Consider the following 56,311-nt stretch of genomic DNA (forward strand, 5'->3'; position numbering starts at 1 on the left):
CCCGGACGCGGTCCTGAACCGCGAGGTGAGCGTGCGCTACGAGGCGTCGCCCGAGGTCGAGGAGGTCTGGGCGCGGGTCTACTCCGGTGACGAGTCCACGGACGTCGCGCGGCTGGGCGAGGCGCTGACGGACGTCGCCGAGCTGGTGTGGCGCTGGCGAAACGATCACCTGGTGGCGACGCGGCGCGCGATGGGCGCCAAGGTCGGCACGGGCGGCTCCGCCGGGGTCGCCTGGCTGGAGAAGAGGGCAGTGAAGAACGTGTTCCCCGAGCTTTGGACGGCGCGCAGTCATGTCTGAGACCTTTTCCTCCGGCCTCGTCGAGAAGGCCGCGACCCTGGACGCCACCGACGAACTCGGCAAGCTGCGCGATCTGTTCGTCCTCGACGACGGTGTCTACCTGGACGGCAACTCGCTGGGCGCGCTGCCCCGGAACGTGCCGGACCGGATGGCCGACGTGATCACCCGTGAGTGGGGCGCGCTGCGCATCCGCTCCTGGGACGACAGCGGCTGGTGGACCGCGCCGGAACGTATCGGCGACCGGATCGCACCGCTGGTCGGCGCGGCGCCCGGGCAGATCGTGGTCGGCGACTCGACGAGCGTCAACGTCTTCAAGGCGCTGGTGGCGGCGGTGCGGATGGTGCGCTCCGGCGAAGAGGCGCGCGACGAGATCGTCGTCGACGCGACGACCTTCCCGACGGATGGCTACATCGCCCGGTCGGCAGCCCGGATGACGGGCTGCGAACTGCGCCCCGTGACACCGGCCGAGGTTCCCTCCGTGCTCGGCCCGCGCACCGCGGTGGTCCTGCTCAACCACGTCGACTACCGCACCGGCAGGCTGCACGACCTGCCCGGTCTGACGGCCGCGATCCACGAGGCGGGGGCCCTCGCCGTGTGGGACCTGTGCCACAGCGCGGGCGCGCTCCCGGTGGGCCTGGACGCACACGGGGTCGATCTGGCGGTCGGCTGCACCTACAAGTACCTGAACGGAGGCCCGGGCGCACCGGCGTACCTGTACGTCCGCAGCGGCCTCCAGTCCCGTTTCGACTCGCCGCTCCCCGGCTGGACCTCCCATGCGGACCCGTTCGGCATGAGCCCGTCCTACACGCCGGCCGACGGCGCCGTGCGGGGCCGCGTGGGCACCCCCGACATCCTGTCGATGCTCGCCCTGGAGGCGGCCCTGGAGGTCTGGGACGGCGTCTCGATCGACACGGCGCGGGCGAAGTCCCTGGCGCTGACGGACTTCTTCCTGGAGTGCGTACGGGAGTACGTCCCCGAGGGCCGGGTGGAGGCGATCACGCCGGCCGCCCACGCGGAACGCGGCAGCCAGGTCGCGTTGCGCTGCCCGGACGCGGGCGAGGTCATGAGCCGGCTGATGGCCCGCGGTGTGGTCGGCGACTTCCGCCATCCCGACGTACTGCGCTTCGGCTTCACCCCGCTGTACGTCGGCTACGCGGACGTGGAGCGGGCGGCGCGGGCCCTCGCGGAGGCGCTGGACTGACCGGCGCCCGACGACCGGCCGGGATGCGCGGGGGCGCCGGCCACGGCGCCCCCGCGCATCCCGCCGGTCCGGGTCAGGTCGTGAAGACGCCAGCCACCGCGCCGGCCAGGGCGGCGTCCGCGGCCCGGACCGCATCGTCGGGTCCGGGCGCGACGCCGGTGGTCAGCCACCGGTAGTACAGGGGCGCCGAGACGGCACGGATCACCTCCGGGGCATCCGTGCCGCTCGGCACCTCGCCCCGCGCGACGCCCTGCTCCACGCAGGGCGCCCACTCGGCCACCCGCACCTCGTAGAAGCGGGCCAGTGCCTCCTCCGTCCGTGCGTCGCACGCCGCCGCCGCGATCACCGCGCGGAAGAGCGCTCCTTGCCGCGCATCCCCCAACGTCCGCTGGACCAGCTCCGCATTGGCGCGCAGGTCCCCGCGCAGGGAGCCGGTGTCGCTGCGGGGCACGGACTGCTCGGCCATGTCGCCCAGCAGGTCCGCCACCAGACCGGTCACGGTCCCCCACCGCCGGTACACCGTCGTCTTCCCCACGTCGGCCCGCCGGGCCACGTCCGCGAGATCGAGACGGTCGAACCCCTGCTCGGCGAGCACGTCCCCGGCCGCCCGCAGCACGGCTGCCCGCACCCGTGCGGTGCGCCCACCGGGACGAACGGTGCCGGGTTCGGCGGACATGACGGCCTCCTCGTACGGCCTACGGCTGGCGCAAGGGCCCTGCCACGACTCCCGTGGTACGGCCGTCGACCAGCGTAACGGCACAAGAGAACCGTTTGCCGGGTCGCCCGTGGTCCGGGGCCCCTTCACCGGGCGTGACAACCCCGTGCCGGCCCACGTCGGGCCTGATACCGTCCCCGCACACAGCCGAGATCATCAAGCCCTTTTCGCTGCTGAGAGGTTGGAGCATGCCGGACGACGCCGCCGCCCGCGCCGCCGCAGAGGAGGAGTCGGCGTTCTCCCATCCCGCCGTACCGCCCGACGCGACCGCCGCCTACGGCGACCACCCCGACCAGGTGATCGACTTCTATGCGCCCCGCGAGGGCGCGGCGGCTCCCGGTGGCTCCGCCCCGCTGGTCGTCGTCCTGCACGGGGGCGCCTGGCGTGCCCGGTACGACCGGCAGCACCTCACTCCCTTCGCCGACCACCTGGCCCGCCGCGGATTCGCCGTGGCCAACGTCGAGTACCGGCGCGGCGGCGTGATCCCGGCACAGGGCGACGCCGGGCCCGTCGCGGGCCGCTGGCCCGAGACGTTCGACGACGTGGCCGCCGCGATGGACGCGCTGCCCGCCCTCGTGGCGGAGCACCTGCCGCAGGCCGACGCGCGGCGCACCGTCCTCACCGGGCACTCCGCGGGCGGCCACCTCGCCCTGTGGGCCGCCGCCCGCCACGTCCTGCCCGCCGACGCGCCCTGGCGCAGCGCGCACCCCGCCCCGCTGCGCGGTGTCGTCGCCCTCGCCCCGATCGCCGACTTCCGGGTCGCCGAGGAACTGGACGTCTGCTCGAACGCGGCACTCCAACTCCTCGGCGGCGCCGACCGGTTCGAGGAGCGCCTCCCGTACGCCGACCCCGCCGCCCTGCTGCCCACGGGGATCGCGACGACGCTGGTCCAGGGCCGCGAGGACCTCGAGGTCCCGCAGACGGTGGCCGAGGCGTACGCCGACGCGGCGGCGAACGCGGGCGAGGTCGTCGGCTTCACGCTCCTGGAGGGCGTGGGGCACTTCCCCCTGATCGACCCCGCGGCGGACGCATGCGCGGTGGTGGCGGAGGAGATCGCGCAACTGGCCTGGTGACCCCTGGGGAAAGCCCCTGTCATACCCCTCATACCTGAGAGCTACGTACGCAGTTGGCTCCCTGGTGTGATGTCGACGACACCACCGTCTCCATACCTTCCTTTCCTGCCGGGCGATACGCCCCGGCGCTCCGGGCATCCGGAGGGGAAGAGAGGAAACGGCATGAGGTTCGGGTCCGCGCGGCTGCGCCGCACTCTGCTCGCCGCGCTCGTCGTGGCGGCGGTCGCCGTGCCGGTCTCCGCGGCGGGGCGCCCGGGCGTTCCGGCCCCCGCGCCCGCACACCTGGCGGCCGACGCGTCGCCGGCCTCGCGCTACCTGGCGAACCGCGCCGATGCAGCTCGCGCGGCCGGCATGGCCCGGGCGCACGGTGACCGGAGCCGTGCCGCGCATCTGCGGGCCATGGCCGCCCCCGCCCGGCATCTGCTCGCCTTCGACGCCCGCGGTGCGGGTCAGGCGGTCGAGGTCTTCGGCGATCTGACGACGGCTCACCGGGTCGCGGTCCTGGTACCGGGTTCGGACACCTCGCTGGACACCTACGCCCGCTTCCGCGCCGGCGCCATCGCCCTGCGCCACCGCGTCGGCCCGGACACCGCGGTCGTCGCCTGGCTCGGCTACCGGACGCCGGGCACCGTCAGCCGCGAGGTGCTGACCACCGGCCGCGCGGACGAGGCCGTGCCCCGTCTGCTCGCGTTCCTACGGCAGTTGCGCGCCCTGAACCCCGGTGCCCGGATGTCGCTGCTGTGCCATTCGTACGGCTCGGTGGTGTGCGGCCGGGCCGCCCCGGGGCTCGACGCGGCCGGCGGCGTGGGCGACCTCGTTCTCTTCGGCAGCCCCGGCACCGGCGCCGACTCCGTGGCCGGGCTCCGGACGCACGCGCGGGTCTGGGCGGGCCGCGGCGGCGGAGACTGGATCGCCGAGGTACCGCACACGCAGGCCGATCTGTTCGGTGTGACCGTCGGCTTCGGCACCGACCCCGTCTCCCGCCACTTCGGTGCCCGCGTCTTCGCGGCGGGCCCCGGCAGCCACAGCGACTACCTGAAACCCGGAGCGGTGTCGCTCGCCAACATCGCCCGGATCGTGCTCGGCCAGGACCAGGAGGTGACGTCCCATGATTGACCACCGTGCGGACACCGACGAGCGCGACGGGCGGGCGCGGCCCCGCGCCCTCGTGGACCGTGCCGAGCACCCCCCGGGCGGCCGTGCTCCCGCCCGCCCCGCCGAACGCCCCCCGGGCGCCCCGCGGTTCGAGCAGCAGCCGGGCGGCCGGTCCGGCGCCCTCCGGTCCGGCGCCCGCACCCTCGTACGCCGGATCGAGGACAGTACGCCCTCCGGCCGGGACCGGGCCGTGGACGCCCTGCGCGCGTTCGCCATCCTCGGTGTGGTGCTCGGGCACTGGCTGGTCACCGCGCTCGTCTCGGACAGCGGCACCCTGCACGGTGCGAGCCCGCTCCAGTACATGCCCCGACTGGCGCCGGTGTCCTGGATGTTCCAGACGCTCGCCGTGTTCTTCCTGGTCGGCGGGCATGTGGCCACCCAGGGGTATGCGTCGGCGCGGGCGCGCGGCGAGACGTACCGGACCTGGCTGGGCGCACGGCTCGCGCGCCTGTTCCGGCCGGTTGCCGGACTGCTCGCCGTCTGGGCCGTGGCGGCCGCGGCCATGCTGGTCTCGGGAACGGATCTGGCCACACTGCACACCCTGGTGAAGCTGGCGGTGTCACCGCTGTGGTTCCTGCTGGTGTTCACCGCGCTCACCGCGGCCACTCCGCTGCTGGGCCGGCTCAACCCGCTGTGGCCGCTGGCCGTCGTCCTGCACGTGGACCTCGTGCGCTTCGGCCTCGGCGGCCCCGCCTGGCTCGGCTGGATCAACGTGGCGGCGGGCTGGATGGTGCCGTTCACGCTGGGCGCGGCCTGGACGCGCGGTGAACTGACCCGCCGTTCGGGCTGGGTGCTGCTGGCCGGCGGCGCGGCGGCTACGGCGGCGCTGGTGCTGTGGGCCGGTTACCCGGCCTCGATGGTGGGCGTCCCGGGCGCCGCGATCTCCAATCTGAACCCGCCGACCCTGGCCGTGGTCTGCTTCGGCGTCGCGCAGTGCGGCCTCGCGGTGCTGCTGCGGGAGCCGTTGCGCACATGGCTGCGCAGGCCCGCGGCCTGGGCTGCGGTGGCCCTGGTGAACCTGTCCGCCATGACGATCTTCCTGTGGCACCAGACGGCGATGATGGCGGTCACCGCCGCCACCCTGTTCGCCGGCCCGCTGCCCGGTCTGCACACGCTGCCGGACGGCCCGGGCTGGGTGCCGGTGCGGCTGCTGTGGCTGCCGCTGTTCGCCCTGGGGCTCGGCGTCTGCTGGGTGGCGTTCCGCGGCTTCGAACAGGGCGGCCGGCGGCGCAGCAGGGGAGGACCGGTGGTCGTGGTGCGACGGCGGCGGGGTGCCGGAGCGGTCGGGCCGGCGCGCAAGGACGCCCCCTAGGGTGGGCGGGTGGACGGTGGGGGAGGACACGGTGGGGAGCGGTGCCGCGAGGTGGGGGCGGACGGCGGGGGTCCGGCGGGACACGGGGGCGGTCCGGGCCGGGGTGACGGCCGGCCGGGGCCCCGAGCGGTGACCGGTGACGGCCGGGCCGGTTCCGCCGACGCCCTCGCGCACGGTGGCCGGAGGGGCACGGGCCCCGTCGGGCGGGGGCTGCGGGTGCTGCGGGCCGACCTGTGGACGACGGCGACCGCCCCGTTGCCGCCCCTGGCCAGGCCACGGTTGCTGCGATGGCTGCCGCACGTGGTGCTGTGCCTGGTGGCGGTGCCGACGACACTCACCGGACGCAACGAGTTCGTCTCCGCCTATGAACTGGGCGTTGGTCTCGGCACCCTGCTCGCCCTCGTCCAGGGCGGGGCCGTCGTGCTGGCGCTCCGAAAGCCGCTCGCGGCCTGGTGGACGTCGCTCGGCGTGCTGGGTTTCACGGGCCTGGTCTCCCCCATCGCGCAGGAGCCCTGGCCGGCCGGGACCATGGGCCTGCACGGCTGGTGGCCCTGGGCTCCGACGATGCTGTTCGCGCACACGACGGTGCTGTTCCTGCTCGCCCTCAGGGTGCGGCCCCGGGTGATCGCCGAGGCCATCGCGATATCGACGCTGCTGTCCGTGGCCCTGGTGGTGTGGGCGGGGACGGGCGTGGGCTGGTTCGCATTGTTCGTGGTCACGCCGCTGGTGCTGCTCGGCTCGGCGCTGCGCGGGCAGCGGATGGCGTTCGCACAGCTCGGCGAGCAGACGTCGCTGACCGCCGAGGAGCGGGCCCGGCGCACCCTGCTGGAGGAGCGCAGCCGGATCGCCCGGGAGCTGCACGACGTGGTGGCGCACCATATGTCGGTGATCTCCATTCAGGCGCAGGTCGCCCCGCACCTGGTGGACGATCCGCCGGACGAACTGAAGGAGAACCTGGAGGGCATCCGGCAGAACGCGGTGGAGGCGCTGGCCGAGCTGCGCCGGGTTCTGGGGGTGCTGCGCATGGAGGCTCCGGACGACGGCTCCGGGACCTCCGCCCCGCACGCGCCGCAGCCGACGCTGGACCGGCTCGGCGCGCTGGTCGACAACGCGCGCGGGGCCGGGCTGACGGTGACCGTCGAGGTCACGGGGGACCGGCGGGCGCTGGCGCCGGGCGTGGAGCTGTCGGCGTACCGGATCGTGCAGGAGGCGCTGAGCAACGCGTTGCGGCACGCGCCCCGTTCGGCGGTCCGCGTCGAGGTGGGGCACGGCCCGGCGGGGGTGTGGCTCCGGGTGGTGAACGGCCCGCCGGCCGAGCCGACGTCCCCGTCCCCCGGTGCGGGGCACGGGCTGCTCGGGATGCGGGAGCGGACGGCGATGCTCGGCGGTGACCTGACCACCGGCCCGACGGGGGACGGCGGTTACGAGGTGACGGCGTTCCTGCCCGGTGGGCATCCGCCCGGTGGGCATCCGCCCGGTGGGCATCCGCCCGGCGCGGCGCCCGCCACGGCCGACGTACGACAGGACCCGTCGCCGGACGTGTCGCAGGACGACTCGACGGACGACGCGACGGGATCTCCGACAGGATTTCCGACAGGGGGGCAGCGGTGACGATCCGCGTGCTGATAGCCGACGACCAGGTGATGGTCCGTCAGGGATTCACCGTGCTGCTGAACGCCCAGCCGGACATCGAGGTGGCCGGCCAGGCCGTCGACGGGCTGGACGCGACCGGGAAGGCGGCCGAACTGCGGCCGGACGTCGTGCTGATGGACATCCGGATGCCCGAGATGGACGGTATCGAGGCCACCCGCCGTATCACCGCGGACGACCCGGCGGTGCGGGTGCTGGTGCTGACCACCTTCGACCTGGACGAGTACGTGTACGAGGCGCTGCGCGCGGGAGCGTCCGGATTTCTGCTGAAGGACGCGTCCGCGGACCAGCTGGCGGAGGCGGTCCGGGTGGTCGCGGCGGGCGACGCCCTGCTCGCACCCGGGATCACACGGCGTCTGATCGCCGAGTTCTCCCGGCTCGAACCGGCTCCGCGGGGCGGGCTCGGGATCCGTGTCGGGGACCTGACGGAACGCGAGACGGAGGTGCTGACGCTGATCGCCCAGGGGCTGTCGAACGGGGAGATCGCGGCGCGGCTGGTCGTCGCCGAACAGACGGTGAAGACCCATGTGGGCCGCATCCTGCTCAAGCTGGGGCTCCGGGACCGCACCCAGGCGGCGGTGTTCGCGTACGAGACCGGGCTGGTGAGACCGGGGGGCGGCCTCCCGGGCCTGTCGGCAGGCAGCGCGTGACGCCCATGGCCTGAGAGCGGCATCCGTCCGGCGGTGGCCCGTGGGTGGTGTCGGTCCGGTGGTGGCCCGTGGGCGGCGGCCGCCCGGTCGCGGCCTGCGGCGTCCGTCCGGTGGCGGCCCCTGCCTGGCGTCCCCCGGTGACGGCCGGGGGTGAGCGTGCCGTGACGGCCGCCGGACGGCGAGTAGTACTTGAGACGGACCTGCCAGGACCCTCCTCGGTGGGGACGACGGGCGCGCGGGACGGACCGTACGGTGCATCCGTGACCGAGACCCAGACCCAGCCGCTGCCGGGCGCGAAGCCGCCCAAGACCCGCAGCCCCGAGTACCAGCTCGCGAGGGGCGCGCTGCGCGGGCTGCGCGAGGACCTGTTCCGGGCGGCGTTCGCGTACCGTCCGCTGCCGCGGATGCGGACCGACGGCCCGCTGACCCGGCGGCTGCCGGGCCGGATACGCGAGCGCGCCGGGTGGGCGCCGCACGCGGTCGTGGTGGGCTGTGCACTGGTGACGCTGGCCCTGGCCTCGGACGATCCGGGCTCCGGAGCGCTGGAGGCCGTCCTGCCCGGGCTGCTGCCCGCGGCCGCGGTGCTGATGAGCCTGGTCCGTCCGGTGGGCGCCTGGTGGTGCACCCTCGGTGCCACGCTGGTCCTGGGACTCGTCGGTGCCGGAGGCGGCGGCTGGCCGTGGCCGACGTCCTGCTTCTTCGCGCAGCTGGTGGTGATGATCGTCGCGGCGGCCCGCACCCGCCCGCGCGCTGCGGCCTGGATGTGGCTGTTCACGGTGGGCCTGGGCGGCCTGCTGGGCCGGCTGTACGCCGACCCGTGGGAGTCGTCGGACACAGGTCCCGTCGCCGTTGTCACGGGCATCGCGCTGCTCGTCGTCACCGTGCTGAATGTGCGCCGCGAGGCCCGTGCGGAGGTGGACGCCGAGCGCACCGTCAGCGCCGCCGAGCGGTCCCGCCGCACCCGGCTGGAGGAGCGCACCACGATCGCCCGGGAGCTGCACGACGTGGTCGCCCACCACATGTCGGTCGTCGCCATCCAGGCGGAGGCCGCGCCCTACCGGGTGGAGAACCCGCCGGCGGAGCTGGAGCAGGCGTTCGCCACGATCCGGGAGAACGCGGTGGCCGCGCTCACCGAACTGCGCCGCGTCCTCGGCGTCGTACGCGCGGAGGAGTACGAGGCGCCGGATGCGCCGCAGCCGACGCTCGCCGACCTCGACGCGCTGCTCGCGAACGTGCGGGAGACGGGCCTGGCCGTGGAGAAGACGGTCACCGGGGCGGTGCGGGAACTCCCGCAGGGAGTGGAGCTGTCGGCGTACCGCATCGTGCAGGAGGCGCTCAGCAACAGCCTGCGCCATGCGCCCGGCGCCGAGGCACGCGTCGAGGTCGCCTATGTGCTCGGCGGGCTCGGGCTGCGCATCGTGAACGGCCCCGCGACACAGCCGGCGCCCCCCTCACCGGGCGCCGGGCACGGACTCACCGGGATGCAGGAGCGGGTGGCGATGCTCGGCGGCGAGATGACGACCGGTCCGGCGCAGGACGGCGGTTACGAGGTGGCGGTGTTCCTTCCGGTGGCCGCGGCCGGCGCGCAGGGCGGGGCGGCGGACGGGGCGGGGGACCGCGAGTGACCGTCCGTGTTCTGATCGCGGACGACCAGATGATGGTCCGCGAGGGCTTCTCGGTGCTGCTGAACGCGATGCCGGGCATCGAGGTCGCCGGAGAGGCGGTCAACGGCCGGGACGCGGTCGCACGGGTCCGCGAACTGGAGCCCGACGTCGTCCTGATGGACATCCGCATGCCCGAGATGAACGGCATCGACGCGACCCGCGAGATCGTCGCGTCGGGCAGCACCACGAAGGTGCTCGTGCTCACCACCTACGACCTCGACGAGTACGTCTACCAGGCGCTGCGGGCCGGTGCGTCCGGCTTCCTGCTGAAGGACGCATCGGCGCGGCAGCTCGCCGACGGGGTGCGGATCGTGGCCGCCGGAGAGGCGCTGCTCGCGCCGAGCGTGACCCGGCGTCTGATCACCGAGTTCTCCAAGCTCGCCGACGTGCCGCTGCGCGGGCTCGCCGGGACACCGGGTGCGTACGGGGATCTCACCGAGCGGGAGACCGAGGTGCTCGTCCTCATCGCGAAGGGCCTGTCCAACGGGGAGATCGCCGGTCGGCTCGTCGTCGCCGAGTCGACCGTCAAGACCCATGTCAGCCGCATCCTGGTGAAGCTGGGGCTGCGCGACCGCACCCAGGCCGCGGTGTTCGCGTACGAGGCGAGGCTGGTGACACCCGGCTGATCCGCGGCAGGCCGGGGCCGATCCCGGGGCCGAGCCCTGACGCCGCTGCGGAGTCAGGGCCTAGCATCCCCCCATGGCAGCCTTCGACCCCTGGGACCCCGCCTTCGTGGCCGACCCCTACCCCGCGTACGCGGAGCTGCGCGCCCGGGGCCGGGTGCACTACTACGAGCCCAGCGACCAGTGGCTGGTCCCGCACCACGCCGATGTGTCGGCCCTGCTGCGCGACCGCCGCCTCGGGCGGACCTACCTCCACCGCCACACCCACGAGGACTTCGGCCGCACGGCGCCGCCGCCCGAGCACGAGCCGTTCCACGTGCTCAACGACCACGGCATGCTCGACCTGGAGCCGCCGGACCACACCCGTATCCGGCGGCTGGTGTCGAAGGCGTTCACCCCGCGCACTGTGGAGGGACTGCGGCCGTACGTGACCGCGCTGGCGTCCGACCTGGTCGGTGCCCTTGTCGCGGACGGCGGCGGCGATCTGCTGACGGCGGTCGCGGAGCCGCTGCCGGTGGCCGTGATCGCGGAGATGCTCGGCATACCGGAGCCGGACCGGGCGCAGTTGCGCCCGTGGTCGGCGGACATCTGCGGCATGTACGAGCTGAACCCGTCGGAGGAGACGGCGAAGAAGGCCGTCCGGGCCTCCGTGGAGTTCTCCGCCTATCTACGGGAGTTGATCGCGGCCCGCCGCAGGGAACCGGGGGAGGACCTGATCTCCGGGCTCATCGCGGCGTACGACGAGGGGGACACCCTCACCGAGCAGGAGATGATCTCCACCTGCGTCCTGCTGCTGAACGCGGGCCACGAGGCGACGGTGAACGCCACCGTGAACGGCTGGTGGGCGCTGTTCCGTCACCCCGGCCAACTGGCCGCGCTGCGCGCCGACCGTGCTCTGCTGTCCACAGCTGTGGAGGAACTGCTCCGCTACGACACCCCGCTCCAGCTGTTCGAGCGGTGGGTGCTCGACGACATCGAGATCGCCGGCACCACCATCCCGAGCGGCTCCGAGGTGGCCCTCCTCTTCGGTTCCGCGAACCACGACCCCGCCGTCTTCACGGACCCCGGCACCCTGGACCTCTCCCGCCCGGACAACCCCCACATCTCCTTCAGCGCGGGTATCCACTACTGCATCGGCGCACCCCTGGCCCGTATCGAACTCGCCGCCTCCATGGCGGCGTTGCTGGACCGGGCCCCCGCCCTGCGCCCGGTCGCGGAGCCGGAGCAGAAGCCGAACTTCGTGATGAGGGGCCTCCAGGGGTTGCAGGTGGAGGTCTGACGGCCCGGCCCGGGGCGCCCCGCCGGGCACCGGGCCGCAGCGCCGGGCGGGCCGTGCCGGGTGCCGGATCGCCGTGACGGGCCGGCTGTGCCGGGTGCCCGGTCACCGCGACGGACGCGCTCAGCCGGCCACGTCCCGGCGCCGCAGGGCGAGCAGCCCCCCGGCGACCAGCAGCGCCGCGATCGCCGTGAGCACGAGCACCGGCCCCCATTCCATCGCCCCGCCCGGCAGCTTCGGCAGATGCCCGAACGGCGACAGGTCCAGCACACCCTGCGGAAGGTCGAGCGCCGGCCCGATCCACCCGATGAGCAGCGCGCCTCCGGCCGCACCCCACGCCGCGGGGGCCACCCGGGGCGAGAGGCCGTGCAGCAGCACCGCCAGCCCGCCGATCACCCAGATCGCCGGCAGCTGGACCAGGCACGCCCCCATGACCGCCCCGGGCTCGCGGCCGTAGCCGACGGCGAACCCGAGCCCGCCGAGCACCATGATCAGCGCGGCCCCGCCGAAGGCGACGACGAGATGGCCGGAGGCCCACCGCAGCCGCCCGACCGCGCCGGCGAGGACCGGCTCCGCGCGCTGCGAGGTCTCCTCGCCGTGCAGCCGCAGCACCGCCGCGACGACGTACAGCGCGGCGACCATCCCGAGCATGCCGGTCATCGCGGCGAGGAAGGCATCCGTCAGCCCGGCCTGCCCGCCCATCCGCCGGAAGATCTCGCGGGCCCCTTCGTTGTCGGCGACCAGGCGCGCCGCCCCGTCGGTCATGGCGCCGTAGACGACACCGGCGACGAGGAAGCCCGTACTCCAGCCGATGACGCTGCCGCGCTGAAGCCGCCAGGCCAGTGCGCCCGCCGTCCCCAGTCGGCCCGCGGCGGGACCCGGCCGCGTCGGCAGGAAGCTCATGCCGAGGTCGCGCCGCCCGGCCAGCTCGTAGGCGAGGGCGCCCTGGACCAGGACGGCCGCGGCGAACAGCAGCAGCACCCACCACCGTTCGCCGGCGTAGGCGCGCATGTTCTCCAGCCAGCCGATCGGCGAGAGCCAGGTGAGCGCAGACGAGCCTTCCCCCTCGCCCGCCGAGTCGCCGGCCGCCCGGAGCACGAACGCCGCGCCGAGCACCGCCGCGGTCAGACCGCGTGCGAGCCGTGCGCTCTCCGTCAGCTGGGCGACGACCGCCGCCGCCGTGGCGAAGACCATGCCGACGCCGGCGGTGCACAGCCCGAACGCGAGCGCGCCCGCCGCGCCGTGGCCCGCGAGCCCCACCGTGATGAGCAGCGCCAGCAGGCCGTTGGCCACCCCGGCCGTGACCAGCGCCGCGGTCAGCGGGGCGCGCCGGCCCACGCTCGCCGACGAGATGAGCTCCTGACGCCCGCTCTCCTCCTCGTCCCGGGTGTGCCGGACGACGAGGAGCAGGCTCATCACGGCGGCGAGCGCCCCGGCGTAGACGCCGACGCGCCAGGCGGTGAGCGCGCCGAGCGAGTCGTCGAACACCGGCCCGATCATGGCGCGCAGCGAGGTGTTGGTGCGCATCGTCGCCAGCAGCTCGGCGCGCTGGGCCGCGGTGCCGTACAGGCTCTTCAGCGTGCCCGGCATGGAGAGCACCATCAGGGCGTTCACCAGGACCCAGACGGGGATCATGACCCGGTCGCGGCGCAGTGCGAACCGCACCAGCGTGCCCGTACCCGCCAGATGACGCTGCCCGCCACCGGTCCGCGGCGCGAGGGGCGCCTGTGCCACGGCGGTCATCGCGTCATCGCCCCTTCGGCGTCCGCGGACCGTACGTCGTCCTGGTAGTGCCGCAGGAACAGCTCCTCCAGCGTCGGCGGGGTCGAGGTCAGCGACCGGACGCCGGACCCGGTGAGCGACCTGAGGACGGCGTCCAGCTTGTCGGTGTCCACCTGGAGCCTGACCCGGCGCCCCTGGACGTCGAGGTCGTGCACGCCGGGCAGTGCGGCCAGGCCGTTCGGCGGGCCCGCGAGTTCGGCGGTGATGCTGGTGCGCGTGAGGTGCCGCAGGTCGGCCAGCGAGCCGGACTCGACGGTGGCGCCCTTCCTGATGATGCTGACCCGGTCGCACAGGGTCTCCACCTCGCTGAGGATGTGCGAGGACAGCAGCACGGTCCGACCGCGGTCGCGCGCCTCCTCCACACAGCTCTGGAAGACCTCCTCCATCAGCGGGTCGAGCCCCGACGTCGGCTCGTCGAGGATGAGCAGATCGACGTCCGACGCGAAGGCGGCGACGAGGGCGACCTTCTGCCGGTTCCCCTTGGAGTACGTACGTCCCTTTTTCGTCGGGTCGAGTTCGAAGCGCTCGATCAGCTCGGCCCGGCGCGCCGTGTCGAGGCCTCCGCGCAGCCGCCCGTACAGGTCGATGACCTCGCCGCCGGAGAGGTTGCGCCACAGGGTGACGTCGCCCGGCACGTAGGCGACCCGGCGGTGCAGGCCGACCGCGTCGGACCAGGGGTCCCGGCCGAGGACCTGCGCAGCGCCCGCGTCGGCGCGCAGCAGACCGAGCAGGACCCGGATGGTGGTGGACTTCCCGGCGCCGTTCGGCCCGAGGAACCCGTGCACCTCGCCGGTCTCGACGTCCAGGTCGAGGCCGTCCAGCGCACGGGTCCTGCCGAACGACTTGTGCAGTCCCGAGACCGTGATTGCCTTCGTCATGTTTTGGAACGTACGCTAGTTTCACAAATTTGTGAAGTTAAGGAAGCGTATAAACTCGTCTCGCGCGTCAGGCAGGGGAGATGATCAGCACATGCCCACGGAAGACATGCGACACGAGGCACCGCACGAGAGCGGGGACGGCGCGGCCGTCGAGGCTGTCGAGGCCGCCGCGCCGCGCTCCCGCTTCGTCGAACGCTTCGCCGCACAGCTCGTCGAGGCGGGCATGCCCCGGATGCCCTCGCGGATCTTCGCCGCGCTCCTCGCCTCCGACTCGGGCGCCCTCACCTCCGCCGAACTCGGCGAACAGCTCCGGGTCAGCCCGGCCGCCGTCTCTGGGGCGGTGCGCTACCTCACGCAGCAGCACATGGTCTCCCGCGAGCGCGAACCGGGCTCCCGGCGCGACCTGTTCCGGGTGCACAGCAACCAGTGGTACGAGGCCCTGGGCAACCGCGACTCGGTGATCAGGCGCTGGGAGGACGCTCTGCGCGAGGGCGTGACGAGCCTCGGCGAGGACTCCCCGGCGGGCCGCCGTCTCTCCGAGACCCTGGCCTTCTTCGAGTTCGTGCAGGACGAGCTCGCGGGCATGATGGAGCGCTGGCGCATCCGCCGCCAGGAACTCTTCGGCACCCGCTGACCCCGGCCCCGCCGGGGGCCTCCGGCCTGCGCCGACGGAAGCCCTGGGCGCACGCCGCGGGCGCCTCACGCCGCGGGCGCCGCCTCACAGACCCCTCACGTCACCGAGCCCCTCACCGTGGCAGCGTCAGCCCCCACGCCCCCGCCTGTGCCGTCCAGGTCCGGGTGCGGACCGGGCCCGTGAGGACCGAGTCGGCGCGGTAGCGGAAATCCGCGCCGGAGACCGTCACGGTGCGGGCCCGGGCGAGTACCGGCGCGATCTCCGCCCCGATGCTGGCGCGGCGCACCTCGACACGGGCGAGCCCGGTCCCCGTGGCGGGGCCGAGCGAGATGCGCTCCACCGGCTGGTCGAGGTCGACCAGGGTGACGCCGTCCGCCTCGACCCGCAGCCGGGCGGGCGCCGGAGTCTCGGCCGCCGGCACGCGTGCGGGGCGTGCGGCGAGCGTGCGGACGAGGGACTGGCAGGTCCGCAGCCAGGGGCGGCCGCTCTCGGCGGCCGGCGCCGGGGCGGAGGCCGCCCAGGGGATGCGCAGGTCCCCGAGCACCACCCCGTCGCTGTCGTCGACGAGCAGATCGAGCCGCCGCTCCAGCCCCTCCAGGGCGGCCCGTGCCGCGGCCACCGCCCCCGTGGGCACGCCCAGTGACCGCGCGAGCGAGAGTGCCGCGCCGACCGGCACCATCGACAGCACCGATCCGGCGAGGTCGCGCTGCCGGTGCAGAAGCGATACGGCCCGCAGCAGCGCCTGGTCGTCGCCGACCACGACCGGCCGCCGTGAACCCCGCCTGGCCAGCGCTTTTGCGAACTCCTCGGGCCCGTCGGGCAGACACACCTTGCTCACCGCGCCTGCGCAGAGCACGTCCTTGGCGATCCTGACGGACTCGCCGTCCAGGTGTCTGGCGACCGGATCGACGATCACCAGGAGATGGTCAGAAGGCGCCACCTCGGCCATGCCTCGCTTCCTCGGGTAGCATCTTTGTGCAAGAGCCCCTTGCGCTATTGCGCCAGGGGCTTCGTCTATTCCGGGGCACCGGTCCGACGGGTTGCGGCCAACGGAGGTCGCGGGTGTACGCACACATGTGTGCGGCGTACGCCTCTGACCTTGGACATGCCCCGCCCGGAAGGGGTGTACGCCTGTGCCCGCACTTGTGCTGCTCGGTGCTCAGTGGGGTGACGAAGGCAAGGGAAAGGCCACCGACCTCCTCGGTGGATCCGTGGACTACGTGGTGCGATACCAGGGTGGCAACAACGCCGGCCACACGGTCGTCGTGGGCGACCAGAAGTATGCGCTCCACCTCCTCCCTTCCGGAATCCTGTCACCCGGCTGCGTCCCGGTCATCGGCAACGGTGTCGTCGTCGACCCGTCGGTCCTGCTCTCCGAGCTGAGCGGTCTGAACGAGCGCGGCGTGGACACGTCGAAGCTGCTGATCAGCGGCAACGCCCACATCATCACGCCGTACAACGTCACGGTCGACAAGGTGACGGAACGCTTCCTCGGCAAGCGCAAGATCGGCACGACCGGTCGCGGCATCGGCCCGACCTACGCCGACAAGATCAACCGTGTGGGCATCCGGGTTCAGGACCTCTACGACGAGTCGATCCTGCTGCAGAAGGTCGAGGCGGCCCTCGACGTCAAGAACCAGCTGCTCACCAAGCTCTACAACCGCCGCGCGATCGCCGCGGACCAGGTCGTCGAGGAGCTGCTGGGCTACGCGGACCAGATCAAGAGCTACGTCGCCGACACGACGCTGATCCTCAACAACGCGCTCGACGACGACAAGGTGGTCCTCTTCGAGGGCGGCCAGGGCACGCTGCTCGACATCGACCACGGCACGTATCCGTTCGTCACCTCGTCGAACCCCACCGCGGGCGGCGCGTGCACGGGCGCGGGCGTGGGCCCGACGAAGATCAGCCGGGTCATCGGCATCCTCAAGGCCTACACGACCCGCGTCGGCGCCGGTCCGTTCCCGACCGAGCTCTTCGACGAGGACGGCGAGGCGCTGCGCCGCATCGGCGGTGAGCGTGGTGTGACCACCGGCCGTGACCGCCGCTGCGGCTGGTTCGACGCGGTGATCGCGCGCTACGCGACCCGGGTCAACGGTCTGACCGACTTCTTCCTCACCAAGCTGGACGTCCTGACCGGCTGGGAGCAGATCCCCGTCTGCGTCGCCTACGAGATCGACGGCCGGCGCGTCGAGGAGCTTCCCTACTCGCAGACCGACTTCCACCACGCGAAGCCGGTGTACGAGATGCTGCCCGGCTGGACCGAGGACATCTCCAAGGCGAAGAAGTTCTCCGACCTCCCGAAGAACGCCCAGGCCTACGTCAAGGCCCTCGAGGAGATGTCGGGCGCCCCGATCTCCGCGATCGGTGTCGGCCCCGGCCGCGACGAGACGATCGAGATCAACTCGTTCCTGTAGGCCCTACCGGCCGGCCGTCCTCGACGGTCTCCCCGACGCCCCGGTGGCTTCCGCCCCGGGGCGTCGGGCGTTTTCCGCGTGCGCCGTGTGCCGGGTGCCGCGCGCCGTCCGGGGCGCCGATGCGTGTGCCGGGCGGCCCGGGCGGCCCGGGCGGATCAGCCCGTCTTCGTGTACGTCAGCCCGTCCCCGTTGCTGTTGTTGACCCGGCGCAGCCGGCCGTCCGGGAGCAGCGAGAGCGTGGTGGCCGAGCCCGGGGTGCAGGACGACGCCGGTTCGCCGGAGGTCACCGTGGAGGGGCCGATGGCGAGCGGGCCGTCGCCGGACGGGGCCGACTCGAGCGTGGCCCGGAAGACGCAGTGGTAGGTGCCGCCGCCCTCCAGGGGGCCGTCGGCGGTGAGCGAGAGCACCGTGTCGCCGGCCTTGCCCTGCTGGATGACGAGCCGGCGGGTGTTGTGCCCCGCGCCGTTGTCGATCGAGCCGTCCCAGATGCCGAGGTACGGGCCCGGGACGGCGCCGTCGGCCGGTGCGGAGGACGTCGGCGGCCGGGACGACGGGTCCGTGGTGCCGGGGGCCGGCGTGGTGGCGCCGTGGGTGGCGGGCGCGCCGGACGTGGGCTGCTTGGGGTCGTCGCCCGCCTTCGGCGAACCGCTGCCGTTCATCAGCGCGTACACGGATCCGCCCGCGCCGAGCGCCACGATCAGCGCGACCGCGACCAGTGCCGCCGTGGACCGACCGCTGCGGCGCGGCGGCTCCTGGTGCGGGGCGCCGGAGTAGGTGTGGGGGCCGCCGGGATACGGGCCCGCCGGCCCGGCGAACGACGCCGGCCCGTACGGAGGCGTGGCACTCGGCCCGTAGGGGGGTGTCGCGCCCGGCCCCTGGGGAGGCGTCGCGCCCTGACCGTACGCCGGGGCGGCGCCGAAGCCGTTCTGCTGCGGGTAGCCGTAGGAACCCGGGTGCGGCTGCGCGTGCGGGTAGCCGTAGCCGGGAGCCACGCCGGGAGCCGGGGGCGGGGGCGAACCGGCGATCATCGTCGGCATCCGGTCGAAGGGGCCGCCGGGGCCGGGAGCGCCGGGAGCGCCGGGCGGGGGAGGGGTCGGGGTGTCGTCGGGGCCCGTGCCGTCCGGCGCGGGCACCGCCTGCGCCGCCCCCGGGCCTCCCTTGACGAGGGAGAGCCCGGGCTCGCCCCCGCCGGCCGCACCCTGCGCCGCCGCCGCGGAGCCCGCCGCACCCTGCGCGCCCTGTGCGGCCCGCTCGTCCGGGTCCTCCGCATCCAGCAACTGCACGGCATGCCGCCCCAGTTGGGCGACCAGCGCACTCGGCAGCCACGGGTCGCGGGAGCGGCCGTCGCTGACGGTGTCCTCCGCGCCGCTGCGCTCCAGCACCTGGTCGAGGGTCGGCCGGGCGGCCGGGTCCTTGCGCAGACAGTCGCGGACCAGGTCGGACAGGCCCTCGGGCAGCCGCTCCAGGTCGGGTTCCTCCTGCGCGATACGGAACATCAGGGCGTGCACGCCGCTGTTGGCGGAGCCGAACGGCAGCGCGCCCGTCGCCGCGTACGCCAGCACCGAGCCCAGGCAGAAGACGTCGCACGCCGGTGTGATCCGGTCGCCCCGCACCTGCTCGGGCGCCATGAATCCGGGCGAGCCGACGAGCGCCCCGGTGCGGGTGAGCCCGCCGTCGGTCACCGTCTCCAGGGCGCGGGCGATGCCGAAGTCGATGACCCGGGGGCCGTCGATCGTGATGAGCACGTTGGACGGCTTGAGGTCGCGGTGGATGAGCCCGGCCGCGTGGATGTCCTTGAGGGCGTGGGCGAGTCCGGCCGCGAGGATGCGCACGGAACGCTCGGGCAGCGCTCCGTGGTCGTGCCCCACGACCTGCTGGAGCGAGGGGCCGGCGACATACCCGGTGGCCACCCACGGGACGGCCGCCTCGGTGTCCGCGTCCAGGACGGGCGCCGTCCACTGTCCGCCGACCCGACGGGCGGCCTGCACCTCCTGCCGGAACCGCGCCCGGAACTCGTCCTGCGCGGCCAGCTCCTCCCGCACCAGCTTGACCGCGACCGTACGGCCCCGGTCCGACCGGGCCAGATACACCTGACCCATGCCGCCCGCGCCCAGCCGCGCCAGCAGCCGGTACGCCCCGATCCTGCCCTGCGGATCCCCCGGCCCCAGCTTCTCCATGGACCGCGCCACCTCCCCCGTATGCGCCGCCGCCCCCGGCCGGCCCCCTGCACGATGTGCGACAGACCGAGAATAGTGCGGGGTCACGACACGGCGCGGCGGACCGGCCTCTACGGTTCCGTAACAGCGGTTCTCCGGCCCCGCGGCCCGGGACCTCCGGCGTTCGCCCGGCCCGGACCTCCGCCGTTCCCCCGCCCCGGGGCGGAAGGGCGGAAGGGCCCCGCCCGTCGACAAACTGTCGCGTTCCTGCCCGTACCGCAGACAGGACGCCGATGTCCTGTCCGCACTCCGGACATCTACGCTTCGCGGCATGACCCCTCAGTCTCAGCCGAATCCTCAGGTCGGTGCCGCGGTCAAGGCCGCGGACCGCGCGCATGTCTTCCACTCCTGGTCCGCGCAGGAGCTCATCGACCCGCTGGCCGTCGCCGGTGCCGAGGGCTCGTACTTCTGGGACCACGACGGCAACCGCTATCTGGACCTCACCAGCGGTCTCGTCTTCACCAACATCGGGTACCAGCACCCCAGGGTCGTCGCCGCGATCCAGGAGCAGGCGGCGAAGCTCGCCACCTTCGCGCCGGCGTTCGCCGTCGAGGCCCGCTCGGAGGCCGCCCGTCTGATCGCCGAGCGCACCCCCGGCGACCTGGACAAGATCTTCTTCACCAACGGCGGCGCCGAGGCCGTCGAGAACGCCATCCGCATGGCCCGGCTGCACACGGGCCGCCCCAAGGTGCTGAGCGCCTACCGCTCGTACCACGGCGCCACCTCGACCGCGATCAACGTCACCGGTGACCCCCGCCGCTGGCCGTCCGACAACGGCTCGGCGGGCGTCGTCCACTTCTGGGCGCCCTACCTCTACCGTTCGCCGTTCTACTCCGAGAACGAGCAGCAGGAGTGCGAGCGGGCCCTCCAGCACCTCGAGGACACCATCGCCTTCGAGGGCCCCGGCACCGTCGCCGCGGTGATCCTGGAGACCGTGCCGGGCACCGCCGGCATCATGACCCCGCCGCCCGGCTACCTGGCCGGCGTCCGCGAGCTCTGCGACCGGCACGGCATCGTCCTCGTCCTCGACGAGGTCATGGCGGGCTTCGGCCGCACCGGCGCCTGGTTCGCCGCCGACCACTACGGCGTCGTCCCCGACCTGATGACCTTCGCCAAGGGCGTGAACTCGGGATACGTCCCGCTGGGCGGTGTGGCGATCTCGTCGGCCATCGCCGAGACCTTCGCCCGCCGGCCCTACCCGGGCGGTCTCACCTACTCCGGGCACCCGCTGGCCTGCGCCGCCGCCGTCGCCACGATCGGGGTCATGGAGGAGGAGCGGGTCGTCGAGAACGCCGCGCACATCGGCGCCACCGTCGTCGGGCCGGGCCTCCGGGAGCTGGCCGAGCGGCACCCGAGCGTGGGCGAGGTCCGCGGTCTGGGCATGTTCTGGGCCGTCGAGCTGGTCCGGAACAGGGAGACCCGCGAGCCGCTGGTCCCCTACAACGCGTCCGGCGAGGCCAACGCCCCCATGGCGGCGTTCGGCGCCGCTGCCAAGAAGAACGGCATCTGGCCCTTCATCAACATGAACCGCACCCACTTCGTGCCGCCGTGCACCGTCACCGAGGCGGAGGCGAAGGAAGGCCTCGCGGCCCTCGACGCGGCGCTGAGCGTGGCCGACGAGCACACCGTGGAGGCCTGACCGGGGCCCACCGAGGCGCGGCGGCCACGAGCGTGGCGCCGCGCACACGGAACTACGACCCGGACCCCGAATTGCGTAGGCTCACCCGGACCGACGCATGCAAAAACGGGGAATTACACGGGGAAGGGACATCACCGTGCCGGGTACCGACGGCCCAGCCGTCCACCGCAGCACTCTGCGCCAGCAGATCGCGGACGCACTCCGCGACGAGGTGCTGGCCTGCCGGCTGCAGCCGGGCCAGGAGTTCACGGTCAAGGAGATCGCCGACCAGTACGGCGTCTCCGCGACCCCGGTCCGCGAGGCCCTGGTCGATCTCTCCGCCCAGGGCCTCCTGGACTCCGTCCAGCACCGTGGCTTCCGTGTCCACACCTTCTCGCTCGCCGATCACCGGGACATGATCCAGGCCCGCAGCCTGGTCGTGGACGGTATCTTCCGCGACCTGGCCGAGCACGGCTTCCCGACCGAGTACCGGGCCGGTGCGCACCGCGGCAGTGTGGACGACGCCCTGGCCTCCGTCCGCCGCCGCGGCGAGGAGGCCCAGCGCGCCGCCGCGGCCGGCGACCTGAACGTCCTCATCGGCTACGACCTGCGCTTCTGGCGCGAGCTCGGCACCCTCCTCGGCAACTCCTACCTCGCCGACTTCCTGCACCGCCTGCGCGTCCAGTCCTGGGTGTGCGCGGTTCCGCTGCTGCGCCGCGAGAAGGACCTGCGCGGGCAGCTGTGGTCCGGCCACACCGACCTGGTGGACGCCCTGGCCGGCCGCGACGCGGCCGCTGCGCACGCCGTCGTCGCCGCGTACAACGCGCACTCCCTCGCCCTCGTCGAGCGGCTCGCCTCCCCCGCCGGAGCGGGGGAGCCCACCCGGTGAGCGGCATAGACGCGGCCGGGACGAGCGGCACCACTCTCGACGCGACCACGGGGACGGACCTCACGGTCGTCGTCCCCGCCTACAACGAGGAGCACCGGCTCGGCCCCACCCTGGAGGCGATCTGCGCCTACCTCGGCCGGCACGAGGACCGGTGGGGTTCCTGGGAGCTGATCGTCGTCGACGACGGCTCCACCGACCGCACCCGCGAGATCGCCGAACAGGCCGCCGCCCGGGAGCCGCGCGTCCACGTCGTGGCCGGAGACCGCAACCGCGGCAAGGGGCACGCCCTGCGTCTCGGCGTGCTCGCCTCGTACGGCCGCCGGGTGCTGGTCACCGACGCAGACCTGGCCGCGCCGATCGAGGAGCTGGACCGCCTCGACCGGGCGCTCACCGACGGCCACACCGCGGCGATAGGGTCGCGGGCCACGCCCGGCGCGACGATCGAGGCCCGCCAGCACCGGCTCCGTGAGCTGCTGGGACGGACCGGCAACTTCCTGATACGCACCGTCGCCGTGCCCGGCATCCGCGACACCCAGTGCGGATTCAAGCTCTTCGACGGGGACAAGGCCCGCGCCGCGTTCGCCGAGGCCCGGCTGGCCGGCTGGGGCATCGACGTCGAGATCCTCCAGCACTTCCGCCGCTCCGGCTGGCCCGTCGCCGAGGTGCCGGTGCGCTGGGCGCACCAGACCGGCTCGAAGGTGCGGCCCCTCGACTACGCGAAGGTGCTGGCGGAGCTCACCCTGCTGAAGGCACGGGCGGGCCTCACGAGGGCGCGGGCGACCCGTCCCGCCGACCTGCTCGCCGCCGTCCTCTTCCTGACCCTGTCGGTGGCCCTCTACTGGGGCCGCTGGTCGGGCGGCGGCCCCGCGCACCGCTATCTGCCCGACTCGATGCAGGACCAGAACCAGTGGGAGTGGTTCTTCGCGGTCACCGCCGACAACGTCCGGCAGTTGCACGACCCGCTCTTCTCCACCCTCCAGGGCTTCCCCGACGGCGTGAACCTCATGGCGAACACCGTCATGCTCGGCCTGTCCGTCCCCTTCGCGCCCGTGACCTGGCTGCTCGGTCCCGCGGTCAGCCTCGCCCTGGCCATGACACTGGGCCTCGCCGCCACGGCGGCCGCCTGGTACTGGCTGATCGTCCGGCGGCTCGTGCCCGACCGCCGTGCCGCCGCCATCGGCGGGGCCCTCGCCGCCTTCGCGCCGCCGATGGTCAGCCACGCCAACGCGCATCCGAACTTCGTGGTCCTGTTCATGGTCCCGCTGATCGTGGACCGGGTCCTGCGGCTCTGCCTAGGCGAAGGGCCGGTCGTACGCAACGGCGTCGTCCTCGGCCTGTTCGCCACGTACCAGATCTTCCTCGGCGAGGAGCCGCTGCTGCTGGCCGCGCTCGGGCTGCTGCTGTTCCTCCTCGCGTACGGGGCGGCGCGCCGCGACGCCGTACGGGCTGCGTGGCGGCCGCTGACCCGGGGCGTGCTGATCGCGGCGGCGGTCGCGCTCCCCCTGGTCGCGTACCCCCTCCACTGGCAGTTCTCCGGACCGCAGAGCTACCGGAGCGTGCTGCACGGCGACACCGCGGGCAACAGCCCGCTGGCCCTGCTGTCCTTCGCTGAGCGCTCCCTCGCCGGCAGTGCGCAGAACGCCGCCCGGCTGTCCCTGAACCCCACCGAGCAGAACGCCTTCTACGGCTGGCCGCTCGTCGCCCTCGCCTTCGCGATCGTCGTACGGCTGTGGGAGCGGGCGGTCGTGAAGGCGCTGGCGTTCACGGCGGTGGCCGCGGCCCTGCTGTCGCTGGGCCCGAAGGTCCGTATTCCGCTGACCGACGTCGTGCTGCCCGGCCCCTGGGCGCTCCTCGCCCACCGCCCGCTCTTCGAGTCCGTCATCGAGGGCCGGGTGGCGATGGTGTGCGCGCCGGCGCTGGGTCTGCTGGTCGCGCTCGCCGTGGCGCGGCTGCTGGCCGCACGGCACCGCGGCAACCGTGTCATCGGGCTGCTCGCGGTCGCCGCGGCGCTGCTCCCGGTCGTCCCCGCACCGCTGAAGGCGGTGGACCGTGCACCGGTCCCCGCGTTCATCGCCGACGGGACCTGGCGGAGTTACGTCGACACGGGGGCGGGGGAGTCGCTGGTGCCGGTTCCGCTGCCCGACCCGGGCGCCGCCGAGGCACTGCACTGGCAGACCGCGGCGGGCCTCGGCTTCCGTATCCCCGGCGGCTACTTCAACGGGCCGTTCGGACCGCAGCGCACCGGCATCTACGGCGCCGCGCCCCGCTGGACGTCCAATCTGCTGCGCGACATCCGCTACTCGGGCAAGGTCCCGGTGCTCGGCGACGCCTGGCGGCGGCAGGCCCGGGTCGATCTCGCGTACTGGAGGGCCGGTGCCGTGGTGCTCGCCCCGCAGCCCAACGACACGGCGTTGCGCACGGCGCTGGAGAAGCTGCTCGGGCGCAGGGGCAGGTGGGTGGACGGCGTATGGATATGGGACCTGCACCGGGGCAATACTCTGCCGTGACCACGGTGCGTACCCTGCTGGTGCGAACCGTCCGACCAGGACGCGTCCCCGCGTCCGTACCGCGCCCCCGCCCCGCCTTGCGAGGAGTCCCTCTTGGCCTGTGACCTGTGGCTGGTCCCGCTCGTCGATGTGCTGTGCCACAGCCCCGACAACCCCTTCGCGGAGGAACTCGCGCTCTACGACAGGACGTTGGGCGAGGCCGGGCTGCCGCCGGTGCCGGTCTACTCGTACATGCCCGGACTTTCGGGCGACGTCGCCCCCGTCGCGGGCTTCGACTACGACGCACTGCACTTCCTGCGCCGGGCCTATCTGCTCCAGATCTGCGGCCTTGCGGTCACGCCCGTCGACGAGCTGGGCGGCGACTACGAACAGCTCCTGGAGATGTTCGAGTCGACGGCCCAGCAGTCCCACCTGGTGTGGCACTACGACCACGCGGGCGCCTACGTCCCGGTGGACTTCGCGGCCCCGCTCTCCAACGACGACCTGCTCTCGGGCGGCGGCCCGCTGGGCTCCTCCCACGCGCTTCTGAGGGAGCTGGAGTACGTGGCCCCGTCGATCGGCATAGACCCGGCCAACCCGCCGGCGGCCCCGCTGCCCCCCACCGCCCCCACGGCCCTGGAGGAGCCGGCGGCGCCCGCACCGCTGGACACCAGCCCCTTCGCCCGTGAACGCCATGTGTGGCTGGGCCTGCACGCCGCGGCGACGCGCAGCCTCGCCCAGGGCTCCATGATCGTCTTCAGCTGACCCCTGCGGCGCACGCCGCCCGGCCCACCGGGCAGCCCCGGCGGCCCCCGCTCACCGCGGCTCGGGCGGCCGCTGCCGGGGCATGTTGGGCCGGGCCCCCGGCGGCAGGGGGAACCGCCCGCCCGGCGAGGGGACCTCGCGCCCGCCGCCCGCCGCGGCAGCGTGCATGAGCAGCGGCGCGTGCCCCGACCGGAACTCGACCATCCAGTCCGCGGTCTCGGCCCGCACCAGCTCGGTCACGTCCTCGGAGAACCTCCGCAGTACGGTGAGGCACCGCTCGGCCGCCTCGCCGGCGGTACCCTCCGTCGGCCCCAGCACCTCCCGCACGCTCTCCGACGCCCAGTCGAACTGCAGCACCTGCAATCGCCGTTGCACTGCCTGCGCGGTCGCCACGTCCCGCATCCACCCGGACGTCAGCCCGAAGTGGCGGTCCGCCACCACGCACGCGACCGCCAGCAGCAGCGCCAGGTACCCCCAGGGCGCCGGTGCCACCCCGTGCAGCACGCCCGTCAGGTCCACCAGCGGCAGGGCCGCCCCCACCACCGCCCCCACAGCCGTCCCGGCCCGCAGGGCCCGCGCCCCCCTGCGCTTCCACACCCGGTCCGCGAGGTACCACTCGGCCGTCCGCAGCGCCCCCTGCTCCACCCATCGGTACAGCTCGTCGAGCCGCTCCGCGGGCTCGCCCCAGTCCCCGGTCGGAAAACGCCGCCCGACCAGGTCGTCCGGCCGCAGGCCCCCGCTCTCGTCCCGCCCGTCCTGGGCCGGTCCTTCGGGTTGCATCTCCGGCTGGCTCACCCGGCACTCCCTACGGCTTCGGTACGTGGCTGGACACCTGGATACGCGCTCACGCGGATACGCAGCTGCTCGGCTGCGCGGACGTCAATGGCTTGCTGCGGTACGCAGGTCATGTTCCGGCATGTTCCTACCGCCCAATGGGTGGCCGCGGGCGGTGTTTCAGGGGTTTTCCGCCCGGAAGAGCGGCTTGATCAGATATAGGAAGACCGGTCATCTCACTCGAAAGAGTGGCGGGGCGAGCACCTCTCCGAGCACGTAGGCTCGTGACAAGCGGGTGACAGGCGTAGAGCATGAGGAGCTGATCGTGATTCCCGGTGGTGGCCAGCCGAATATGCAGCAGCTGTTGCAGCAGGCGCAGAAGATGCAGCAGGACCTCGCGCAGGCCCAGGAGGAGCTTGCGGCGACCGAGGTCGAGGGGCAGGCGGGCGGCGGTCTCGTGCGGGCCACCGTGACCGGCTCCGGCGAGCTGCGCTCCCTGAACATCGACCCCAAGGCGGTGGACCCGGAGGACACCGAGACCCTCGCCGACCTGATCGTCGCGGCCGTCCAGGCGGCGAACGAGAACGCCCAGGCGCTCCAGCAGCAGAAGCTCGGCCCGCTGGCGCAGGGCCTCGGCGGCGGAGGCATCCCGGGCCTGCCGTTCTGAGACCCCGGACCGCCCTGCCGAAGGCTTCCGCCGCGGGGCTTCCCCGGTCTTCGAGGCTTCTAAGGCACACGACGCGGGACTACCGTACGCACCAGGTGAACAAGAGGAAGGCAGCCCGTTGTACGAAGGCGTGGTCCAGGACCTGATCGACGAGCTGGGCAGGCTGCCCGGCGTCGGTCCCAAGAGCGCGCAGCGGATCGCCTTCCACATCCTCCAGGCCGAACCGACGGACGTACGCCGTCTCGCGCACGCCCTGCTCGAAGTGAAGGCGAAGGTCCGCTTCTGCGCGATCTGCGGGAACGTGGCGCAGGAGGAGAACTGCGGCATCTGCCGCGACCCGCGCCGCGACCCGTCCGTCATCTGCGTCGTGGAGGAGCCCAAGGACGTCGTCGCGATCGAGCGCACCCGCGAGTTCCGGGGCCGCTACCACGTCCTCGGCGGCGCGATCAGCCCGATCGAGGGCGTCGGCCCGGACGACCTGCGCATACGGGAGCTCCTGGCGCGCCTCGCGGACGGGACGGTCACGGAGCTCATCCTCGCCACGGACCCCAACCTCGAGGGCGAGGCGACGGCCACCTACCTGGCGCGCATGATCAAGCCGATGGGCCTCAAGGTCACCCGCCTGGCGAGCGGCCTCCCGGTGGGAGGCGATCTGGAATACGCGGACGAGGTCACTCTGGGCCGCGCCTTCGAGGGGAGACGACTCCTAGATGTCTGACACGACGAAGAACGCCACGCAGAAGACGACTCCGGCACAGGCACCCTTCGAGCCGGACGACTTCGCCGTGCAGATCGCCGACCAGGTCGAGAGCTTCCTGGTCGCGGTCGCCGAGGTCGCCCGTGGCACCGACCCGGACTCGGCCGTGCCGTTCCTGCTCCTGGAGGTCTCGCAGCTGCTTCTCGCGGGCGGCCGCCTCGGCGCGCACGAGGACATCGTCCCCGACGAGCGGTATGAGCCGGACCTCGGCCCCGAGGCCGACGTCGACGAACTCCGTGAGCGCCTCGCGCGCATCCTCGACCCGGTCGACGTCTACTCCGAGGTCTTCGACCCGTACGAGCCGCGCAAGGCGCCCGTCCCGTGCCGCATCTCCGACGACCTCGCCGACGTCGTCGCGGACCTCCGCCACGGCATGGCCCACTACGGCGCGGGCCGCACGGTCGAGGCCCTGTGGTGGTGGCAGTTCTCCTACTTCTCCAACTGGGGCTCCACGGCCTCCGCGGCCCTGCGCGCCCTGCAGTCCCTGGTGGCCCACGTCCGCCTCAACCAGCCCCTGGAGGAGCTGGACGGCCTGGACACCGACCAGGACCTCGGCGAGGAGATCCTGGCCGAGGAGGCGGGCCGCGTCATGGCGGAGGAGATCGCCGGCCCGTTGGGACTACGCCGGGTGCAGTAGCCCGGCACCTACCGCACCCCTTCGACGAATTCGACCCGTTCCGTCCCCTGGAGACCGCCCTGGAGGACGAGGGCGACGGCTCCGCCGCCCGGCGGGACACCGAGCCCTGAGCCCTGTGACTCGGCCCACTTCCGCGCGTACCCGGCACCATCGCGGGCATGAGCCCCGCCGAGCGGCCGGAGCTCACGCGTGGCCATGGGGTGCTCCTGTCCGGGTGGAACCGGGTCGGGGAAGCTGGGACGCGCGTACGACGCCCCGGACCTCGTCGTGTCGTGAGCGGGACATCTCACGATGCGATATCGGCGGGGTGGAATCCGGCCGCTCGTTAGACTGAGCCGACCGCAGTAGTGCGGACCGAAACGGATTGAGCGAGGAGCGCACGTGGGCCTTGTCGTGCAGAAGTACGGAGGCTCCTCCGTTGCCGATGCCGAAGGCATCAAGCGCGTCGCCAAGCGGATTGTGGAAGCCAAGAAGAACGGCCACAAGGTGGTCGTGGTGGTCTCCGCAATGGGCGACACGACGGACGAGTTGATCGAACTCGCCGAGCAGGTATCTCCGATGCCTACCGGCCGGGAATTCGACATGCTGCTGACGGCCGGAGAGCGCATCTCCATGGCCCTGCTGGCCATGGCGATCAAAAACCTGGGCCACAAGGCCCAGTCGTTCACGGGCAGCCAGGCCGGCGTCATCACCGACTCCGTCCACAACAAAGCGCGGATCATCGACGTCACGCCGGGTCGCATCCGCACCGCGCTCGACGAGGGCAACATCGCCATCGTGGCCGGCTTCCAGGGCGTCAGCCAGGACAGCAAGGACATCACCACGCTGGGCCGTGGCGGGTCCGACACCACCGCCGTCGCGCTCGCGGCCGCCCTCGACGCGGAGGTCTGCGAGATCTACACCGACGTCGACGGTGTGTTCACCGCCGACCCGCGCGTGGTGAAGAAGGCGAAGAAGATCGACTGGATCTCCTTCGAGGACATGCTGGAGCTCGCCGCCTCGGGCTCCAAGGTGCTGCTCCACCGCTGTGTGGAGTACGCCCGCCGCTACAACATCCCGATCCACGTCCGCTCGTCCTTCTCCGGACTGCAGGGCACCTGGGTCAGCAACGAACCGCGAGGGGACCAGAAGGTGGAGCACGCCATCATCTCCGGAGTCGCCCACGACGTCTCCGAGGCGAAGGTCACGGTCGTCGGCGTCCCGGACAAGCCGGGCGAGGCCGCGGTGATCTTCCGCACGATCGCGGACGCCGAGATCAACATCGACATGGTCGTCCAGAACGTGTCGGCCGCCACGACCGCGCTGACGGACATCTCCTTCACGCTTCCCAAGACCGACGGCCGCAAGGCCATCGACGCCCTGGAGAAGGCGAAGGCGACGATCGGCTTCGACTCGCTGCGCTACGACGACCAGATCGCCAAGATCTCGCTCGTCGGTGCCGGCATGAAGACCAACCCCGGCGTGACCGCCTCCTTCTTCGAGGCGCTCAGCGACGCGGGCGTCAACATCGAGCTGATCTCCACCTCCGAGATCCGCATCTCCGTCGTCACCCGCGCCGACGACGTCAACGAAGCCGTGCGCGCCGTCCACACCGCCTTCGGGCTCGACTCCGACTCGGACGAGGCAGTCGTCTACGGAGGCACCGGGCGATGACCGGACGACCGACGCTCGCGGTCGTGGGAGCGACCGGAGCCGTCGGCACGGTCATGCTCCAGATCCTGTCCCAGCACGCGGACATCTGGGGCGAGATCCGACTGGTCGCCTCACCGCGCTCGGCCGGCCGCAAGCTGGCCGTGCGCGGTGAGCAGGTCGAGGTCGTGGCCCTGAGCGAGGAGGCCTTCGACGGCGTCGACGTCGCCATGTTCGACGTCCCGGACGAGGTGTCCGCCCAGTGGGCGCCCGTCGCCGCGGCCAAGGGCGCCGTGGTGGTCGACAACTCGGCCGCCTTCCGTATGGACCCGGACGTTCCGCTGGTCGTCCCCGAGGTCAATCCGCATGCCGCCCGGGTGCGCCCGCGCGGCATCGTCGCCAATCCGAACTGCACGACCCTGTCGATGATCGTCGCGGTCGGTGCGCTGCACGCGGAGTTCGGACTCGACGAGCTGATCGTCTCCTCGTACCAGGCCGTGAGCGGCGCGGGGCGGGCCGGCATCGACACCCTGCGCGAGCAGATCTCCCTCGTGGCAGGTACGGAACTGGGGACCTCGCCGGGCGACGTGCGGCGGGCCGTCGGTGAACGGACCGGGCCGTTCCCGGAGCCGGTCGCGCTGAACGTCGTGCCCTGGGCCGGGTCGCTGCGCGAGGACGGCTGGTCCTCGGAGGAGATGAAGGTCCGCGGCGAGACGCGCAAGATCCTCGGTCTGCCGGACCTGCGGATCACCGCGACCTGCGTACGCGTCCCGGTGGTCACCGCGCACTCGCTGACCGTCCATGCGCGCTTCGAGAACGAGGTCACCGTCGAGCACGCCCGCGAGATCCTCGACACCGCGCCCGGCGTCGTCCTCTTCGACAACCCGGCCGCCGGCGAGTTCCCCACCCCGGCGGACGTGGTGGGCACCGATCCCACCTGGGTCGGCCGGGTCCGCCGCTCCCTGGACGACCCCACGGCGCTCGAACTCTTCGTCTGCGGGGACAACCTGCGCAAGGGCGCGGCCCTGAACACGGCCCAGATCGCCGAGCTGGTCGCCACCGAGTTCGGCTGACCCGTCCGACGGGAGGCCCCGTCTGCCGCCCGATGGCCGTCGGATGTCCGCCCGGCGGGAGACCGCTGGCCATCCCCTGTGCGTCCGATGTCCGGACCGCCTCTCCTCTTCAGCGGAGACATTTGTAGGATCTGTGTAAGTTCTGTACGTCGACGGCTTGGTCCAGGCCACTTGTCCTGACCGGCCCCGGCGTTCGAAGATTTCCGCTCCCCGCCCCGTGCAACCGAGCACGGGGCGGGGGGCGTCTTTGCGGTCGCCTGTGGGGGGCGGCTGCACGCTATGACGAATTGGGCATAGGGGATGAGCTGGTACACATGAGGGCATGTGATACACCGTCAAAAGCGGTGACCCGCGCAAAAGCGATGCCAGCCCCGTACAACCCTGGCCGGGGGCAGCGTGTCCAACAGGCGTGGCAGAGGTACTCGACTTCACAGTGGTACAGGCGCGGGGCACGGCTCTGCGTCCGACCCGCCGTCCCCGCACGCCGGGTGCGCCCGGCGGCATGCCGGTGATCGCCCCCATGCCCGTGACGCGGCCCGCCCGCATCCCGACGCAGCGCGAGGGCGCTGAGGACTCCACGGCTGCGGGCACCACGGTCGACCACCTGACCGAGACCTACCGAGCCCACTACCGTTCGCTCCTCGGCCTCGCGGCGCTGCTCCTCGACGACACCGCGTCCTGCGAGGATGTGGTGCAGGAGGCGTTCATCCGCGTGCACTCCGCGCGCAAGCGCGTGCGGGACCCGGAGAAGACCCTCGCCTATCTGCGGCAGACGGTCGTCAACCTCTCGCGGTCAGCGCTGCGCCGCCGCATCCTCGGGCTGAAGCTGCTGTCCAAGCCGATGCCCGACATGGCCAGTGCGGAGGAGGGGGCGTACGACCAGCTGGAGCGCGATGCCCTCATCAAGGCGATGCGCGGCCTCCAGCGGCGCCAGCGCGAGGTTCTCGTGCTGCGCTACTTCGCGGACATGACCGAGGCCCAGGTCGCCGAGACCCTGGGCATATCGCTCGGCTCCGTCAAGGCGTACGGATCGCGGGGCATCGCCGCGCTGCGTGTCGCCATGGAGGCGCCGGCATGAGCGAGCACGAGCGCAATGAGCAGCACGACGAAGAACAGCACGTTGGGAACGCACCTGTGAACCACGGCCCCGACGGACTCGACGGACTCCACGGCCCCGACGGACAGGGCGGCCCCGGCGACCCGGCCGGACCGCACGGCCTCGACGGCTTGGACGGCCTGGGCGGCGACGAGTCGGCGCTGCGGCGCATGCTGCACCAGGCGGTGCAGGACCTCGAGCCCGGCAACGGCACCCTCGAACACCTGAGGCGCGCGGTGCCCGCCCGCCGCGCCCGCAAGCGGCAGGCCGTCGTCGGGATGGCCGCCGCCGCGCTCTTCTTCGGCACGGCCGTCCCGGCGCTCGTGCACGTCTCTCACTCGGGCGGCTCCTCCGACGACCGCACCTCGATGGCCGGGCAGGCCCAGGACGCCCAGGGCGGCACCACCCAGGGCAAGGGCCCGGACGGCGGCGAGAAGGGCGAACAGCAGCCCTCCAGCCGGTCCACGGCCAAGGGCAAGGACGACACGAAGGACAGGAAGGGCGGCAAGGAGAGGGGCACGGGCGGCGGCGCCACCGGCGGCCCCGACACCTCCAGCACCGGTGCTCCCAGCTCGCCGCCGTGCACGGCGGCCGACCTCGGCAACGCGACCGGGAGTGTCAACGCCCCGGACGGCGAGGGCAAGGTCTACGGCAGCTTCCGGATCACCAACGTCTCCGGGGGCAGCTGCACCATCGACGGCCCCGGAGTGGTCAACGCCAGCGCGCAGGGCGCGGCCGACCAGACGAAGGTCTCCGTCGTCGACCACACCGCGGGCGACGCCGCGACCCAGCTGCCCGACCCGTCCCAGGAGGTCAGCCAGCTCGTCCTGGCCCCGGGCAAGGCCTACGAGGTGCGGTTCGCCTGGGTGCCGTCCGAGACCTGCCCCACCGACGGGGGTGCCGGCGGCACCGACCCGACGCCCGCCCCGTCACCGTCCGAGGGCACCACGGACAGCGGCGGCAGCACCGACCAGGGCGGCACCACGACCCAGCTCGCGGAGGACGGCGCGCCCGCGGACGGCAGCGTCCTGGTCTCGCACGTCGCCGAGGGCGGCACCCCGGCGGCCAGCACGACCGTCGGCAACGCCTGTGCCGGCACGGTCTACCGGACCGGAGTGCTCCCGGCGTCCTGACCCGCACCGGCGGGATCCGCCCCGGTGACCGGGCCCGCGGACTCCGGGTCCTTCGCCGGCGCAGGGGCCGGCACCGACGCCTCCTGCGCCGTGGGCACCAGACCCAGGCGGGCGTCGCGGGCGTACTCCGCCTCACGGCGCAGCAGCCGGAACCACATGAAGACCACGAAGCCCGCGAAGACGAACCACTCGCCCGTGTAGCCGAGGTTCTGGAACGCCTTCAGATCGAGTCCGCTGTTCTGCGGCGCCACCGCGGGCACCGCCGTCATCCCGGCGTCGGCGCGGTCGAGCGTGATCCATGCGTCGTACACGTCGTACGGCACCAGGTTCACCAGCGACGCCGCGCTGATCATCCCGACCTGGCCGCGCGGCAGACCGCCGCTCGCGGTCACGCCGTTCGAACCGGGTGTCTCGGAGGCCTGGAGCGCTCCCGTGACGGTGACCTCGCCGGCCGGCGGCGCCGGGATCCGGGCCGTGGCGGGCGTGCCGGGGACCCAGCCGCGTACCACGGGAAGGGCCCTGCCGCCGTCGGTGCGCAGCAGCGCCAGGACGTAGGAGCCCGTCCTGCCGTTCAGCTTGCGGCTCGGGACCAGCAGCTGCCTGCCGTAGCGGCCGGTCACCGACGCGCGCTCGCCGGAGGTGTCCTGGGTGACCGGGAGCAGTGACGTCAGCGGCCTGGGCGCCGCCTTCCTCGCCTCGGCCGACTGCGTGGCTGCGGTCCGGTGCTCGTGCACCCGGTCCTCGAACCGGCCCAGTTGCCATGACCCCATGAACAGGCAGAACGGGATCGCCAGCAGCACGAAGACGTTGATCCCCCACCAGCGGGGGGTCAGCAGGAACCGGTACACACCCCCCACGGTACGGGCCCCCGCGGGGAGTCCGGCCGCAGGGGGGCCACCCGGGCCGTCGGGCGCCCCTCTGTCGTGCCCCGCCGGGAGCGTGACGCGTCCGCCGGCCGCGGGCTCCCGTGGCGCGGCCGCTCCCTCTCGCCGGGGGCGGTGCTCAGTTCCCCAGGTGGCGCCGGGCGAAGGCGATCTCCATACGGACCTGCTTGATGCGCTCCTCGACGACCAGGGAGCCGTGGCCCGCGTCGTACTTGTAGACCTGGTGCGGGGCCGAACGCTCCCGCAGGCGGGCGATGTAGTTGTCGACCTGGCGGATCGGGCAGCGGGGGTCGTTGACGCCCGCGGAGATGTAGACGGGTGCCGTGACCGCGTCGACATAGGTCAGCGGGGACGAGGCCGCATAGCGCTCGGGGACCTCCTCCGGGGTGCCGCCCAGCAGGGTGCGGTCCATGGCCTTCAGGGCCTCCATCTCGTCGTGGTAGGCCGTCACGTAGTCCGCGACCGGGACCACGGCGATGCCCGCGGCCCAGGCGTCCGGCTGGGTGCCGAGGCCGAGCAGGGTCAGATAGCCGCCCCAGGAGCCGCCGGTGAGGATCAGCCGCCCGGGGTCGGCGAGCCCGGAGGCGACCGCCCACTCCCGTACCGCCGCGATGTCCTCCAGCTCGATCAGACCGACCCGGTGCTTGAGCGCGTCCGTCCATTCACGGCCGTACCCCGTCGAGCCGCGGTAGTTGACCCGGACCACCGCGTACCCGTGGTCCACCCAGGCCGCCGGGCCCGCCGCGAAGGCGTCGCTGTCGTGGCAGGTCGGGCCGCCGTGGATGTCGAACACGGTCGGCAGCGGGCCCGTGGCTCCCGCGGGCCTCTGCACGAGGGCGTGGACGCGCCCGCCCGGGCCCTCCACCCACACGTCCTCCACCGGAACGGACGACGGGGCCCGCATGCCCGGGGGGTCGAGGACGACGACGCCGGCCGTCGAACGGACCACCGGCGGCTGCGCCGCCGACGACCACAGGTACTCGACACTGCCGTCGGGGCGGGCCGTCGCACCCGACACCGACCCGGGCGGGGTGTCGATCCGGGTCAGCGCACGGGTCGCGAGGTCCAACCGGAAGAGCTCGCTGCGCGCCTCGAAGCTGTGCGCGACGAGCAGGGCCGAGCCGTCGGGGTACCACTCCGCGGACACGTCGCCGGGGAGGTCGAGCGCCAGGTCGGTCTCCGCGCCGGTCGCGACGTCCCAGACCATTGGCTCCCAGCGCCCGCGCCGCTGATGCCCCACCAGCAGCCGTGCGTCCCCGTCGACCGGTGCGAAGCCGAGCACCTCCAGGCCCAGCTCGACCGTGCCGCCCTTGCTGTCGTCGAGTTCCGCGACCGCCGATCCGTCGGGACGGACGACCCGGAGCGCCGAGTGCATCGCGTCCCCGTGCTCGGTGTGCTCGACCGCGATCAGCGATCCGTCGTGCGAGAGGTCGCCGACCCCGGCCGACTCCCGGTGCCGGTAGATCTCCACCGGTGCCTCACCGGTCCGTACGACGTGGATCGTCGAACCCTCGTCGTCGGTGGAGCGGCCGATCACCGCCGTGCGCCCGTCCCGGCCGATGGCCAGGCCCGCGGGGTAGGAGGGGGCCAGGCCGGGCGCCGCCTCCTCGTCGGGGCCGCCGGAGCCGCCGGCGAACGGCTGGCGCCGCCACACCCCGAACTCGTCGCCGTCCTTGTCGTCGAACCACCAGATCCAGGCGCCGTCCGGGGAGAGCAGGCCGTCGGTCGTGCCGTTCGCCCGGTCCGTCGCCTGGCGCTGCTCGCCCGTCGCACGGTCCCAGGTGTACAGCTCGTACGTGCCCGTCGCGTTGGACACGAACAGCGAGCGGTCCGGCGCGTCCTCCGCCCAGTCCGGCAGCGACACACGCGGTGCCCGAAAGCGCTTCTCCCAGTCCGGCATGGCCTCAGCGTCACTCATGCCTCTATGTAACCCGATCGGAAGGGGCTCGCTTCCGCCCCGGTTCCACAGGTGAGGTGCGGCTCCGCGGGAGCCGGGCCGCGCCGTCCTGTCCCGCCAGGTCCCCGGGGTGGGGGGAAGCGTGCTATCCGGCGAATTCCGCGTGCTTTCCGTTTGAACAATAGTGTCGTGTCGGTATGGAGTCGGCAGAAGGGAAATTCCTCTGCTCTCCATACGCCGCAGCGCGCCGCCACGGCGCTTTTCGAGGCGTTGATTAGCAGATTATTCACGGGCCGCTCAGGCGATATATGTGCCGCTTTCAGCCCCTTTTATTCGTGTTATCCAGGTTGCAGCTGTCATATGCGGTTTCCTGGCTGCACCTCATTCCTCGGCATTTTCGTCATGGAAGGCATGGTGGGTTTTGGTGCGTGGGGCTGTTAAGACCGGTGGCACGTCGTCGCTGGTTCTCGGGGCAGTGAGCCTCGGTCTTACCTGGGGCCTGTGCGGTCCTGTTTCGGCGGTGCACGCTCAGTCTGTGCAGGGCCAGGTGGCCGGCACGAAGGCAGGGCAGGCCGCTCTGAAGGAGCTGCGCGCGGCGGTCTCGGGGACCGTCAACGCGGCGGGCGGTGTGAACATCCGTCAGTCGCCGACGACGGCCTCGTCGTCGCTCGGCTCGTTCCCGAACGGCGCGACCGTCAGCATCCTGTGCTACGAGCTGGGCGAGAACGTTGACGGCAACCAGCACTGGTACAAGCTGGCGAGCGGGCCCGGCTACGTCAGCGCCCGCTACGTCGACGCGATCGGCGTTCCGGCCTGCTCGGTCACCGGGCCGATCGGTGCGACGGGTCCGACCGGTCCGTTCGGCCCCACGGGGCCGAAGGGCGACACGGGCGCCACGGGTCCCGCCGGTCTGAATGGCCTGAACGGTGCCACGGGCCCGACCGGTCCGAAGGGCAACACGGGTCCTGCGGGTCTGAACGGTCTCAACGGTCTGAACGGTGCCACGGGTGCGACCGGTCCCGCCGGTCTGAACGGTCTCAACGGCGCCACGGGTGCGACGGGTCCTGTCGGTGGGAACGGTGCGACCGGCCCGACGGGTCCTGCGGGTCTGAACGGTTTGAACGGTCTGAACGGTGCGACCGGTGCCACGGGTCCTGCGGGTCTGAACGGTCTGAACGGTGCGACCGGTTCGACGGGTCCCATCGGCGCGACCGGCGCGACCGGCCCCGCGGGTCTGAACGGTCTGAACGGTGCGACCGGCGCGACCGGCCCTGCGGGTCTGAACGGCCTCAACGGCGCGACCGGTGCCACGGGTCCGGCCGGCCTGAACGGTGTGACCGGTCCGACGGGTCCCGCCGGTCTGAACGGTACCAACGGCACCAACGGCACCAACGGCACCAACGGCACCAACGGTGCGACCGGTCCGACGGGTCCCGCCGGTCTGAACGGCCTCAACGGCACCAACGGCACCAACGGTGCTACGGGTCCGACGGGTCCTGCGGGCACCAACGGCCTCAACGGTGCGACCGGTGCGACGGGTCCTGCCGGCGTCAACGGCACGAACGGCACCAACGGTGTGACGGGTCCGACGGGTCCGGCCGGTGTCAACGGCACCAACGGCACGAACGGCACGAACGGCCTCAACGGAGCTGACGGTGCGACGGGCCCGACGGGTCCTGCGGGCACCAACGGCCTCAACGGTGTGACGGGTCCGACGGGTCCGGCCGGTGTCAACGGCACGAACGGCACGAACGGCCTCAACGGTGCTGACGGTGCCACGGGTCCGACGGGCCCTGCCGGCGTCAACGGCACGAACGGAACCAACGGAACCAACGGCACCAACGGTGCGACCGGTCCGACGGGTCCGGCCGGCAGCACGAGCACGACCTTCCAGGCCAACACGCAGGTCCTCGCCCCCGGCGCCGTGGGTGTGGCGGTCGGCGGCGGTACCTGCCCCGCCGGCCAGGTGGCTGTGGCCGGCGGCTGGCAGCAGACGACGGGTACGGGCATGGTCTCGGCCTCGTCCGACTTCCCGAGCGGTGCCACCTGGGTCGTCGTCCTCAGCAACCCCGGCCTCGACCCGGCCACCGTCACCGTCACGACGGTGTGCCAGCCGTCCGCCTGACGCCGGACACTCTGCAACTCAACAACCGTGCCGCCCGCCTTCCCGCGGGCGGCACGGCCGCTTTCCACCGCCCTTCCCGGGCGGCGCGTACGGTTCGACACCGCCCTCGCGCTCCCCGGGGTCCGGCGCCCCCACCCGTCCACACGAGAGCGACCGCCCGGTGAAGCCGACCATCTGCCTGTGCATGATCGTGAAGAACGAGTCACGCGTCATCGAGCGGTGCCTCGCATCCGTACGTGACCTCGTCGACCACTGGGTCATCTCCGACACGGGGTCGACCGACGGCACCCAGGACCTGGTCCGCACCGCTCTCGACGGGATCCCGGGGAAGCTCCACGAGGAGCCCTGGACGGACTTCGGCCACAACCGGACGCTCACCCTCGCGCACGCTCGCGGGACGTCCGACTACCTTCTGCTCATCGACGCCGACATGGTGGTCCGCAGAGAAGGCCCGCTCCCTGCGCTGACCGCCGACTCCTATCTGCTGCGGCACGTCGGCGACGCCGAGTGCTGGGTGGGACGGCTGGTCAGGTCGGGGATCGCCTGGCGCTACGAGGGAGCCACCCACGCGTATCTGACGACGGACGTCCCCACCACCCGGGCCCGCCTGGGGGCCCTGGCCATCGAACAGATCGACGACGGCCGCTCGCGAACGGACAAACTCACCCGGGACGCACGTCTGCTCACCGCGGAGCTCGAGCGCGATCCGCACCGCAGCCGTGCGGTCTACCACCTCGCCCGGACCATGCACGCCCTCGGCGACTCCCGGAGGGCGGTCGAACTGTACGAGCGCCGGGCCGCGATGGGCGGATGGCCCGAGGAGATCTACTGCTCACTGCTCCAGGCAGGAGTACTGAGGGCGGCCGACGACGACTGGCCCGGCGCCATGGACGCCTTCCTGCGCGCCTGGGAGGCCAGACCCCAGCGCCTCGAAGCCTGCTACGAACTGACCGCCCGGCTGCGCCGGATGGGCCGGCACCATGCGGCGCACGCGATCCTCAGCGCGGTCGTGGACCGCGCCGCGCCCGACGACCTCCTGTACGTACAGCCGTGGGTCTACCGCTGGGGACTGCTCCACGAGTACTCCGTCACCTCGTACTGGACCGGCTCCCCGGACGCGTCCCTGGCGGCGTGCGAACGCCTGCTGACCCTCCAGGACCTTCCCGACGCGTACCGTTCGCGGACCCTCGCCCATCGCGCGTTCGTCCTCCAGCGCACGGGCAGGGCCTCGCGCACCGTGTGCGAGCCGCGCGTCGGATGACCCCGGACAGGCCGAAGGGGCCGGCCCGTGATGCGGTGGCCGGCCCCTTCGAGGCTGGTTCAGCCGTTGTTGGTGCCGTTGCCGGAGAGCACCGGGATGTTGTCGAGGACGTGCGACAGCGGCTCGTCGCCCTTGGCCTGGGTGGAGTTCTCGGTGCACTGCTGGGTCTGCGGCGAGGACAGGACGTTGAGGTCCTGGGCGGTGATCGGCACGACGCCGACGAGCGAGCCGGCGTTGACCTTGCCGGGCAGGCCGACGCAGGGCTTGTTCAGCGAGCCCTGGACCAGCGCGAACTGCGGGCTCATGTCACCGGTCGTCGCGGAGTTCCCGTACGACTGCATGGCGCCGTTGCCGCTCTGCGCCGAGGTGCCCGTGTCGTCGCCGATCGCCAGGGCCTGGGGGGCGGCCATCGCCGAGACTCCGGCGACGGAGGCGGCCACGGCGGCGGCGGCCCACAGCTTCTTCATGTTCTTTCCCTTTCGAAAGCGGGCTCCGGGGACGGAGCTGCATGATGATCAACTGTGCTTTCCGCCCGGCGGTTGCGCGAGTTGACCCGATCGATGGATTCGCCTTGCCCGCATTGCCGTGACGCGCCCCCGTACGCCCTGCGGGTGAGAAGGGAGAACGGCGACGCCGAACGGCGGTGCCTGCCGTTTCACCGGCGGTCGGCCGAGGAACGAATGCGCCGGCACGGAACCATCGACGGCGAGGCGACATGGCGGAATTCAGAGGCGGCTGGAAAAGGCAGAGCTACATTCCCGGGAGCAGAAGAGCGCCGGATGCCATGGCGCCCGATCCTCTCTATACGGCGCTCCTGCAGGCCTGGCGCCGACAGGGCCGGACGCTGCCCGGCAGACCCGATCCCGAATGGGAGGCGATCGTCACGCGCAACTGCTGGCCGAGGTGAGCGCCGGCGGCGACGGCCGCAGTGCGGGCCGGGGGCGACGGACCCGTCCGTGCACGACGGGCCACGGCCGACGGGCACGACCACACAGGGGCCGCCGTGCACGCGCGCCGGACGGACCACGGGCCGCCGTGCGTGCACGGCGGCCCGTCGACCGGGGAGATCCCGCCCCGTCGGGGGTGGTTCAGCTGTTGTTGGTGCCGTTGCCGGAGAGCACCGGGATGTCGTCCAGGATGTGCGACAGGGCCTCGTCGCCCTTGGCCTGGGTGGAGTTCTCGGTGCACTGCTGGGTCTGCGGCGAGGACAGGACGTTGAGGTCCTGGGCGGTGATCGGCACGACGCCGACGAGCGAGCCGGCGTTGACCTTGCCGGGCAGGCCGACGCAGGGCTTGTTCAGGGAGCCCTGGACCAGCGCGAACTGCGGGCTCATGGCGCCCTGGGTCGCCGAGTTGCCGTACGACTGCGTGGAGTTGTTGCCGCTGGTGGCGGACGTACCGGTGTCGTCACCGAGGGCCAGCGCCTGCGGCGCGGAAGCGGCGGCCGCTCCGACGAAGGACGCGGTGAGGGCGGCCGCGGCCATAACCTTCTTGATCACGAGTCTTTCCCTTTCTGGAGAAGCCCGGTCCTGTTGGCACACAGGCCAGGCCGGAGCGTCATGCCCAACTCGGCCCGATCCGGATGGTTGCACCTCTTCACCCTGATGGCTGACCGGGAGCGAGCCTGTTGTGGAGGGCTTTTCCGCGGGTGGACGGTCACCCCGCGGCACGGATTCCGGGAACGCGGTCCGAGAGCCGTGCAAAAAGGATGATCGGACAGCGTGGGTGTTCCGGGTGCGCCGCGCGGAGCGACCGGGTGAATCAGCGAAACCGATGTGCGCGCGGCGAGTTGAGTATCAAGCCGGTACCTGAGTGTCGGTCTCAGTACTCGCGTGTCCGTCCCATCGGAATAAGGAACACGGAAAATGCTCAAGAAGGTTGTGGCCGCGGCCGCCCTCACCGCGTCCGTCGCCGGAGTCTCGGCGATGACCGCCCCCCAGGCCCTGGCGATCGGCGACGACACGGGTACGTCCGCCTCCAGTGGCCTGAACGCCCAGCAGTCGTACGGCAACTCCGCGACGACCGGCGCCATGAGCCCGCAGTTCGCGCTGGTCCAGGGCTCGCTGAACAAGCCCTGCGTCGGCCTGCCCGGCAAGGTCAACGCCGGCTCGCTCGTCGGTGTCGTGCCCGTCAGCGTGCAGGACGTCAACGTCCTGTCCTCGCCGCAGAGTCAGCAGTGCGTCGAGAACTCCACCCAGGCCAAGGGCGACGAGCCGCTGTCGCATGTCCTGGACGACATCCCGGTGCTCTCCGGCAACGGAACCGGCAACAGCTGATCAACGATCTTTGTCCGCCGGGCCTTTGGTCACTCGCTATTCGGGTGAATATGCGGGAAAGAGGCCCGGGTCGCGGTTCCTATGTGCGTTTTTGGTCGTTTACATGCTGCAGGTCATGGTGCGAGCCCTGAATGCGTGCTCGCTCGGTTGCTTCCGACACATCGCCATGACCGCAGAGAAGGGAAACCCCGTGAAGCACAAGAAGACCGCGATTGTCGCCGCAGGCCTGTTCCTGGCCCTCGGTGCCGCAGCCCCGGCCATTGCCGACTCCGGTGCCAGCGGCAGCGCCACCAACTCCCCCGGTGTGCTGTCCGGCAATGTCATCCAGGTGCCGATCCACGTTCCGGTCAACGCCTGCGGCAACGGCCTGAACGTGATCGCGCTGCTGAACCCGGTGTCCGGCAACGCCTGCACCAACGGCTGACATAGCAGGCCGGCTCGGCTCCTATGTCACGCCGCGGCCATCCGGGTCGCGGCACCCGCTGGCCTTGGACCCATCGTGAACGGATCCAAGGCCGGCGCTTCTCTCTGCGAGCAGGAAGACCACTACATTGCGTAAGGCTCTCAGCAAGGGAGTGCTCACGGCCGCGGCTGTGACGAGCATTCTGTCCCTTCCCGGTTCGTATGCGTTCGCCGCTTCGGACGCGGACGGGAGTGCGTCCGACTCGCCCGGTGTTCTCTCGGGCAACACCGTGCAGGCGCCGGTCGATGTTCCGGTGAACGTGTGCGGCAACTCCGTCGACGTGGTCGGGGCGCTCAACCCCGCGTTCGGCAACTCGTGCTCCAACGGGTCGCAGACCGCCACCGGCACCTCGGCCACCGGCTCGACGGCCGTCGGTTCGACCCAGAACTCGCCCGGCGTCGGATCGGGCAACACCGTGCAGGCGCCGGTCGATGTTCCGGTGAACGCGTGCGGCAACTCCGTCGACGTGGTCGGGGCGCTCAACCCCGTCTTCGGCAACGGATGCGCCAACGACGCGCCCGTGGCAACGACGCAGCAGGCGCCGTCGCAGCCGTCGCAGCCGTCGGGGCCGACCCAGCCGTCGCAGCCGTCGCAGCCCACGCAGCCGTCGCAGCCGTCGGGGCCGACCCAGCCCACGCAGCCGTCGCAGCCGTCGCAGCCGTCGCAGCCGACCCAGCCGTCGCAGCCGTCGCAGCCGACGGTGCCCGCGACGGGGACGACCCTGCCCGCTCCGGTCACTCCCCCCGCGCAGAACGCTGTGACTCCTGCGGTCGACGTCGGCGGGTCCGCCGTGTCCTCCTCGGTGTCCCGGGAGCAGACGCCCGCCGATGCCACGCTCGCGGCGACCGGAACCGACCAGGACCTGGCCGCTGCTGCGGCCGCCAGTGCCGGTCTGCTCGTCGCCGGCGGTCTTCTGTACCGCCGCGGCAGGGTCGCGTCCCGCCGCTAGCCCGACCCGGCCACCGATGGCCGCCCCCGGGGCCCGGTGCGGCCGTCGAGCCGCCCGGGAACCCGGTGAACGACGCGGAAACGTATCCCCGTCGTTCCGCCCGACCGTGTCGCGTCACGGGAAAAGGGTGAGGAAATCACCCTTTTGGACCCGGAACCTGCACGCATGGCGGCCGTTGAGCCATGAGTCGGGCATTCAGCCCCGCTGTTGCATCACTTCCTCAAGGAGTATCTCTCCATGTCGCGTTCCGCGAAGGCCCTTGTTCTGTCCACCCTCGCCGCCGCAGCCGTGGCGGGCACCACCGGCATCGCCGCCGCCGACAGCGGTGCCTCGGGTTCGGCGACCGACTCCCCGGGTGTGGTCTCGGGCAACGTCGTCCAGGTGCCGGTCCACGTCCCGGTCAACGTCTGCGGCAACACCGTCGACGTCGTCGGTCTGCTGAACCCGGCGTTCGGCAACACCTGCGCCAACGGCTGACACACCAGCAGTTCTCTCGCGCCCGGCCGCGGCCTCCCCACAGGAGGACGCGGCCGGGCCCTTTTGCGCATGCCCTCTTCGTTCGGGTGGGAGGCCGGGAAAATGCCCGGGCGGGGGTTTCTGCGGCACAGAGGGCTCGTTACCCAGAAGGAAGCAAGATCGCGGGCGTACGGGTCTGCACGGTGAGGATTCCCTCCGGCGACGCCCGGCGCCGAAGAAAGGATCACGATGAAGTCCCTGAAGGCCGCAGCCGCCGTTGTCGGGTCGATGGTCGTCGTCGGGGGTGCCGCACCCGCCTTCGCGTCAGGCATGCCCACGAGCCTCAACGGGGCCCTGGAGACGCTCGGCAGCCAGCGGACGCTCGACGTGCAGCCGCTGCACACGGACGCCATCGACACCGAGAAGCAGGGCTCCGTCGTGCACTCCCTGAGGGAGGCGACTGACGGCCTCGGCGCGGGCGGCAGCACCCCCGCACGCCTCCTGGGCGGTCTCCCGCTCGCGCACGGGTCCTAGGCCGTGTCCGCAAAGTCCCGCCTGGCTCGCGACGCCTGGCACGGCTCCCCCACTGCCTGAAGGGCGTGGGAGGTACCCCCAGCCGCGTTGTCGGGATCACCCGTGTACACCCAGCACGCGGGCGACCCTCCGCCTTGCGATGCTCCCCCACAGCCTGAACGGCGTGGGAGGTGCCCCCAGCACCGGACGCCGCGAGCCCTGCCCTCCGGGCAGACGGCGCTACTGTGCGGACACGACCTAGTGCGTCCGCCGGTGTGTTCGCACCTCTCCCACTCCTTCGTGTGATCGGGCTCCGCGGCTCGTCCGGACGGGTGACGAGGACGGCCGGGGCGGGGTGTGTTGTCGCTACCGTGCCGGGGTGACTTCTTCCCCCACTGCAACACCCCCCGTCCAGCCGGACGACCTGGGCACCCTCGCCGTGCTGGCGTGGAGCGGCGCACACCCGGACGAGCAGGGCGACATGCCCTTCCTGCTGGCCTACTCCCTCGGCGACGGGAAGGGCGGCCCCGCCGCGTCGGCGGAGGCAGTCGCGGCCCTGCTCCGCAGCTCCGGTCTGCCGATCGGGGGACCCGTGGTGGACGGCACCGAGCAGCCGGGGCTGCCCTTCGGGCTGCTCGTGGAGGCGGGGCAGGCCGTGGTCACCATGGCGCGGTTCAAGGCCCAGTGCGCCGTACCGCCCGAGTGGCTGGTCGCGGTGCGGCAGCGCGGTCACGCCTGTCTCGTCTTCACCACGCGTCCCTGGCCCGAGGCGCAACCGGGCTCCCCGGTCCCGGAGGAGAGCCTCGCCGCGTTCGCCGGGTCCGAGGAGACCCTGACAGCGGCGGCGCACGTGCTGCTGCCCGCTCGCAGCCTGCGCGGATAGGGCCTTCCGTGCACGACGCCGCATCCGGGCGTGCGGCCGTCCGACGCGCGCTCGGCACGGGCCGGGCGTTCGCGGTGCTGCTGATCGTCACGGGGGCGGCCGGACTGCTGGCCTCCTGGGTGATCACGCTCGACAAGTTCAAGCTGCTGGAGAACCCGGGCTTCGTCCCGGGATGCAGCCTGAATCCGGTCGTGGCGTGCGGCAGTGTCATGAAGAGCCCCCAGGCGTCGGCGTTCGGATTCCCGAACCCGATGCTGGGGCTCGTCTGCTACGCCGTCGTCGTCTGCGTCGGCACCGGCCTGCTGGCGGGCGCGCGGTTCCCCCGCTGGTACTGGCTGACCTTCACCGCGGGCACGCTCTTCGGTGTCGCCTTCTGCACCTGGCTGCAGTTCCAGTCGCTGTACCGCATCAACGCACTCTGTCTGTGGTGCGTCCTCGCGTGGATCGCCACGATCGTCATGTTCTGGTACGTGACGTCGCTCGTCGTACGCGAGCAACTGCTGCCCGCCCCGGCCTGGTTGCGCGGGTTCTTCGACGACTTCACCTGGCTGGTGCCGCTGCTGCACCTCGGGGTCATCGGCATGCTGATCCTGACCCGGTGGTGGGACTTCTGGACGGGCTGACGTCGGCCGTGCCGGCCGCGCTCAGGTCGTGACGAGCGTGACCTCGGTGGCCTTGACGCTGGTGAAGACGGCGACGCCGTCGCGCAGGCCGAGGTCCCCCGCCGCCTGCGGGGTGATCTCGGCGACCAGGTCGGGCGCCTGGTCCGAGGTGATCAGCACGCGCAACCGGCTGCCCACCGAGGTCAGTTCGCGTACCGTGCCGGGCCATACGTTGCGGGGGCTGCCCTCGGGCTTGTCACGGTGCACGGACACCGCCTCGGGCGGGATGATCGCCAGCGCCGGCACGGAGGGCCTGACCGGCTCGGCGGCCACGATCCGTGACCCGTCGGGGAGTTCGAGGCCGTCGGCGGTCGCGGTGCCGGACCAGGCGTTGCGCCCGAGCATCCGGGCCACCCACGGGGAACGCGGGTGCCGGGTGAGTTCGGGGGGCGGCGCGTCCTGGAGGGCACGGCCGTCCTCCAGCACCAGCACCCGGTCGGCCAGCGACACCGCCTCCACCGGGTCGTGCGTGACGATCAGGCAGACTCCGCCGAAGCCGTCGAGATGGGTCCGCAGTGTGTGGCGCACATGGGCGCGGGTCGTCTGGTCGAGCGCGGCGAGCGGCTCGTCGAGGAGCAGCAGCCGCGGCCGCGCGGCCAGCGCCCGGGCCAGCGCGACCCGCCCGGCCTGTCCACCGGACAGCTGGGCCGGCCTGCGGTGGGCGAGGTGCCCGACCCCGAGCCGGTCCAGCCACAGCTGCGCGGCCCGGCGGGCTTCGGCCCGCGGCACACCGCTCATCCGCAGCCCGTACGCGGTGTTGGCGAGCGCGCTCAGATGCGGGAACAGCGCCCCGTCCTGCGGGACCCAGGCGACCCCGCGGCGGTGCGGCGGCAGCGCGGTCACATCGTCGTCCCCGAGCCGGAGTTCGGCGTGGGCCCGGTCGGTCAGTCCGAGCAACGCCCGGAGCAGGGTGGTCTTGCCGGCGCCGTTGGGGCCCACGACCGCGATGGTGGTGCCGGGCGCGGCCTCGAGCGTGAGGCGGGTGTGGCCGGTGACGCGGGTGTGCAGCGGCCACTCGGAGGTGCGGGTGTCGTCGCCGGCCCACGCGGCGGGGAGCGGCTCCTTGTCCGGCCGAGGGCGACCGGCCGGCTCCGTCGCGGGGGCGTCGACGGGCGCGGCTCCCGGTGAGGGTGCGTCCGTGAGCTCGTCCGCCATCCGGCCGGCCGCCGCCACGGGCGCCGCGCCGCGCCACCGTCCGCGCAGCATGACCAGCACCGCCATGGCGATCGCCAGCAGCAGCAGCGAGACGGACGTGGCCGCCTCGGGGTTGTCCTGGAGCAGCAGGTACACCTGGAGCGGCAGCGTCTGCGTCGTCCCGGGAAGGTTGCCCGCGAAGGTGATGGTGGCCCCGAACTCGCCCAGTGCGCGCGCCCAGGTGAGCGCGGCCCCCGCGGCGAGGCCCGGCGCGACCATCGGCAGCGTGACGGTGAAGAACACACGCAGCGGCGAGGCGCCCAGGGAGGCCGCGGTCTCCTCGTACCGGAGGCTCAGCCCGGCGAGCGTCCCCTCGAGGCTGATCACGAGGAAGGGCATCGACACGAAGGTGGCGGCGACCACCGCGCCGGACGTGTGGAACGGCAGCGTCACGCCGAACCAGTCCTCCAGCCACGGCCCGATCAGCCCGCGCCGCCCGAGGCCGAGCAGCAGCGCGACACCGCCGACCGTCGGCGGCAGCACCATCGGCAGCAGCACCAGGGACCGTACGAACGCCTTGCCCGGGAAGGGGACCCGGGCCAGCAGCCAGGCCAGCGGCACCCCGAGCACCAGGGAGAGGCCGAGCGCCCAGAAGGACACGAGCAGCGACAGCCTGAGGGCGGTGACCGAGTCCGGAGCGGTGAGATGGGTGCCGAGCTCGCCCCAGGACGTACGGGCGAGGACGCCGATGAGGGGCAGCAGCAGAAACGCGACCGCGAACAGCGCGGGCACCGCGAGGCCGAGGGGCGTGCGGGCGCGGGAGCGTTTCATGGGGTGTCCCTCATCGGCGGCCGTGGACGCTTACGGCTTCTGGAAGCCCGCGTCCTGAAGGATCTTCTGCGCCTCGGGGCTGGACAGCCACTTCACGAAGTCGGCTGCGGCCGCGGCGTGCTTGGACGACTTGAGGGCCGCCGCCGGGTAGGAGGCGACGGCGTTCTGCTTGTCGGGGATGGTGATGGCGTCGACCTTGGTGGGCGCGGTCTGCGCGTCGGTCTTGTAGACCAGGCCGGCGTCGGCCTCGCCGAGCTCGACCTTGCTGAGGACGGCGCGCACGTTGGGCTCCTGCGAGACCGGCTTCACCGTGATCTTCTGGGCGTCGAGGATCTGCTTGCTGTAGCGGCCGACGGGCACCTCGGGCGCCGCGAGGACGACCTTCAGCTTGGTGTCGGAGAGGTCCTTGAGGTTCTCGACCTTCTTCGGGTTGCCCTTGCCGGTGGCGATGACCAGACGGTTCTTGGCGATGACGGCCGGTGCGCCGGTGTCGGACTTCAGCCCGTCCATGGTCTTGGTGTCGGCGGTGACCAGCGCGTCGGCGGGGGCGCCGTTCTTGACCTGCGCGGCCAGCTCCTGCGAGCCCGCGAAGGAGAAGGTGATCTTCGTGCCCGGGTGCGCCTTCTCGTACGCGTCGGCCTCGGTCTTGAAGACGTCGGTGAGCGAGGAGGCGGCGAGGACCGTCAGGTCGACCTTCTCGGCCTGCGGGGACCCGCTGCCCTTCTTGCCGCCGTCGTCCTTCTTGTCGTTGCCGCCGCAGGCGGCGAGCGGGACGAGGAGGGCGGCGGTGACGACCGCGGCGGCGGCGCGGCGGCGCACGGTGAGCGGCCGGGCGAGGCGGCGGTCGTGCGACGGCTGGGCGGGGCTTCTGTCCGACGAGGACATGCGGGACACGGTGGAACTCCTTGGTGTGGCGGGCCGGTTGAAACCGCCCGAGCGGAAGGGACGAGCCGCGCCGGGGACGGGCGACGCCGCTGGTCCAAGAAGAAGGCTGTGCCGGAGAAGAGCGGTGCGGTACGTGTGCGCTGCGCGAGGACAGGGTCAGCTGCGGTCGATGTGCACGTTGGTGGACTTCACGCGGGCGGTGGCCTGCATGCCGACTTCCAGGCCGAGTTCCTCGACGGCCTCGCGGGTGAGCAGGGAGACCAGCCGGTGCGGCCCGGCCTGGATCTCCACCTGGGCGGCGACGTCGCCGAGCTTGACGGCGGTGACGATGCCCGGGAAGGCGTTGCGGGCGGAGGTGTACGACTCGTCCTCCTCGCCCACGCCGCCCTGCGCGACCTCGATGGCGAATGCGGCGAGGTCCCGGCCGTCGATCAGACGCCGTCCACTCTCGTCGCGCAGGGTCGCCACCCGGCCCGCGTCGGCCCAGCGTCGCGCGGTGTCGGGACTGACGCCCAGCAGACGCGCGGCCTGGCCGATTGTGTAGGACTGCATGGGCCTCAAGCTATGGGCTCAAACCTCTTATTTGCAAGTGATCGGGTCATTCTCCATGGCAGATGCGACCCCTGTAAGAGGAACGTACAAACGTTCGGGGATGTCCGTGCCGGTGTGTGCGACGGGCCCGGGGAGGTGTCCTGCTGGTCGGGCCGCGATCGGGGTGCTCGGCAGGACGCCCGCTAGCGGTGACTCAGCCGGATCTGGGTGATCTTGCTGATGTACCGGGCGCCGCAGCGGTCCGAGGGGACGACGAGCTGGCTGCCCGTGGCGTCGAGCCCCTCGCCGTCGAGCTCGGTGGCGAGCAGGATCGGTGCGTCGCCGAAGTCCTCGTCGATCTCCGCCCAGGACAGCACGGTGTGGTGCCCGTCCTCGCCGTTGATCTCCAGCAGGAAGCGGGAGCGGTCCTTGCGGCGGCGCGGGTCGAAGGCGGGACCGGCCGTGGTGACGACGTCCCGCAGCAGCGGGCCGGCGAAGGTGTGGTGCCGGGGGCCGCTGGTCGCGCAGTCGAACACCACGTCGGCCGCGTGCCGCGGCCACTCCGCGCGCAGGTCGGCCACGCTCAACAGGGCCGGCCGCTCCACCTCGCCGGTGACGAGCAGCGAGGTGCCGGTCTGTGCAGTGGAACGCGGTGGCTCGACGAGTCGGCTCATCCCAATCCCTCCGGTCCGGATGCCGCGGTCATCCCCTCATGAATGCCCGGCGGGAAGACAGCGGAACCAGAAATGAGAGGGGAAACGGCACATTCGTCTGGCTGATATGAGACAGCAGCGCCATATGGGCTGGCAAGTGCCCGATCTCGCCAATCCTCCGGCCCGTGCGCCGTCGGGGTGCCCGGCCCGGAGCGCGCCGGGGTGCCCGGCCCGGAGCGCGCCCGGCGACGGGCGCCTGCTCGGCAGCGGGTGCGGCCCCCGTCGGCACGGAACGCACCAGTGCCCGGGTCGGGTGATGGATGATTAAACAAGAGGTCTAGTGGGTGCTTCGGCTTGCATTTACGATTCTTTATCCCGTCTCAGCCTGGTGAATGTGAGATCCCATGTACGTCGAAGCTCTTCTAATACCCGCCGAGGCGCGCGCCGCCTACGGATCGGGTGTGCTCGGGCCGCTGCTCGACGACGGCAACGTCTCCTCGCGGATGCTGCGCGAGACCCTGGAGTCCTTCCTCGCGCACAACGGCTCCTGGGCGCGTACCGCCGAGGCGCTGCATCTGCACGTCAACACGGTCCACTACCGCATCCAGCGCATCGAGACCCTGACCGGCCGGGACCTCTCGCGGCTCGACGACCGTCTCGACCTGCGGGCGGCCCTGCTCTGCAGCTGACACCCGCCGGCCCCGCCCCGTGCTTACGCCCGTCCGCCCCGGCTCTGCGGCCGGTCCACGTACACGTGCGTCGACTTCACCCGGGCGGTCGCCGTGACGCCCACGGTCAGCCCCAGTTCGTCGACTGCCTCGCGCGAGACGAGGGACACCACGCGGTGCGGCCCGGCCTGGAGTTCCACCTGGGCGACGACGTCGTCGCAGGTCACCGCGGTCACGATGCCCGTGAAGGAGTTCCGCACCGAGGTGGCGGACGGCTCGGCGGCCGTCTCCGCGTCGGCCGCCCGGTCCTTCGCGAACGCGGCCAGGCTCACCCCGTCGATGACGCGGTTGCCCGACCCGTCCCGGTCCATCCGGAGCCGGCCGCTGTCGGCCCAGCGGCGCACTGTCTCGGAGCTCACGCCGAGGAGGCGCGCGGTCTGGCCAATGGTGTAGTTCGGCACTCCTGCACTGTAGGCGTGCGAGGGTGACGCCATGACACTGAGCATCCGCAACCGCATCCCCGGAACCGTCACCTCCGTCACCCCGGGCGAGGTCATGGCCACGGTGAAGGTCGGCCTCGCGGGCGGGCGCGAGATCACCGCCGCCGTCACGCTGGAGGCCGTCGAGGACCTGAAGCTGACCGCGGGCTCCCGGGTCCGGGCGCTGATCAAGTCGACCGAGGTCTCCCTCGCCACCGGCCCGGTCGACGGCATCAGCATCCGCAACCAGATCCCCGGCACCGTGGCCTCGGTCGCCACCGGCGGCGCCATGGCGACCGTGAAGGTGTCCGTGGCGGGCGCCGAACTGACCGCCGCCATCACCAAGGACGCCGTTGCGGACCTGGGCCTCGCCGACGGCACCACGGTCGTCGCCCTGATCAAGTCGACGGAGGTCGCACTCGAAGCCGAGTGACCGACCCGACCGCGGCCGCCGCCGGAGCACCCGCCGCCACCGCCATCACCGGTGCTGCCGGCGTCGTGCCCCGGAACGTCCCGTCGCCGGCGGCGGTTCGCCCCGGCGGACCGACCCGGGAGCCCGCGCGGCCGGGCGGTCGGCCCGCGCCGACGAGGTCAGCTGCCACGGCACGCTGGTCACCATCACACCGGGCATGAACAGCAGCCGGGTCTTGAGCCACAGCGCCGACTGGTTGTGCAGCAGGTTCTCCCACCAGCGCCCCACCACGTACTCGGGGATGAAGACCGCGACGACGTCCCGCGGGCTCTCGCGCCGGATGGAGCGCACGTACTCCACGACCGGCCGGGTCACCTCCCGGTAGGGCGAGTCGAGGACCTTCAGCGGCACCTCGATGCCGTACCGCTCCCAGTCCCGTTGCAGCGCGGCGGCCTCGTCGCGGTCCACCGACACGGTCAGCGCCTCCAGCTGGTCGGAGTGCATCGCGCGTGCGTAGGCGAGCGCCCGCAGCGTGGGCTTGTGGACCTTCGAGACGAGGACGATCGCGATCACCCGGGACGGGGCGACGAGTTCGCCGTGCGGGTCGGTGACCGCGAGCTCGGCGGCCGTGGAGTCGTAGTGGCGGCGGATGGACCGCATGCTCAGCCACAGCACCGCCGCCGCGAGCACCGCGAGCCAGGCGCCCTCCAGGAACTTGGTGGCGAGCACGATCACCAGCACCAGACCGGTCACGACGGAGCCCACCGCGTTGATCGCCCGGGCGGCGTGGTGGCGACGGCGCACCGCCCGGTCCGGCTCGGTGCGCAGCGCGCGGTTCCAGTGCCGCACCATGCCGGCCTGCGACAGTGTGAAGGAGGTGAACACGCCCAGGATGTACAGGTGGATCAGGCTGGTGACGTTCGCCCGGAAGCCCCACAGCAGCAGCCCGGCGACCACCGCCAGCGCCAGGATGCCGTTGGAGAAGGCGAGCCGGTCGCCGCGCGAGTGCAGCTGGCGCGGCAGATAGCGGTGCTGGGCGAGGATCGAGGCGAGCAGCGGGAAGCCGTTGAAGGCCGTGTTCGCGGCGAGGATCAGCACCAGTGCGGTGACCGCCTGGATGAAGTAGAAGCCGAAGGTGTGCTCGCCCCCGAAGACGGCCGCCGCCAGCTGGGCGATGACGGTGCGCTGCGTGTAGCCGCCGCAGTCCGGCAGACCCACGAGCCGGCAGGAGCCGTCGGTGATGTGCACATCGGAGATCAGCGCCAGGGCCGTCACGCCGCTGAACATGGCCACCGCCAGGGTGCCCATCGTGAGCAGGGTCGTGGCCGCGTTCTTCGCCTTCGGCTTGCGGAAGGCCGGTACGCCGTTGGAGATCGCCTCCACACCGGTCAGCGCCGTGCACCCGGAGGAGAAGGCCCGCAGGACGAGCATCAGCAGCGCGAAGCCCGCGAGGCCGGTGTACCCGGGTGCGGGCGCGATGCCGTAGCGGGCGGTCTCGGCGACCGGTGGATCGCCCGCCATCCAGCGGATCAGACCCGTGACGACCATGATCAGTACGCCGCCGACGAACAGGTACGTCGGCGTCGCGAACGCCCGCCCCGACTCGCGCACCCCGCGCAGGTTCATGGCGGTGAGCACCGCGACGAACCCGATCGCCATCGCCACCCGGTGGCCGGCCGTCGACGGCAGCGCCGAGATGATGTTGTCGACCCCCGACGCGACCGACACGGCGACCGTCATGACGTAGTCGACGAGCAGCGAGGCGGCGACCACGAGTCCGGCGGACGCGCCGAGGTTCGTGGACGCCACCTGGTACGAGCCGCCGCCGCTCGGATAGGCGTGCACCACCTGCCGGTAGGACAGCACCACCACCGTCATCAGCGCCACGACGGCCGCGGCCACCCACGGTGCGAAGTGCAGATACGTCAGCCCGCCCAGCGTCAGGACCAGCAGGATCTCCTGGGTCGCGTACGCGACGGAGGAGAGCGGGTCCGACGCGAAGATCGGCAGCGCGATCCGCTTCGGCAGCAGCGTCTCGTGCAGTTCTTCGCTGCGCTTGGCCCGGCCGATCACCAGGCGTTTGAGCAGGCCGGTCAGGTGGGGCACGCCGCGAGCGTAAGCCGAGCCATGCGACTGTTCAGCGGATTCGGGGCGCGTCCGGTGCGTCGTGCGCCGGTGGGCGTACGTGCACGGGACACGCTGAGGACATGACCCCAGCCGTTCCGGAAGGCGACCGTCACCGCTCCGGCATCCTCCGCGGCCTCCAGCGCGACGGCCACCGCATCCCGCCGCGGGGCCGCCTCCCCGCCCACGGCGGCCGGCGCCCCGGACGGCACACGGGCTGCCGCGCCGACGCCACGCATCCGGAGCACGGTTAGGTGCCCGCGTCCGGCGGGCCGACGGGGCACTGGAAAGCCCTCGCCGTCCTGGGCACCGCCCAGTTCCTCATGGTGCTGGACACGTCCGTGATGAACGTGTCGATCAGCCGTCTGGTCGAGGACTTCGACACCGACGTGACGTCCATCCAGGCCGTCATCACCCTCTACACGCTGGTCATGGCTGCCTTCATGATCACCGGCGGCAGACTGGGCGACATGTTCGGGCGACGGCGGATGTTCGGCATCGGCCTCGCGGTCTACGGCGTCGGGTCGGCGCTCACCGCCCTGGCGCCCGTGCTGTGGGTGCTCGCCGTCGGCTGGTCGGTCATCGAGGGGCTGGGGGCCGCGCTGGTGCTCCCGGCACTCGCGGCGCTGGTCGCGGGTTCCTACCGGGGACGGGACCGTGCCGTCGCCTACGGCGTGATCGGCGGGCTGGCCGGTGCGGGAATCGCCGTCGGCCCCCTGCTCGGCGGCTGGGTGACCACCTATCTGACCTGGCGGCTGGTCTTCGCGGGCGAAGTCGTCCTGGTGGCCGTCATCCTGCTGCTCATGCGCTGGATCCCCCGGGACCGCCCCGCAGCCGAGCGGATGCGTCTCGACGTCGTGGGAGCGGTGCTCTCGGCGGCCGGCATGATCCTGGTGGTCCTCGGCATCCTGCAGAGCAGCACCTGGGGCTGGCTCAAGCCGCGCAACACACCGGTGACCGTCTTCGGCTTCGCCCCGACCCTGTTCGTCGTCGCGGCCGGGGCCACCGTGCTGCATCTCTTCGGCACGTGGGAACGCCGACGGGAGAGGCAGGGGCGGATTCCGCTGGTGCGCCCCGGGCTGTTCGCGCTCCCGACCCTGCGCTCCGGGCTGCTCGTGCTCGTCAGTCAGAATCTCATCATGCTCGGCGTGTTCTTCGCCGTACCGCTCTACCTCCAGGTCGTCCAGGGCCTTGACGCCTTCGAGACGGGGCTGCGTCTGCTGCCCGTGTCGGTCACGATGCTCGTGGCGTCCATGAGCGGTCCGCTGCTCGCCCGGTTCGCCGCGCCGCGCACGGTGGTCCGGGCGGGTCTGGTGGTGCTGCTGGCCTCGACACTGTGGCTGCTCGCCACCATCGAACCCGCCCTCGACGACCTGTCGTTCGCCTGCGCGATGGCGCTGCTCGGCATCGGCATGGGGCTGCTCGCGTCCCAGCTGGGCAACATCGTGCAGTCGAGCGTCGGCGAGGAGGACCGCAGCGAGGTCGGCGGCCTCCAGTACACCGCCCAGAACCTGGGGTCGTCGCTGGGCACCGCACTCGTCGGCGCCGTCCTGATCGGGGCGCTGGCCGTGGCCTTCGGATCGCTCATCGCGAGCGATCCGCGCATCTCGGACGCCGTACGGCAGCAGGCCGGCATCCGGATCGAGGCCGGGATCGGCTTCGTGCCGACCCAGCAGGTCCGGACGGCCCTCGCCGAGGCGGCGGTGCCGCCGGCCGAGGCCGACGCCATCGTCGAGCAGTACGCTGCGGCGCAGCTCGCGGGCCTCAAGACGGGCATTCTCGCCGTCTCCGCCATCACGCTGGCCAGCTTCGCCTTCACCCGGCACCTGCCGGGGACGCGCCCGGCCGGGGCGGCGAGTGCTGAGGCCTCCGGGAGGTAGAGCTACGATTCTTCTGTGCCCATTGCGGCTTTTGTGGCGTTATGGGTGGTGTCGACAGTGAGCAGGTTCTGTCTCCGAGGAGCCGACGTGAGCGACGAGATCGACGAGATGGGCCCGATCGACTACCTGGTCGTCGAATTCCCCGGCAGCCGTCTGACCGGAGAGGCCTTCCCCCTGCTGGTGGACCTGTCCGAGCGCGGGCTGATCCGGGTCATCGACCTGAAATTCATCAAGAAGGAACAGGACGGCAGCATCGTCGGACTGGAGATCGCCGACCTCACCGGGGACGGTGAGCTGGACCTCGCCGTGTTCGAGGGCGCCTCCGCGGGTGTGCTGGGCGACGAGGACTTCGCCGAGGCCGCGAGCGTCCTCGAACCCGGCGACTCGGCCGGGATCCTCGTCTACGAGAACCTCTGGGCCGCGCCCTTCGCAGCGGCGCTGCGCCGCAGCGGCGCCCAGGTCGTGGCGAGCGGCCGGGTCCCGCTCCAGGACCTCGTCGAGATCCTGGACGCCACGGAGCCCTGACCGTCGTCCCGCCGTGCCGTCGCGTCCCACGAGGACGAGATGTGCCCGACGATCCACCGAGAACCCCGACGAGGAGTGGGAAACATGCCCGGTCTGCTTCGAGGAGTCGCCCGTACGGCCGTGGTCGCCGGGACGGCGACGGCCGTGTCCAACCGCGTGTCGCGGCGCCAGGCCGGACGGTGGGCGCAGCAGGAGAACGCACAGCAGCAGTACGCCCAGCCGGAGTACGCGCAGCAGGCCCCGGCGGCGCCCCCGCAGCCCGCGCCTTCCGCGCCCGCCGCCGTGAGCATGGAGGACAAGATCGACCAGCTCAAGCAGCTGGGCGAGCTGAAGGCACAAGGAGTCCTGAGCGAGGCGGAGTTCGAGGAGCAGAAGGGGCGGATTCTCGCCTCCTGACGTCCTGGGCCGCCCGGCCGCGTCTCCGCCCGATCGTCGCCCTCCCGATCGTTGCCCCGGTGGCCGGTGGCCCGCGCCGCCGGCCCGGCTGCGGCTCGGCTCACCCTGCCTCGTGCGTGCACAGGACCGGGACCCGCTGCACCGCGTTGTTGCCGTAACCGCCCCGGTTCCAGGGCGGCTCCAGGGGCTGGGTGCGGCCGTCGGCGTCGGTGGCGCGGGCGCCGAGCACATGGTGGCCGGGGGCCGCGGACCAGACGGTGTGCCAGGCACGCCAGGCCCACGGGTGCTGCGCGTCCGGAGCCGCGAGTTCGGCGTCGTGCCAGGTGCCGCCGTCGTCCGTGCTCACCTCGACACGC

Annotated in this window: 55 protein-coding genes and 1 pseudogene (2 of these 56 cut by a window edge); 38 read left to right on the top strand and 18 right to left on the bottom strand. The window is 72.4% G+C overall.

Translation table 11 applies throughout. The annotated features are described in order from the left end of the window. Nucleotides 1-298: the end of a tryptophan 2,3-dioxygenase family protein gene (locus ACWCP6_RS09615; protein ID WP_450931807.1), read on the top strand. 545 nt of this gene lie to the left of the window's left edge; 298 of the gene's 843 nt are visible here — the last part of the coding sequence; its start codon lies off the left edge, out of view; it ends in the stop codon at nt 296-298. Then, the gene (gene kynU, locus ACWCP6_RS09620) at nt 291-1,499 is read left to right on the top strand and encodes a kynureninase (protein WP_450931808.1); all 1,209 of its coding nucleotides are present in this window, start codon (nt 291-293) and stop codon (nt 1,497-1,499) included. Before ACWCP6_RS09615 ends, kynU begins: the two co-directional genes overlap by 8 nt. 73 nt (nt 1,500-1,572) lie before the next feature. On the opposite strand, the gene ACWCP6_RS09625 is transcribed toward kynU, so the two are convergent. Then, nucleotides 1,573-2,175, bottom strand: a complete 603-nt coding sequence (locus ACWCP6_RS09625) for a TetR/AcrR family transcriptional regulator (RefSeq protein ID WP_450931809.1) — start codon at nt 2,173-2,175, stop codon at nt 1,573-1,575. Nucleotides 2,176-2,402: 227 nt separating this feature from the next. On the opposite strand from ACWCP6_RS09625, the gene ACWCP6_RS09630 reads away from it, so the two are divergent. From ACWCP6_RS09630 to ACWCP6_RS09665, 8 genes are all read left to right on the top strand, one after another. Next, nucleotides 2,403-3,287, top strand: a complete 885-nt coding sequence (locus ACWCP6_RS09630) for an alpha/beta hydrolase (protein ID WP_450931810.1) — start codon at nt 2,403-2,405, stop codon at nt 3,285-3,287. Nucleotides 3,288-3,449: 162 nt separating this feature from the next. Further along, nucleotides 3,450-4,403, top strand: coding sequence for an alpha/beta hydrolase (locus ACWCP6_RS09635; protein WP_450931811.1), 954 nt, complete (start codon nt 3,450-3,452; stop codon nt 4,401-4,403). After that, a complete protein-coding gene (locus ACWCP6_RS09640; protein WP_450931812.1) occupies nt 4,396-5,754 on the top strand; it encodes an acyltransferase family protein in 1,359 nt (452 codons plus the stop codon). The genes ACWCP6_RS09635 and ACWCP6_RS09640 overlap by 8 nt, the downstream gene beginning before the upstream one ends. A 129-nt stretch (nt 5,755-5,883) precedes the next feature. Next, nucleotides 5,884-7,365 (top strand): sensor histidine kinase, encoded by a 1,482-nt coding sequence (locus ACWCP6_RS09645; RefSeq protein ID WP_450931813.1) that lies wholly within the window; start codon nt 5,884-5,886, stop codon nt 7,363-7,365. Then, complete coding sequence (locus ACWCP6_RS09650) at nt 7,362-8,054, top strand: response regulator (RefSeq protein WP_450931814.1); 693 nt, start codon at nt 7,362-7,364, stop codon at nt 8,052-8,054. The genes ACWCP6_RS09645 and ACWCP6_RS09650 overlap by 4 nt, the downstream gene beginning before the upstream one ends. Nucleotides 8,055-8,272: 218 nt before the next feature. After that, a complete protein-coding gene (locus ACWCP6_RS09655; RefSeq protein ID WP_450931815.1) occupies nt 8,273-9,679 on the top strand; it encodes a sensor histidine kinase in 1,407 nt (468 codons plus the stop codon). Then, the gene (locus ACWCP6_RS09660) at nt 9,676-10,344 is read left to right on the top strand and encodes a response regulator (RefSeq protein ID WP_450931816.1); all 669 of its coding nucleotides are present in this window, start codon (nt 9,676-9,678) and stop codon (nt 10,342-10,344) included. The genes ACWCP6_RS09655 and ACWCP6_RS09660 overlap by 4 nt, the downstream gene beginning before the upstream one ends. Nucleotides 10,345-10,417: 73 nt before the next feature. After that, the gene (locus tag ACWCP6_RS09665; protein WP_450931817.1) at nt 10,418-11,620 is read left to right on the top strand and encodes a cytochrome P450; all 1,203 of its coding nucleotides are present in this window, start codon (nt 10,418-10,420) and stop codon (nt 11,618-11,620) included. A 120-nt stretch (nt 11,621-11,740) separates the two neighbouring features. On the opposite strand, the gene ACWCP6_RS09670 is transcribed toward ACWCP6_RS09665, so the two are convergent. Further along, nucleotides 11,741-13,360, bottom strand: coding sequence for an ABC transporter permease (locus ACWCP6_RS09670; RefSeq protein ID WP_450931818.1), 1,620 nt, complete (start codon nt 13,358-13,360; stop codon nt 11,741-11,743). Beyond that, the gene (locus ACWCP6_RS09675; RefSeq protein WP_450931819.1) at nt 13,357-14,277 is read right to left on the bottom strand and encodes an ABC transporter ATP-binding protein; all 921 of its coding nucleotides are present in this window, start codon (nt 14,275-14,277) and stop codon (nt 13,357-13,359) included. Before ACWCP6_RS09675 ends, ACWCP6_RS09670 begins: the two co-directional genes overlap by 4 nt. Nucleotides 14,278-14,368: 91 nt before the next feature. On the opposite strand from ACWCP6_RS09675, the gene ACWCP6_RS09680 reads away from it, so the two are divergent. Continuing rightward, on the top strand, nt 14,369-14,911 hold the full coding sequence (locus ACWCP6_RS09680) for a GbsR/MarR family transcriptional regulator (RefSeq protein ID WP_450931820.1): 543 nt from the start codon (nt 14,369-14,371) through the stop codon (nt 14,909-14,911). 112 nt (nt 14,912-15,023) lie between these two features. Here the strand turns inward: ACWCP6_RS09680 and ACWCP6_RS09685 are convergent, their stop codons facing one another. After that, nucleotides 15,024-15,860 (bottom strand): diacylglycerol kinase, encoded by an 837-nt coding sequence (locus ACWCP6_RS09685; protein ID WP_450931821.1) that lies wholly within the window; start codon nt 15,858-15,860, stop codon nt 15,024-15,026. Nucleotides 15,861-16,044: 184 nt separating this feature from the next. Between ACWCP6_RS09685 and ACWCP6_RS09690 the strand changes: the two genes are divergently transcribed. Further along, nucleotides 16,045-17,328: an adenylosuccinate synthase gene (locus tag ACWCP6_RS09690; protein WP_450931822.1), complete on the top strand. Its 1,284-nt coding sequence runs from the start codon at nt 16,045-16,047 to the stop codon at nt 17,326-17,328. A gap of 155 nt (nt 17,329-17,483) precedes the next feature. On the opposite strand, the gene ACWCP6_RS09695 is transcribed toward ACWCP6_RS09690, so the two are convergent. Beyond that, nucleotides 17,484-19,505: a protein kinase domain-containing protein gene (locus ACWCP6_RS09695; RefSeq protein ID WP_450931823.1), complete on the bottom strand. Its 2,022-nt coding sequence runs from the start codon at nt 19,503-19,505 to the stop codon at nt 17,484-17,486. A 310-nt stretch (nt 19,506-19,815) separates the two neighbouring features. On the opposite strand from ACWCP6_RS09695, the gene ACWCP6_RS09700 reads away from it, so the two are divergent. From ACWCP6_RS09700 to ACWCP6_RS09715, 4 genes are all read left to right on the top strand, one after another. Next, nucleotides 19,816-21,183: an aminotransferase class III-fold pyridoxal phosphate-dependent enzyme gene (locus tag ACWCP6_RS09700; RefSeq protein WP_450931824.1), complete on the top strand. Its 1,368-nt coding sequence runs from the start codon at nt 19,816-19,818 to the stop codon at nt 21,181-21,183. A gap of 136 nt (nt 21,184-21,319) precedes the next feature. Continuing rightward, complete coding sequence (locus ACWCP6_RS09705) at nt 21,320-22,051, top strand: GntR family transcriptional regulator (RefSeq protein WP_450931825.1); 732 nt, start codon at nt 21,320-21,322, stop codon at nt 22,049-22,051. 5 nt (nt 22,052-22,056) lie between these two features. Further along, nucleotides 22,057-24,558: a glycosyltransferase gene (locus tag ACWCP6_RS09710; RefSeq protein ID WP_450931945.1), complete on the top strand. Its 2,502-nt coding sequence runs from the start codon at nt 22,057-22,059 to the stop codon at nt 24,556-24,558. A 93-nt stretch (nt 24,559-24,651) separates the two neighbouring features. Continuing rightward, on the top strand, nt 24,652-25,302 hold the full coding sequence (locus tag ACWCP6_RS09715) for a hypothetical protein (protein ID WP_450931826.1): 651 nt from the start codon (nt 24,652-24,654) through the stop codon (nt 25,300-25,302). Between the two features lie 51 nt (nt 25,303-25,353). On the opposite strand, the gene ACWCP6_RS09720 is transcribed toward ACWCP6_RS09715, so the two are convergent. Then, nucleotides 25,354-26,097, bottom strand: a complete 744-nt coding sequence (locus tag ACWCP6_RS09720) for an SLATT domain-containing protein (RefSeq protein ID WP_450931827.1) — start codon at nt 26,095-26,097, stop codon at nt 25,354-25,356. Between the two features lie 304 nt (nt 26,098-26,401). Here ACWCP6_RS09720 and ACWCP6_RS09725 point away from each other — a divergent pair, with 304 nt between their 5' ends. The 3 genes from ACWCP6_RS09725 (at nt 26,402) to ACWCP6_RS09735 (ending at nt 28,137) form a co-directional block, all read left to right on the top strand. Further along, nucleotides 26,402-26,743: a YbaB/EbfC family nucleoid-associated protein gene (locus ACWCP6_RS09725; RefSeq protein ID WP_450931946.1), complete on the top strand. Its 342-nt coding sequence runs from the start codon at nt 26,402-26,404 to the stop codon at nt 26,741-26,743. Between the two features lie 118 nt (nt 26,744-26,861). Next, complete coding sequence (gene recR, locus ACWCP6_RS09730) at nt 26,862-27,461, top strand: recombination mediator RecR (RefSeq protein ID WP_450931828.1); 600 nt, start codon at nt 26,862-26,864, stop codon at nt 27,459-27,461. After that, nucleotides 27,454-28,137 carry a DUF5063 domain-containing protein gene (locus ACWCP6_RS09735; RefSeq protein ID WP_450931829.1) on the top strand — a complete coding sequence of 228 codons (684 nt, stop codon included), beginning with the start codon at nt 27,454-27,456 and terminating at the stop codon, nt 28,135-28,137. Before recR ends, ACWCP6_RS09735 begins: the two co-directional genes overlap by 8 nt. An 8-nt stretch (nt 28,138-28,145) precedes the next feature. Here ACWCP6_RS09735 and ACWCP6_RS09740 read toward each other — a convergent pair whose 3' ends face one another. After that, on the bottom strand, nt 28,146-28,334 hold the full coding sequence (locus tag ACWCP6_RS09740; protein ID WP_450931830.1) for a hypothetical protein: 189 nt from the start codon (nt 28,332-28,334) through the stop codon (nt 28,146-28,148). Between the two features lie 184 nt (nt 28,335-28,518). On the opposite strand from ACWCP6_RS09740, the gene ACWCP6_RS09745 reads away from it, so the two are divergent. The 4 genes from ACWCP6_RS09745 (at nt 28,519) to ACWCP6_RS09760 (ending at nt 33,068) form a co-directional block, all read left to right on the top strand. Then, nucleotides 28,519-29,790, top strand: a complete 1,272-nt coding sequence (locus tag ACWCP6_RS09745; protein WP_450931831.1) for an aspartate kinase — start codon at nt 28,519-28,521, stop codon at nt 29,788-29,790. Next, nucleotides 29,787-30,839, top strand: coding sequence for an aspartate-semialdehyde dehydrogenase (locus ACWCP6_RS09750; protein WP_450931832.1), 1,053 nt, complete (start codon nt 29,787-29,789; stop codon nt 30,837-30,839). Before ACWCP6_RS09745 ends, ACWCP6_RS09750 begins: the two co-directional genes overlap by 4 nt. A gap of 409 nt (nt 30,840-31,248) precedes the next feature. Next, a complete protein-coding gene (locus ACWCP6_RS09755) occupies nt 31,249-31,917 on the top strand; it encodes a SigE family RNA polymerase sigma factor (RefSeq protein ID WP_450931833.1) in 669 nt (222 codons plus the stop codon). Continuing rightward, entirely contained in the window at nt 31,914-33,068 is a 1,155-nt protein-coding gene (locus ACWCP6_RS09760; RefSeq protein ID WP_450931834.1) for a hypothetical protein, read from the top strand. The genes ACWCP6_RS09755 and ACWCP6_RS09760 overlap by 4 nt, the downstream gene beginning before the upstream one ends. On the opposite strand, the gene ACWCP6_RS09765 is transcribed toward ACWCP6_RS09760, so the two are convergent. Continuing rightward, entirely contained in the window at nt 33,038-33,916 is an 879-nt protein-coding gene (locus ACWCP6_RS09765; protein WP_450931835.1) for an SURF1 family protein, read from the bottom strand. The genes ACWCP6_RS09760 and ACWCP6_RS09765 overlap by 31 nt on opposite strands. A 154-nt stretch (nt 33,917-34,070) precedes the next feature. Then, nucleotides 34,071-35,870, bottom strand: coding sequence for a S9 family peptidase (locus ACWCP6_RS09770; RefSeq protein WP_450931836.1), 1,800 nt, complete (start codon nt 35,868-35,870; stop codon nt 34,071-34,073). Between the two features lie 499 nt (nt 35,871-36,369). On the opposite strand from ACWCP6_RS09770, the gene ACWCP6_RS09775 reads away from it, so the two are divergent. Together ACWCP6_RS09775 and ACWCP6_RS09780 are read left to right on the top strand one after the other, a co-directional pair. Beyond that, nucleotides 36,370-37,974: an SH3 domain-containing protein gene (locus tag ACWCP6_RS09775; protein ID WP_450931837.1), complete on the top strand. Its 1,605-nt coding sequence runs from the start codon at nt 36,370-36,372 to the stop codon at nt 37,972-37,974. 184 nt (nt 37,975-38,158) lie between these two features. Then, nucleotides 38,159-39,235 (top strand): glycosyltransferase, encoded by a 1,077-nt coding sequence (locus ACWCP6_RS09780; protein WP_450931838.1) that lies wholly within the window; start codon nt 38,159-38,161, stop codon nt 39,233-39,235. 59 nt (nt 39,236-39,294) lie between these two features. On the opposite strand, the gene ACWCP6_RS09785 is transcribed toward ACWCP6_RS09780, so the two are convergent. Continuing rightward, nucleotides 39,295-39,702 (bottom strand): rodlin, encoded by a 408-nt coding sequence (locus ACWCP6_RS09785; protein WP_450931839.1) that lies wholly within the window; start codon nt 39,700-39,702, stop codon nt 39,295-39,297. 621 nt (nt 39,703-40,323) lie between these two features. Beyond that, complete coding sequence (locus ACWCP6_RS09790; RefSeq protein ID WP_450931840.1) at nt 40,324-40,734, bottom strand: rodlin; 411 nt, start codon at nt 40,732-40,734, stop codon at nt 40,324-40,326. Between the two features lie 366 nt (nt 40,735-41,100). On the opposite strand from ACWCP6_RS09790, the gene ACWCP6_RS09795 reads away from it, so the two are divergent. The 7 genes from ACWCP6_RS09795 (at nt 41,101) to ACWCP6_RS09825 (ending at nt 45,398) form a co-directional block, all read left to right on the top strand. Beyond that, a complete protein-coding gene (locus ACWCP6_RS09795; protein ID WP_450931841.1) occupies nt 41,101-41,511 on the top strand; it encodes a rodlin in 411 nt (136 codons plus the stop codon). Nucleotides 41,512-41,677: 166 nt separating this feature from the next. Continuing rightward, nucleotides 41,678-41,935, top strand: coding sequence for a chaplin (locus tag ACWCP6_RS09800; protein WP_450931947.1), 258 nt, complete (start codon nt 41,678-41,680; stop codon nt 41,933-41,935). 169 nt (nt 41,936-42,104) lie between these two features. After that, complete coding sequence (locus ACWCP6_RS09805) at nt 42,105-42,923, top strand: chaplin family protein (protein WP_450931842.1); 819 nt, start codon at nt 42,105-42,107, stop codon at nt 42,921-42,923. 237 nt (nt 42,924-43,160) lie between these two features. Then, a complete protein-coding gene (locus ACWCP6_RS09810) occupies nt 43,161-43,400 on the top strand; it encodes a chaplin (protein ID WP_450931843.1) in 240 nt (79 codons plus the stop codon). Nucleotides 43,401-43,628: 228 nt separating this feature from the next. Further along, entirely contained in the window at nt 43,629-43,913 is a 285-nt protein-coding gene (locus ACWCP6_RS09815; RefSeq protein ID WP_450931844.1) for a hypothetical protein, read from the top strand. 358 nt (nt 43,914-44,271) lie between these two features. After that, nucleotides 44,272-44,775, top strand: a complete 504-nt coding sequence (locus ACWCP6_RS09820) for a DUF5949 family protein (protein ID WP_450931845.1) — start codon at nt 44,272-44,274, stop codon at nt 44,773-44,775. An 8-nt stretch (nt 44,776-44,783) separates the two neighbouring features. After that, nucleotides 44,784-45,398, top strand: a complete 615-nt coding sequence (locus ACWCP6_RS09825; protein WP_450931846.1) for a vitamin K epoxide reductase family protein — start codon at nt 44,784-44,786, stop codon at nt 45,396-45,398. A gap of 21 nt (nt 45,399-45,419) precedes the next feature. On the opposite strand, the gene ACWCP6_RS09830 is transcribed toward ACWCP6_RS09825, so the two are convergent. From ACWCP6_RS09830 to ACWCP6_RS09845, 4 genes are all read right to left on the bottom strand, one after another. Further along, nucleotides 45,420-47,402: an ABC transporter permease gene (locus tag ACWCP6_RS09830; RefSeq protein WP_450931847.1), complete on the bottom strand. Its 1,983-nt coding sequence runs from the start codon at nt 47,400-47,402 to the stop codon at nt 45,420-45,422. A gap of 30 nt (nt 47,403-47,432) precedes the next feature. Beyond that, complete coding sequence (gene modA, locus ACWCP6_RS09835; protein WP_450931948.1) at nt 47,433-48,287, bottom strand: molybdate ABC transporter substrate-binding protein; 855 nt, start codon at nt 48,285-48,287, stop codon at nt 47,433-47,435. Between the two features lie 156 nt (nt 48,288-48,443). Then, entirely contained in the window at nt 48,444-48,839 is a 396-nt protein-coding gene (locus tag ACWCP6_RS09840; RefSeq protein WP_450931848.1) for a TOBE domain-containing protein, read from the bottom strand. A gap of 182 nt (nt 48,840-49,021) precedes the next feature. Further along, entirely contained in the window at nt 49,022-49,492 is a 471-nt protein-coding gene (locus tag ACWCP6_RS09845; protein WP_450931849.1) for a molybdopterin-dependent oxidoreductase, read from the bottom strand. Nucleotides 49,493-49,896: 404 nt separating this feature from the next. On the opposite strand from ACWCP6_RS09845, the pseudogene ACWCP6_RS09850 reads away from it, so the two are divergent. After that, a pseudogene (locus ACWCP6_RS09850) lies at nt 49,897-50,160 on the top strand (PucR family transcriptional regulator); the annotation flags it as partial. 23 nt (nt 50,161-50,183) lie between these two features. On the opposite strand, the gene ACWCP6_RS09855 reads toward ACWCP6_RS09850, so the two are convergent. Further along, the gene (locus ACWCP6_RS09855; protein WP_450931850.1) at nt 50,184-50,600 is read right to left on the bottom strand and encodes a TOBE domain-containing protein; all 417 of its coding nucleotides are present in this window, start codon (nt 50,598-50,600) and stop codon (nt 50,184-50,186) included. A 31-nt stretch (nt 50,601-50,631) separates the two neighbouring features. Here ACWCP6_RS09855 and ACWCP6_RS09860 point away from each other — a divergent pair, with 31 nt between their 5' ends. Continuing rightward, a complete protein-coding gene (locus ACWCP6_RS09860; RefSeq protein WP_450931851.1) occupies nt 50,632-51,051 on the top strand; it encodes a TOBE domain-containing protein in 420 nt (139 codons plus the stop codon). Between the two features lie 45 nt (nt 51,052-51,096). Here ACWCP6_RS09860 and ACWCP6_RS09865 read toward each other — a convergent pair whose 3' ends face one another. Continuing rightward, the gene (locus tag ACWCP6_RS09865) at nt 51,097-53,136 is read right to left on the bottom strand and encodes an APC family permease (protein ID WP_450931852.1); all 2,040 of its coding nucleotides are present in this window, start codon (nt 53,134-53,136) and stop codon (nt 51,097-51,099) included. A 101-nt stretch (nt 53,137-53,237) separates the two neighbouring features. On the opposite strand from ACWCP6_RS09865, the gene ACWCP6_RS09870 reads away from it, so the two are divergent. The 4 genes from ACWCP6_RS09870 (at nt 53,238) to ACWCP6_RS09885 (ending at nt 55,955) form a co-directional block, all read left to right on the top strand. Further along, complete coding sequence (locus ACWCP6_RS09870; protein ID WP_450931853.1) at nt 53,238-53,408, top strand: hypothetical protein; 171 nt, start codon at nt 53,238-53,240, stop codon at nt 53,406-53,408. Continuing rightward, the gene (locus ACWCP6_RS09875; RefSeq protein ID WP_450931854.1) at nt 53,409-55,034 is read left to right on the top strand and encodes an MFS transporter; all 1,626 of its coding nucleotides are present in this window, start codon (nt 53,409-53,411) and stop codon (nt 55,032-55,034) included. An 87-nt stretch (nt 55,035-55,121) separates the two neighbouring features. Next, the gene (locus tag ACWCP6_RS09880) at nt 55,122-55,559 is read left to right on the top strand and encodes a DUF6325 family protein (protein ID WP_450931855.1); all 438 of its coding nucleotides are present in this window, start codon (nt 55,122-55,124) and stop codon (nt 55,557-55,559) included. Nucleotides 55,560-55,643: 84 nt separating this feature from the next. Beyond that, on the top strand, nt 55,644-55,955 hold the full coding sequence (locus ACWCP6_RS09885; protein WP_450931856.1) for an SHOCT domain-containing protein: 312 nt from the start codon (nt 55,644-55,646) through the stop codon (nt 55,953-55,955). A gap of 100 nt (nt 55,956-56,055) precedes the next feature. On the opposite strand, the gene ACWCP6_RS09890 is transcribed toward ACWCP6_RS09885, so the two are convergent. Further along, on the bottom strand, nt 56,056-56,311 hold the final stretch of the coding sequence (locus tag ACWCP6_RS09890; RefSeq protein ID WP_450931857.1) for a sulfite oxidase. It continues 869 nt past the right edge of the window; 256 of the gene's 1,125 nt are visible here — the last part of the coding sequence; its start codon lies off the right edge, out of view; the stop codon is at nt 56,056-56,058.

Source organism: Streptomyces sp. NPDC002004 (assembly GCF_053593975.1).

Coding starts and splice junctions, on each gene's coding strand:
- ACWCP6_RS09785 (WP_450931839.1), bottom strand. CDS start 39,702: ATGAAGAAGCTGTGGGCCGCCGCCGCCGTGGCCGCCTCCGTCGCCGGA.
- ACWCP6_RS09625 (WP_450931809.1), bottom strand. CDS start 2,175: ATGTCCGCCGAACCCGGCACCGTTCGTCCCGGTGGGCGCACCGCACGG.
- ACWCP6_RS09635 (WP_450931811.1), top strand. CDS start 3,450: ATGAGGTTCGGGTCCGCGCGGCTGCGCCGCACTCTGCTCGCCGCGCTC.
- ACWCP6_RS09870 (WP_450931853.1), top strand. CDS start 53,238: ATGACCCCAGCCGTTCCGGAAGGCGACCGTCACCGCTCCGGCATCCTC.
- ACWCP6_RS09780 (WP_450931838.1), top strand. CDS start 38,159: ATGATCGTGAAGAACGAGTCACGCGTCATCGAGCGGTGCCTCGCATCC.
- ACWCP6_RS09640 (WP_450931812.1), top strand. CDS start 4,396: ATGATTGACCACCGTGCGGACACCGACGAGCGCGACGGGCGGGCGCGG.
- ACWCP6_RS09815 (WP_450931844.1), top strand. CDS start 43,629: ATGAAGTCCCTGAAGGCCGCAGCCGCCGTTGTCGGGTCGATGGTCGTC.
- ACWCP6_RS09675 (WP_450931819.1), bottom strand. CDS start 14,277: ATGACGAAGGCAATCACGGTCTCGGGACTGCACAAGTCGTTCGGCAGG.
- ACWCP6_RS09845 (WP_450931849.1), bottom strand. CDS start 49,492: ATGAGCCGACTCGTCGAGCCACCGCGTTCCACTGCACAGACCGGCACC.
- ACWCP6_RS09830 (WP_450931847.1), bottom strand. CDS start 47,402: ATGAAACGCTCCCGCGCCCGCACGCCCCTCGGCCTCGCGGTGCCCGCG.
- ACWCP6_RS09700 (WP_450931824.1), top strand. CDS start 19,816: ATGACCCCTCAGTCTCAGCCGAATCCTCAGGTCGGTGCCGCGGTCAAG.
- ACWCP6_RS09695 (WP_450931823.1), bottom strand. CDS start 19,505: ATGGAGAAGCTGGGGCCGGGGGATCCGCAGGGCAGGATCGGGGCGTAC.
- ACWCP6_RS09885 (WP_450931856.1), top strand. CDS start 55,644: ATGCCCGGTCTGCTTCGAGGAGTCGCCCGTACGGCCGTGGTCGCCGGG.
- ACWCP6_RS09800 (WP_450931947.1), top strand. CDS start 41,678: ATGACCGCAGAGAAGGGAAACCCCGTGAAGCACAAGAAGACCGCGATT.
- ACWCP6_RS09740 (WP_450931830.1), bottom strand. CDS start 28,334: ATGGCCACGCGTGAGCTCCGGCCGCTCGGCGGGGCTCATGCCCGCGAT.
- ACWCP6_RS09750 (WP_450931832.1), top strand. CDS start 29,787: ATGACCGGACGACCGACGCTCGCGGTCGTGGGAGCGACCGGAGCCGTC.
- ACWCP6_RS09670 (WP_450931818.1), bottom strand. CDS start 13,360: ATGACCGCCGTGGCACAGGCGCCCCTCGCGCCGCGGACCGGTGGCGGG.
- ACWCP6_RS09840 (WP_450931848.1), bottom strand. CDS start 48,839: ATGCAGTCCTACACAATCGGCCAGGCCGCGCGTCTGCTGGGCGTCAGT.
- modA (WP_450931948.1), bottom strand. CDS start 48,287: ATGTCCTCGTCGGACAGAAGCCCCGCCCAGCCGTCGCACGACCGCCGC.
- ACWCP6_RS09770 (WP_450931836.1), bottom strand. CDS start 35,870: ATGAGTGACGCTGAGGCCATGCCGGACTGGGAGAAGCGCTTTCGGGCA.
- ACWCP6_RS09735 (WP_450931829.1), top strand. CDS start 27,454: ATGTCTGACACGACGAAGAACGCCACGCAGAAGACGACTCCGGCACAG.
- ACWCP6_RS09795 (WP_450931841.1), top strand. CDS start 41,101: ATGCTCAAGAAGGTTGTGGCCGCGGCCGCCCTCACCGCGTCCGTCGCC.
- kynU (WP_450931808.1), top strand. CDS start 291: ATGTCTGAGACCTTTTCCTCCGGCCTCGTCGAGAAGGCCGCGACCCTG.
- ACWCP6_RS09760 (WP_450931834.1), top strand. CDS start 31,914: ATGAGCGAGCACGAGCGCAATGAGCAGCACGACGAAGAACAGCACGTT.
- ACWCP6_RS09860 (WP_450931851.1), top strand. CDS start 50,632: ATGACACTGAGCATCCGCAACCGCATCCCCGGAACCGTCACCTCCGTC.
- ACWCP6_RS09685 (WP_450931821.1), bottom strand. CDS start 15,860: ATGGCCGAGGTGGCGCCTTCTGACCATCTCCTGGTGATCGTCGATCCG.
- ACWCP6_RS09680 (WP_450931820.1), top strand. CDS start 14,369: ATGCCCACGGAAGACATGCGACACGAGGCACCGCACGAGAGCGGGGAC.
- ACWCP6_RS09630 (WP_450931810.1), top strand. CDS start 2,403: ATGCCGGACGACGCCGCCGCCCGCGCCGCCGCAGAGGAGGAGTCGGCG.
- ACWCP6_RS09810 (WP_450931843.1), top strand. CDS start 43,161: ATGTCGCGTTCCGCGAAGGCCCTTGTTCTGTCCACCCTCGCCGCCGCA.
- ACWCP6_RS09665 (WP_450931817.1), top strand. CDS start 10,418: ATGGCAGCCTTCGACCCCTGGGACCCCGCCTTCGTGGCCGACCCCTAC.